At 60.8% G+C, this 57,671-nt stretch carries 48 protein-coding genes and 2 tRNA genes (1 of these 50 cut by a window edge); 28 read left to right on the top strand and 22 right to left on the bottom strand.

Annotated features, from left to right (window positions below; all coding sequences use genetic code 11):
* Positions 1 to 410, bottom strand: the start of a protein-coding gene (locus AOA60_RS18010; protein WP_099585598.1) for an alpha/beta hydrolase. The gene continues 430 nt to the left of window position 1, outside the view; only the first 410 of its 840 coding nucleotides appear in the window; it begins with the start codon at positions 408 to 410; the stop codon falls past the left edge of the window.
* A gap of 285 nt (positions 411 to 695) precedes the next feature.
* Positions 696 to 920: a hypothetical protein gene (locus tag AOA60_RS33975; protein WP_250926434.1), complete on the bottom strand. Its 225-nt coding sequence runs from the start codon at positions 918 to 920 to the stop codon at positions 696 to 698.
* 124 nt (positions 921 to 1,044) lie between these two features.
* Here AOA60_RS33975 and AOA60_RS33970 point away from each other — a divergent pair, with 124 nt between their 5' ends.
* The 3 genes from AOA60_RS33970 to AOA60_RS33960 all read left to right on the top strand — a co-directional run bounded on the left by AOA60_RS33970 (position 1,045) and on the right by AOA60_RS33960 (position 2,029).
* On the top strand, positions 1,045 to 1,167 hold the full coding sequence (locus tag AOA60_RS33970) for a hypothetical protein (protein ID WP_256592850.1): 123 nt from the start codon (positions 1,045 to 1,047) through the stop codon (positions 1,165 to 1,167).
* A 231-nt stretch (positions 1,168 to 1,398) separates the two neighbouring features.
* Positions 1,399 to 1,803, top strand: coding sequence for a hypothetical protein (locus AOA60_RS33965; RefSeq protein ID WP_256592849.1), 405 nt, complete (start codon positions 1,399 to 1,401; stop codon positions 1,801 to 1,803).
* Between the two features lie 4 nt (positions 1,804 to 1,807).
* Positions 1,808 to 2,029 carry a hypothetical protein gene (locus AOA60_RS33960; protein WP_256592848.1) on the top strand — a complete coding sequence of 74 codons (222 nt, stop codon included), beginning with the start codon at positions 1,808 to 1,810 and terminating at the stop codon, positions 2,027 to 2,029.
* 17 nt (positions 2,030 to 2,046) lie between these two features.
* Here AOA60_RS33960 and treR read toward each other — a convergent pair whose 3' ends face one another.
* Positions 2,047 to 2,751 carry a trehalose operon repressor gene (gene treR / locus AOA60_RS17995; protein ID WP_099585597.1) on the bottom strand — a complete coding sequence of 235 codons (705 nt, stop codon included), beginning with the start codon at positions 2,749 to 2,751 and terminating at the stop codon, positions 2,047 to 2,049.
* A gap of 226 nt (positions 2,752 to 2,977) precedes the next feature.
* On the opposite strand from treR, the gene treP reads away from it, so the two are divergent.
* From treP to AOA60_RS17970, 5 genes are all read left to right on the top strand, one after another.
* Positions 2,978 to 4,420: a PTS system trehalose-specific EIIBC component gene (gene treP, locus AOA60_RS17990; protein WP_099585596.1), complete on the top strand. Its 1,443-nt coding sequence runs from the start codon at positions 2,978 to 2,980 to the stop codon at positions 4,418 to 4,420.
* A gap of 77 nt (positions 4,421 to 4,497) precedes the next feature.
* Positions 4,498 to 6,135 carry an alpha,alpha-phosphotrehalase gene (gene treC / locus AOA60_RS17985; RefSeq protein ID WP_099585595.1) on the top strand — a complete coding sequence of 546 codons (1,638 nt, stop codon included), beginning with the start codon at positions 4,498 to 4,500 and terminating at the stop codon, positions 6,133 to 6,135.
* A gap of 64 nt (positions 6,136 to 6,199) precedes the next feature.
* Positions 6,200 to 7,420 (top strand): carbohydrate porin, encoded by a 1,221-nt coding sequence (locus tag AOA60_RS17980; protein ID WP_099585594.1) that lies wholly within the window; start codon positions 6,200 to 6,202, stop codon positions 7,418 to 7,420.
* A 49-nt stretch (positions 7,421 to 7,469) separates the two neighbouring features.
* Entirely contained in the window at positions 7,470 to 9,974 is a 2,505-nt protein-coding gene (ptsP, locus tag AOA60_RS17975; protein WP_099585593.1) for a phosphoenolpyruvate--protein phosphotransferase, read from the top strand.
* Positions 9,975 to 9,976: 2 nt separating this feature from the next.
* Positions 9,977 to 10,255 (top strand): PTS transporter subunit EIIB, encoded by a 279-nt coding sequence (locus AOA60_RS17970; RefSeq protein ID WP_099585592.1) that lies wholly within the window; start codon positions 9,977 to 9,979, stop codon positions 10,253 to 10,255.
* A gap of 353 nt (positions 10,256 to 10,608) precedes the next feature.
* Here AOA60_RS17970 and mltF read toward each other — a convergent pair whose 3' ends face one another.
* Entirely contained in the window at positions 10,609 to 12,069 is a 1,461-nt protein-coding gene (gene mltF, locus AOA60_RS17965) for a membrane-bound lytic murein transglycosylase MltF (protein ID WP_099585591.1), read from the bottom strand.
* A 286-nt stretch (positions 12,070 to 12,355) separates the two neighbouring features.
* Between mltF and purL the strand changes: the two genes are divergently transcribed.
* The gene (gene purL, locus AOA60_RS17960) at positions 12,356 to 16,252 is read left to right on the top strand and encodes a phosphoribosylformylglycinamidine synthase (protein ID WP_099585590.1); all 3,897 of its coding nucleotides are present in this window, start codon (positions 12,356 to 12,358) and stop codon (positions 16,250 to 16,252) included.
* 4 nt (positions 16,253 to 16,256) lie between these two features.
* Complete coding sequence (locus tag AOA60_RS17955) at positions 16,257 to 16,568, top strand: YqfO family protein (protein WP_099585589.1); 312 nt, start codon at positions 16,257 to 16,259, stop codon at positions 16,566 to 16,568.
* Between the two features lie 83 nt (positions 16,569 to 16,651).
* On the opposite strand, the gene AOA60_RS17950 is transcribed toward AOA60_RS17955, so the two are convergent.
* From AOA60_RS17950 to AOA60_RS17915, 8 genes are all read right to left on the bottom strand, one after another.
* Positions 16,652 to 22,345: a membrane-targeted effector domain-containing toxin gene (locus AOA60_RS17950; protein WP_099585588.1), complete on the bottom strand. Its 5,694-nt coding sequence runs from the start codon at positions 22,343 to 22,345 to the stop codon at positions 16,652 to 16,654.
* 112 nt (positions 22,346 to 22,457) lie between these two features.
* Positions 22,458 to 24,149, bottom strand: coding sequence for an N-acetylglucosamine-specific PTS transporter subunit IIBC (gene nagE / locus AOA60_RS17945; RefSeq protein ID WP_099585587.1), 1,692 nt, complete (start codon positions 24,147 to 24,149; stop codon positions 22,458 to 22,460).
* A 26-nt stretch (positions 24,150 to 24,175) separates the two neighbouring features.
* The gene (ptsP, locus tag AOA60_RS17940) at positions 24,176 to 26,689 is read right to left on the bottom strand and encodes a phosphoenolpyruvate--protein phosphotransferase (RefSeq protein ID WP_099585635.1); all 2,514 of its coding nucleotides are present in this window, start codon (positions 26,687 to 26,689) and stop codon (positions 24,176 to 24,178) included.
* Positions 26,690 to 26,725: 36 nt separating this feature from the next.
* Complete coding sequence (locus tag AOA60_RS17935) at positions 26,726 to 27,748, bottom strand: SIS domain-containing protein (protein WP_099585586.1); 1,023 nt, start codon at positions 27,746 to 27,748, stop codon at positions 26,726 to 26,728.
* Entirely contained in the window at positions 27,729 to 28,835 is a 1,107-nt protein-coding gene (nagA, locus tag AOA60_RS17930; protein ID WP_099585585.1) for an N-acetylglucosamine-6-phosphate deacetylase, read from the bottom strand. Before nagA ends, AOA60_RS17935 begins: the two co-directional genes overlap by 20 nt.
* Before the next feature lie 10 nt (positions 28,836 to 28,845).
* Entirely contained in the window at positions 28,846 to 29,604 is a 759-nt protein-coding gene (locus tag AOA60_RS17925; protein ID WP_099585584.1) for a GntR family transcriptional regulator, read from the bottom strand.
* Positions 29,605 to 29,865: 261 nt separating this feature from the next.
* The gene (locus tag AOA60_RS17920) at positions 29,866 to 30,369 is read right to left on the bottom strand and encodes a murein L,D-transpeptidase family protein (RefSeq protein ID WP_099585583.1); all 504 of its coding nucleotides are present in this window, start codon (positions 30,367 to 30,369) and stop codon (positions 29,866 to 29,868) included.
* 28 nt (positions 30,370 to 30,397) lie between these two features.
* A complete protein-coding gene (locus AOA60_RS17915; RefSeq protein ID WP_099585582.1) occupies positions 30,398 to 30,946 on the bottom strand; it encodes an NUDIX hydrolase in 549 nt (182 codons plus the stop codon).
* Between the two features lie 146 nt (positions 30,947 to 31,092).
* On the opposite strand from AOA60_RS17915, the gene AOA60_RS17910 reads away from it, so the two are divergent.
* From AOA60_RS17910 to purT, 5 genes are all read left to right on the top strand, one after another.
* Positions 31,093 to 31,695: a CoA pyrophosphatase gene (locus tag AOA60_RS17910; RefSeq protein ID WP_033898592.1), complete on the top strand. Its 603-nt coding sequence runs from the start codon at positions 31,093 to 31,095 to the stop codon at positions 31,693 to 31,695.
* Positions 31,696 to 31,731: 36 nt separating this feature from the next.
* Positions 31,732 to 32,256 (top strand): gamma carbonic anhydrase family protein, encoded by a 525-nt coding sequence (locus AOA60_RS17905; RefSeq protein ID WP_099585581.1) that lies wholly within the window; start codon positions 31,732 to 31,734, stop codon positions 32,254 to 32,256.
* On the top strand, positions 32,253 to 32,468 hold the full coding sequence (locus AOA60_RS17900; RefSeq protein WP_099585580.1) for a DUF1289 domain-containing protein: 216 nt from the start codon (positions 32,253 to 32,255) through the stop codon (positions 32,466 to 32,468). The genes AOA60_RS17905 and AOA60_RS17900 overlap by 4 nt, the downstream gene beginning before the upstream one ends.
* A gap of 152 nt (positions 32,469 to 32,620) precedes the next feature.
* The gene (locus AOA60_RS17895) at positions 32,621 to 33,088 is read left to right on the top strand and encodes a VUT family protein (RefSeq protein WP_099585579.1); all 468 of its coding nucleotides are present in this window, start codon (positions 32,621 to 32,623) and stop codon (positions 33,086 to 33,088) included.
* 69 nt (positions 33,089 to 33,157) lie between these two features.
* Positions 33,158 to 34,339 carry a formate-dependent phosphoribosylglycinamide formyltransferase gene (gene purT / locus AOA60_RS17890; protein WP_099585578.1) on the top strand — a complete coding sequence of 394 codons (1,182 nt, stop codon included), beginning with the start codon at positions 33,158 to 33,160 and terminating at the stop codon, positions 34,337 to 34,339.
* A 49-nt stretch (positions 34,340 to 34,388) separates the two neighbouring features.
* Here the strand turns inward: purT and AOA60_RS17885 are convergent, their stop codons facing one another.
* The 3 genes from AOA60_RS17885 to AOA60_RS17875 all read right to left on the bottom strand — a co-directional run bounded on the left by AOA60_RS17885 (position 34,389) and on the right by AOA60_RS17875 (position 37,946).
* A complete protein-coding gene (locus AOA60_RS17885; protein WP_099585577.1) occupies positions 34,389 to 35,699 on the bottom strand; it encodes an MFS transporter in 1,311 nt (436 codons plus the stop codon).
* 192 nt (positions 35,700 to 35,891) lie between these two features.
* Positions 35,892 to 37,130 (bottom strand): transporter associated domain-containing protein, encoded by a 1,239-nt coding sequence (locus AOA60_RS17880; RefSeq protein ID WP_099585576.1) that lies wholly within the window; start codon positions 37,128 to 37,130, stop codon positions 35,892 to 35,894.
* Positions 37,131 to 37,142: 12 nt separating this feature from the next.
* A complete protein-coding gene (locus AOA60_RS17875) occupies positions 37,143 to 37,946 on the bottom strand; it encodes an inner membrane protein YpjD (protein WP_177411576.1) in 804 nt (267 codons plus the stop codon).
* Positions 37,947 to 38,189: 243 nt separating this feature from the next.
* Here AOA60_RS17875 and ffh point away from each other — a divergent pair, with 243 nt between their 5' ends.
* The 10 genes from ffh to thrC all read left to right on the top strand — a co-directional run bounded on the left by ffh (position 38,190) and on the right by thrC (position 47,091).
* Positions 38,190 to 39,566 (top strand): signal recognition particle protein, encoded by a 1,377-nt coding sequence (ffh, locus tag AOA60_RS17870; RefSeq protein WP_003193965.1) that lies wholly within the window; start codon positions 38,190 to 38,192, stop codon positions 39,564 to 39,566.
* A gap of 250 nt (positions 39,567 to 39,816) precedes the next feature.
* Positions 39,817 to 40,068, top strand: coding sequence for a 30S ribosomal protein S16 (gene rpsP / locus AOA60_RS17865; RefSeq protein ID WP_003238923.1), 252 nt, complete (start codon positions 39,817 to 39,819; stop codon positions 40,066 to 40,068).
* Positions 40,069 to 40,073: 5 nt separating this feature from the next.
* Entirely contained in the window at positions 40,074 to 40,610 is a 537-nt protein-coding gene (rimM, locus tag AOA60_RS17860; RefSeq protein WP_099585574.1) for a ribosome maturation factor RimM, read from the top strand.
* Complete coding sequence (trmD, locus tag AOA60_RS17855) at positions 40,592 to 41,365, top strand: tRNA (guanosine(37)-N1)-methyltransferase TrmD (protein ID WP_178075373.1); 774 nt, start codon at positions 40,592 to 40,594, stop codon at positions 41,363 to 41,365. The genes rimM and trmD overlap by 19 nt, the downstream gene beginning before the upstream one ends.
* A 45-nt stretch (positions 41,366 to 41,410) precedes the next feature.
* A complete protein-coding gene (gene rplS, locus AOA60_RS17850) occupies positions 41,411 to 41,761 on the top strand; it encodes a 50S ribosomal protein L19 (protein ID WP_003175895.1) in 351 nt (116 codons plus the stop codon).
* 82 nt (positions 41,762 to 41,843) lie between these two features.
* Positions 41,844 to 42,257, top strand: coding sequence for an acyl-CoA thioesterase (locus tag AOA60_RS17845; RefSeq protein WP_099585573.1), 414 nt, complete (start codon positions 41,844 to 41,846; stop codon positions 42,255 to 42,257).
* Between the two features lie 151 nt (positions 42,258 to 42,408).
* Positions 42,409 to 43,305 (top strand): site-specific tyrosine recombinase XerD, encoded by an 897-nt coding sequence (gene xerD / locus AOA60_RS17840; RefSeq protein WP_099585572.1) that lies wholly within the window; start codon positions 42,409 to 42,411, stop codon positions 43,303 to 43,305.
* 144 nt (positions 43,306 to 43,449) lie between these two features.
* Complete coding sequence (locus AOA60_RS17835) at positions 43,450 to 44,181, top strand: thioredoxin fold domain-containing protein (protein WP_003175893.1); 732 nt, start codon at positions 43,450 to 43,452, stop codon at positions 44,179 to 44,181.
* Between the two features lie 129 nt (positions 44,182 to 44,310).
* Positions 44,311 to 45,615, top strand: a complete 1,305-nt coding sequence (locus tag AOA60_RS17830; RefSeq protein ID WP_099585571.1) for a homoserine dehydrogenase — start codon at positions 44,311 to 44,313, stop codon at positions 45,613 to 45,615.
* A 66-nt stretch (positions 45,616 to 45,681) separates the two neighbouring features.
* Complete coding sequence (gene thrC, locus AOA60_RS17825) at positions 45,682 to 47,091, top strand: threonine synthase (protein ID WP_099585570.1); 1,410 nt, start codon at positions 45,682 to 45,684, stop codon at positions 47,089 to 47,091.
* Positions 47,092 to 47,179: 88 nt separating this feature from the next.
* On the opposite strand, the gene AOA60_RS17820 is transcribed toward thrC, so the two are convergent.
* A complete protein-coding gene (locus AOA60_RS17820) occupies positions 47,180 to 47,380 on the bottom strand; it encodes a hypothetical protein (RefSeq protein WP_099585569.1) in 201 nt (66 codons plus the stop codon).
* A 313-nt stretch (positions 47,381 to 47,693) separates the two neighbouring features.
* On the opposite strand from AOA60_RS17820, the gene AOA60_RS17815 reads away from it, so the two are divergent.
* The gene (locus tag AOA60_RS17815) at positions 47,694 to 47,978 is read left to right on the top strand and encodes a DUF3509 domain-containing protein (RefSeq protein WP_099585568.1); all 285 of its coding nucleotides are present in this window, start codon (positions 47,694 to 47,696) and stop codon (positions 47,976 to 47,978) included.
* A 170-nt stretch (positions 47,979 to 48,148) separates the two neighbouring features.
* Here the strand turns inward: AOA60_RS17815 and AOA60_RS17810 are convergent, their stop codons facing one another.
* Both AOA60_RS17810 and AOA60_RS17805 read right to left on the bottom strand, forming a co-directional pair.
* Positions 48,149 to 49,018, bottom strand: a complete 870-nt coding sequence (locus AOA60_RS17810) for a TIGR02285 family protein (RefSeq protein ID WP_099585567.1) — start codon at positions 49,016 to 49,018, stop codon at positions 48,149 to 48,151.
* 16 nt (positions 49,019 to 49,034) lie between these two features.
* Entirely contained in the window at positions 49,035 to 50,234 is a 1,200-nt protein-coding gene (locus AOA60_RS17805; protein WP_099585566.1) for a CaiB/BaiF CoA-transferase family protein, read from the bottom strand.
* 147 nt (positions 50,235 to 50,381) lie between these two features.
* On the opposite strand from AOA60_RS17805, the gene AOA60_RS17800 reads away from it, so the two are divergent.
* Together AOA60_RS17800 and recJ are read left to right on the top strand one after the other, a co-directional pair.
* Positions 50,382 to 50,924 (top strand): YaeQ family protein, encoded by a 543-nt coding sequence (locus tag AOA60_RS17800; protein WP_099585565.1) that lies wholly within the window; start codon positions 50,382 to 50,384, stop codon positions 50,922 to 50,924.
* Between the two features lie 99 nt (positions 50,925 to 51,023).
* On the top strand, positions 51,024 to 52,733 hold the full coding sequence (recJ, locus tag AOA60_RS17795) for a single-stranded-DNA-specific exonuclease RecJ (RefSeq protein WP_099585564.1): 1,710 nt from the start codon (positions 51,024 to 51,026) through the stop codon (positions 52,731 to 52,733).
* A 62-nt stretch (positions 52,734 to 52,795) separates the two neighbouring features.
* Here recJ and AOA60_RS17790 read toward each other — a convergent pair whose 3' ends face one another.
* From AOA60_RS17790 to AOA60_RS17775, 4 genes are all read right to left on the bottom strand, one after another.
* Complete coding sequence (locus AOA60_RS17790) at positions 52,796 to 54,076, bottom strand: virulence factor family protein (RefSeq protein ID WP_099585563.1); 1,281 nt, start codon at positions 54,074 to 54,076, stop codon at positions 52,796 to 52,798.
* Positions 54,076 to 56,718: a bifunctional lysylphosphatidylglycerol flippase/synthetase MprF gene (gene mprF, locus AOA60_RS17785; RefSeq protein WP_099585562.1), complete on the bottom strand. Its 2,643-nt coding sequence runs from the start codon at positions 56,716 to 56,718 to the stop codon at positions 54,076 to 54,078. The genes AOA60_RS17790 and mprF overlap by 1 nt, the downstream gene beginning before the upstream one ends.
* Positions 56,719 to 56,984: 266 nt before the next feature.
* A tRNA-Met gene (locus tag AOA60_RS17780) sits at positions 56,985 to 57,061 on the bottom strand.
* A 294-nt stretch (positions 57,062 to 57,355) separates the two neighbouring features.
* A tRNA-Met gene (locus AOA60_RS17775) sits at positions 57,356 to 57,432 on the bottom strand.
* Positions 57,433 to 57,671: the final 239 nt, after the last annotated feature.

Here is a 57,671-nt window from a genome sequence, read left to right as displayed (position 1 = left end):
CAATTGCCGTATCGCCGTTTCAATTCGTCCAGCCCCTGGCTGAGGCGGGTTACCACTTCCTGGGAAAATCGTCGATGGGTCCAGAGTGCTGGTTGGCAGGCTGCGGTCATCAGGAACTGGCAGGGGCGTGCCAGGTAGGCATTCGGTGTTGGATCACTGACCGCCAGCCGGGGTACTAACAGATGGTGCGGGCTCGGATCCAGGCTGGGTTGAGTGGCCGTCGCCCACGCATGGCCATCGCCCTCCAGGTAGACACGCAGACGCGTCGTCCTTTCTGCAATGCGTGGCGCAAGTATGAGGAGGGGGAAGGCATGCCCCGGCAGGACCTCCAATTGCCGGCCGTGTTCGTCAGCCAGTTGTTGCAGTGCCTCGCGCGGCGACTGGCAGGCGATTAGAAGCGCGCTGACCATCACTATCGAGGCTTTATAGAAGCCGGTCAGTGTTCGGCAACGGGGAGAGTATCTGCTCGTCATATGCGACCTAGGCAATGGAGGCATCGCCATTGAAGGAAGAAAGAACTGCCATGTTCAATGAGCGCCAAAGGCTGATATCAAAGAAACCCTGATCGAATCAAATCCGTATCGAACGGTGTTACCCCTTGATCAGGCGCAAACACCGCCTGTGCCTGCTGCGGTGAAGCCACGCGTTCTCCCCTTGCGCGAGCATGTAAATCGAACAGGGTCTCCAAATCTGGCCTAGGAGTATGTACCGTTGATAGACGTGACGACATAGCGGATACCTTTCTTGACGAGCACATCAAGGTCAAGGTCGATGAACTCCGAAGCCCCTTTGGGAGCGTCGACGATGTCGCCGCTGTGGTAGCCGCCGTAACCCTTAAGGTTGTAGTAAGCGACCGTTTCTTTGAACGTTCGCGGTGTGCCAGCCAGGGAAATGGGGTGGAGAATGACCTGAATTTGCACATAATCAAATTTGTGTAAGCTTGCGTATTTCTAATTGTTTTTATGCGTTTCTAATCGTTTTTAACGGAAGAAACTGTTGGTAATCGGTTTTGAGCAAGTCATATCCCACTTCAAGGAGATCACTATGTTTGACCTGCCAGCAGACCCCATCGGCGCAATTTGGTTATCCCAGCGTTACGGGGCGTTGGCGCTGGGCAAATTGCCAGTGATGAGCCAAGTGGGGTGGGGCGTCGCGCTACCCAGGTGAGTGAAGGTTTTCGTTTGGAAACCTACTCGGAATCCATGCGACCAGCACCGGAACCCGCCGCACATTTGCAGTTTCATCTGCGCCACGAAATTCCCCATCTGGAGTTCCTGTCTCGCCTGTTCGAGCTTGCCGGCTCAGAAATCGTCCAGTCTTGGGTTAACGCTGAGCCAACAGGCCAGTACGCAAGGCTAGCTGCTTTTCTGTATGAGTGGCACCCGACACTTCTGCCCCATGATCGCCAAGACAGGCGCGGTAGTCGCGGCGGCGAGTCTGGATGTTCCAGCCCTGTTCGGTGAATTGACTGCCGAATTTGGTGAGGACTTGCTGATGCGTGCTGCCGTATGGATGACCTTGCGTGAAAGCAAAGCCACTTTTTCCATTGAGGGTGAGGGTGACCGCCTCGGACGTGTCCATCGTTTTCTGATCAATGAAGTGCTTCGCCGTGATGGCGTCATTCCCGCCCCCGTGATCCTGCCAATATCCGCAGTGATTACCGATGACGCGGGCGAGCGTCGAGCTTATGACCAGGTTTTGGATGAGCTGTCTCAACCCTTGATGCGGGCCGTTCGTGAACAGGCTGTCTTTGAAGCCTCACCTCATTTTTCTGGCCAGGATTATTGGCCGTACGTTGACTGAGCAGATGCGTGAGGAATCCCGCTACCTGCGTAGCCATGGTCGCGCCCGTGCCGCGCTCAAGGACGTTGTCGAGATGCCCGATCAGCAAGCTGATCGAGTATTGCGTTCAATCGAACAGAATCAGGGAGAACTCAGCAATGTGCTGGCCAAGGAAGTGCCGGTCCTGCGCGAGCCCGGTGTCTGGGACGAAATTGTGGAAGCTGTGTCGGCGGCGGTTCAGGAATAATTTCTGCTGAACGAGCCTCACCGCCGCGCAATATCCGAAAAGTAAAACTTATCCAACGTATGCCGCGACTCGGTGTACTCGAACTGCCGCCCATCCTGCAAAAACGTCTGGTTGCTCACCACGATCACATGGCTTTGGCCGTCGAGGTCGAGGTGTGCCTGGTCGTCCTTGCTGCGCGGCAAGGCTTCGATGGTGCGTTGCGCGTAGCTGATCTGCAACTGCAGCGTTTGCTCGATAAATGCGTAGATCGACTGCTCGGCAATCGCTTGGTCCAGACCGGGGATCAGGTCGGCGACAAAGTGGTTGATGTCGAGAATCACCCGTTTGCCGCCAATGCGCCGTACCCGTTTGATCCGCGTGATCAGGCTGCCGGGTTCGGCTTCGATGTGTTGCTGCAGGGGGCCTTCCAGCGGGAACTGGGTGAATTCGACTACGTCGGTGTGTACGTCATCGCCCAGGTCGGCGTGGGTTTCGTGGAAGCTGACGATGCCGCCCAGTTGAAATTCAATCGGGTTGGGGGACAGCACGAACGTGCCCTTGCCGTGGATTTTTTGCGCAAAACCGCGTTCCTGCAACTGCTCGATGGCGCGACGCACGGTGCCACGGCTGGCCTGGTAGCTGTCCATCAATTCGGTTTCGGAAGGAAGGCGCGTACCGCGTTGCAGGCGTTCGGTGGTGATGCTGGCAAGCAGATCCGTGTAGATCTGGTTGTATTTGCTCATGGGGATGGCTCTGTGCCCGACTGTTTGTAAGTGAACTGTGCGTTCAAGGCAGGAACCTTAGTGGCAGCGGTGGGGTTTGTCCATTGACCCTTGGTAAACCCAAAAACGATATTTTCCAAACTCGTACAGACGAGTTGTTGCTTTAACTCGTACAGACGAGTACGTTTGGCATCGGCGTGCTGCCAATGACTGCCCTCAAATAAAAAAATCAAAGTGGAAACCAAGCATGAGCCACGACTATTCGACGATCGCCCGCGAGATTCTTGAGAACCTCGGCGGGCGCGACAACCTTGAGCAAGCCGCCCACTGCGTCACCCGCCTGCGCCTGGCGCTCAAGGATCCCAGCCTGGTCAATAACAGCGCGTTGAACCAGGTCGATCTGGTCAAAGGCTCGTTTTTCACCGGTGGTCTGTTCCAGGTAGTGATCGGCCCCGGTGAGGTGGAAAAAGTCTACGCCGCCCTGCGCGAACAGACCGGCCTCGCCGCCTCGACCATTGCCGACGTGAAGAAAGCCGGCGGCGACAAGACCAACCCCATGCAGCGTCTGGTGCGGGTGTTCTCCGATGTGTTCATGCCGATCCTGCCCGCGCTGATCATTGCCGGCCTGTTGATGGGCATCAACAACCTGATGGGCGCCAAGGGCATGTTCATCGAGGGCCAGACGCTGCTGGAGGCCTATCCGAACCTGGATGGCCTGTGGAGCCTGATCAACCTGATGGCCAACACTTCGTTCGTGTTCCTGCCGGCGCTGGTGGGCTGGTCGGCGGCCAAGCGGTTTGGCGGCAGTGAAATCCTCGGCATCGTGCTCGGCCTGATGCTGGTACACCCGGACCTGCTCAATGCCTGGAACTACGGCAAGGCCGTGGCGGGGCTCGACGGTCAAAGCCTGCCGTACTTCGATATTTTCGGCTGGTTCAAAATTGAAAAGGTCGGCTACCAGGGGCAGATCCTGCCGATCCTGATGGCCGCCTATGTGATGAGCGTGATCGAGAAATGGCTGCGCGCCCGTGTGCCGAATGCCATTCAATTGTTGGTGGTGCCGATCACCACCATCGTCGTCACCGGCGTGCTGGCGCTGGCGATCATCGGCCCGGTGACCCGTCACCTCGGCATCCTGATCACCGAAGGCGTGGTCACCCTGTTTGATCTGGCGCCGATGCTCGGCGGGGCGATTTTCGGGCTGTTGTATGCACCGCTGGTGATCACCGGCATGCACCACATGTTCCTGGCCGTGGACCTGCAACTGATCTCGACCCAGGGCGGCACCTTTATCTGGCCGATGATCGTGATGTCCAACCTGGCCCAGGGCAGCGCTGCGCTTGCGGTGTTCTATATGACCCGCAACGCGCGGGACAAAAGCATGGCCTCGACCTCGGCGATTTCCGCGTACTTCGGCATCACGGAGCCGGCGATGTTCGGGGTGAACCTGCGCTTCAAGTTTCCGTTTTATGCGGCCCTGGTGGGCTCGGCGCTGGGCAGTATTTTCCTGTCGCTGAACAAGGTCCAGGCGTCGGCCATCGGCGTGGGTGGCTTGCCTGGATTTATCTCGATCGTGCCGCAATCCATCGCGATGTTTGTGATCGGGATGGTCATCGCGATGGTCGTGCCGTTTGTTCTGACCTGTGCGTTGAGCATGAAGATTGTTCGGCCTGGTTATCGGGTTGCCTGATCGATTGCTATCGGGGGCAAGCCCCCTCCCACAGATTGGAATGCACTACCAACACCCAACCAACTGAAGGACCCCCCATGCACCAATCGGTGATCTACCAGATCTACCCCAAAAGCTTCCACAGCCACGCGGGTAACGCCACCGGTGACCTGCTGGGCATCGTGGACAAACTCGACTACCTCCAATGGCTGGGCGTGGACTGCCTGTGGATCACCCCGTTCCTGCGCTCGCCGCAACGGGACAACGGCTACGACATCAGCGACTACTACGCCATCGACCCCAGCTACGGGACCATGGCCGACTGCGACCTGCTGATCCACGAGGCGGCCAAGCGCGGTATCAAGTTGATGCTCGATATCGTGGTCAACCACACCTCCATTGAGCACGAGTGGTTCCAGCAGGCGCGCAGCAGCCTCGACAACCCGTACCGCGACTTCTACATCTGGCGTGACCAGCCGAACAACTGGGAATCCAAGTTCGGCGGTTCGGCCTGGGAATACGAGGCGCAAACCGGCCAGTATTTCCTGCACCTGTTCGACCATACCCAGGCCGACCTCAACTGGGACAACCCCAAGGTCCGTGCCGAGGTGTTCAAGTTGATGCGCTTCTGGCGTGACAAGGGCGTGGGCGGCTTTCGCCTGGACGTGATCAACCTGATCTCCAAGCCTGCCGATTTTCCCGAAGACACCAGCGACGGCCGCCGCTTCTACACCGACGGTCCCCACGTGCATGAATACCTGCAAGAGATGCACCGCGAAGTCTTCGAAGGCCATGACCTGATCAACGTCGGCGAGATGTCGTCCACCAGCCTGGAACACTGCATTCGTTATTCAAATCCTGCGTCGAAAGAACTGTCGATGACCTTCAATTTTCATCACCTGAAAGTGGATTACCCGAACCTGCAAAAGTGGATAAAGGCCGACTTCGATTTCCTGCAACTCAAGCGGATTTTCTCCGACTGGCAACTGGGCATGCAGGCCGGTGGCGGCTGGAATGCGTTGTTCTGGTGTAACCACGACCAGCCGCGTGTGGTTTCGCGTTTTGGCGACGACGGCGAACACCGCGTGGTCTCGGCCAAGATGCTCGCTACGGCGCTGCATTTTCTCCAGGGCACACCGTTTGTGTACCAGGGCGAAGAGTTGGGCATGACCAATCCGGGTTTCGAGCAGATCGAGCAGTACCGCGATGTGGAGACCCTCAACATCTATCGCCTCAAGCGCGATGCCGGTGAATCCCAGGCGTCGAGCATGGCGGCGATCATGCAGAAGTCCCGCGATAACGGGCGCACGCCGATGCAGTGGAATGCACGCGCCAATGCCGGTTTCAGCACGGGCGAGCCATGGATCGGTCTCCCGGCGAATGCCGCGCAGATCAACGTTGAGCACCAGCTCGATGATCCCGATTCCGTGCTGCATCACTACCGCGCGCTGATTGCCTTGCGTCGTCACGAACCGCTGATCCAGGACGGCGTATACCGCGAACTGCTGCAGGACCATCCCCAGGTGTGGGCGTACCTGCGCGAGGGCCAGGGCGAGCGGCTGCTGGTGCTGAACAATTTCTATGGCAAGCCCTGCGCCATTCAGCTGCCTGACGACGTGATCGGCGCGGCAAGTGAGCAACGCCTGCTGATCAGCAACTACCCCGATTGCCCGCTGCGCACGGCCTCGGTCGTCCTGCGTCCCTACGAATCGTTCGTGCTGCATCTTAAGGACTAAACCCGGAACTCCCGTGGGGGCGCAGGGTGCTTCAAAAAACATAATAAAAATATCGGAGTGCTTCATGAAAACAACAATAAAGCTGGGCCTCGTTGCATCCTGCCTGAGCCTGCCTCTCGGCGCTCAGGCCCTGGAATTTGCCGGTTACTTGCGCAGCGGCGCAGGCACGTCGACCGGCAGTGGTCCGCAGCAATGTTTCCAACTGCCAGGGGCGCAATCCAAATACCGTCTGGGGAACGAATGCGAGCAATACGCCGAACTGGAACTGCGCCAGGACTTGCTGACCCTCGATGATGGTTCGGTGTTCAGCGTCGATGCGATGGCCTCGCTGTACAACAAGTACGACCGCGAGCTGAAATTCCAGGGCGAGAACAACGGCTCGGCGCGCATGCCACAGATGTATGCGCAGTGGTCGAACGTGCCCGCCCTCAACGGCGGTTCGCTGTGGGCCGGTCGGCGTTACTACAAACGTAACGACATCCATATCTCCGATTTCTACTACTGGAACCAGAGCGCCACCGGCGGCGGTATCGAGGACGTGCTGATCGGCGACCTCAAGTACAGCTACGCCATTTCGCGCAAGGACAACCTCTACCAAAAGGAATACGCCACCCGTCACGACTTCAACGTCGCGGGCTTCAAGACCAATCCTGGCGGTGAGCTGGAAGTGGGCTTGAGCTATATCGAGAAGGCCGGTGGCCGCGATACCAACAGCGGTTGGGCGTTGACGGCGCAGCATGTGCAAAAGCCTTTCCTGGGGGGCAAGAACAAGTTCGCGTTGCAGTACGGCGAAGGTCCTGGCACCGGCCTGGGTTACACCGGTAATACCTTCCTGGATAACAGCAGCAAAAGTTATCGCGCGGTGGAGTTTTTCGATTGGCAGGTCACGCCGCGTTTCGGCGGGCAGGTCGAGGCGGTGTATCAGAAAGATATCCGCCCCGGCGGCCAGGACCAGACCTGGATGTCCCTCGGCGTGCGCCCGGCGTATGCCATCAGCGAACAATTCAAACTCGTCACCGAACTGGGCCACGATCAAGTCGACGCCAGCGGTGGCACGCGCAAGCTGAGCAAATTCACCTTCGCCCCGACGTGGTCGCCCAAAGGCCCGGATTTCTGGGCACGGCCGGAAGTGCGCTTGTACTACACCTACGCCACCTGGAACGAAGCGGCCAAGCGCGCAGCGAATGAACTGGCGGCGGGGTCGGCATTGTCCGACACCGGGTCGTACGGCACCGCACGGCATGGGTCGAATTTTGGTGTGCAGGTCGAGTACTGGTGGAAGTAATCCTTCTTCTGCTCAATGATTTTTACCGAACAAAACAGCAGGTGACGTCATGATCCCATCGAAACCCTTGGAACTGCTGGCGCCCCTGTCCGGGGTGCTGCTGGCGCTGGATCAAGTGCCGGACCCGGTGTTCGCCAGCCGCATGATCGGCGACGGCCTGTGCATCGATCCCACGTCGCAGACCCTGTGCGCACCATTGGGCGGGGTGGTCAGCAATATTCAGGACACCGGGCATGCGGTCAGCATCACCGACGACAACGGCGTGCAGGTGTTGATGCATATCGGCCTGGACACCGTGAACCTGGTGGGCAAGGGCTTCACCCGATTGGTCGAGGAAGGCCAGCGGGTCGAGGCCGGCGAGGCGCTGATCGAATTTGACGCCGACTACGTGGCGCTCAATGCCCGTAGCTTGTTGACCCTCATGCTGGTGGTCAGCGGCGAACCGTTCACCCTGCTGGCCAGTGGCGTGGTCGAAAGCGGCCAGCCGCTGCTGGCGTTATTCCCAGCGCAGGCGCTTGACGTGGCAAACGAGGAGGAGGGCGATGCGCTGTTCTCCAAACCGCTGAGCCTGCCCAACGCCAATGGCCTGCATGCACGCCCGGCGGCGGTGTTTGCCCAGGCGGCGAAGAGCTTTAACGCGAGCATTTACCTGCACAAGCAAACCCAGAGCGCCAACGCAAAATCCCTGGTGGCAATCATGGCGCTGCAAACTGTGCAGGGCGATACCTTGCAAGTGAGCGCGGCGGGTGATGATGCCGAGGTGGCGATCAAGGCCTTGGTGGAATTGTTGACGCAAGGCTGTGGCGAGACGGTCGCGGTACCGGCTGTGGTGGTTGAACCTGTGGTGTCGGCGACGGTGCTGCGGGGTGTGTGCGCATCGCCGGGTTCGGCGTTTGGTCAGGTGGTGCAGGTGGCAGAGCCTGATCTGGATATCCCTGAAAAGGGCGCGGGCGAAGAGGCCGAACGTGCCACGTTGGCGCACGCGCTGCGGGCTGCCACCGAAGCGCTGCAAACCTTGCAGGCCAAGGCTGTCGGCAGTGCTCAGGCGGAGATTTTCCGCGCTCATCAGGAACTGCTCGAAGACCCGACCTTGTTGGAACACGCCCATGGCTTGCTCGCCGAGGGTAAGAGCGCGGCGTTTGCCTGGCATGGCGCCACCGCTGCCACGGTCAAGTTGTTCCAGGGATTGGGCAATGCGCTGATCGCCGAGCGGGCAGCGGACCTGGCCGATGTTGGCCAGCGTGTACTCAAACTGATCCTGGGCATTGAGGACCGCGCCTGGGACCTGCCCGAGCGCGCCATTCTGATCGCCGAGCAGCTGACCCCGTCGCAAACCGCCAGCCTCGACAGCCAGAAGGTGCTGGGGTTTGTCACGGTCGGCGGCGGCGCGACCAGCCATGTGGCAATTCTCGCCCGTGCCCTGGGCCTGCCGGCGATCTGCGGTGTACCGGAGCAGGTGCTGGCGCTGGCGAACGGCAAGCAGGTCCTGCTGGATGCGGATAAAGGCGAGCTGCACCTGGCGCCGAATCTGGCCGAGATCGAACGGTTGGACCTGGCTCGTCAACAACAGGGGCTGCGGCATCAGCGCGATGTGGCGCAGGCTGCGTTGCCCGCCATCACCCGCGACGGTCATCACGTTGAGGTCACGGCCAACGTCGCTTCGTTGCAGGAGGTGGAGCAATCCCTGACCCTCGGCGGTGAAGGCGTCGGCCTGCTGCGTTCGGAATTCCTCTACCTCGACCGCAACCGTGCGCCGAGCCCGGAGGAGCAGGCCAGCACCTACACGGCCATCGCCCGCGCCCTGGGTACTGAGCGCAATCTGGTGGTGCGCACCCTGGACGTGGGCGGCGACAAACCGCTGGCCTACGTGCCGATGGAGGCCGAAACCAACCCGTTCCTGGGCTTGCGCGGTATTCGCCTGTGCCTGGAGCGGCCGGCGCTGTTGCGCGAACAGCTGCGTGCGATCCTCGCCAGCGCCGGGCTAGCGCGGCTGCATATCATGTTGCCGATGGTCAGCCTGCTGTCGGAACTGCACCTGGCTCGCAGGATTCTCGAAGAGGAAGCGCTGGCATTGGGGCTGAGCGAACTGCCGAAGCTGGGGATCATGATCGAAGTGCCCTCGGCGGCGTTGATGGCCGACGTGTTTGCGCCCCATGTGGATTTCTTCTCCATCGGCACCAACGACCTGACCCAATACACCCTGGCCATGGACCGCGACCATCCACGGCTGGCCAGCCAGGCCGACAGCTTTCACCCGGCGGTATTGCGCTTGATCGCCACCACGGTAAAGGCCGCTCATGCCCACGGTAAATGGGTCGGCGTATGCGGCGCGTTGGCGTCCGAAGCGCTGGCGGTTCCGCTGTTGATCGGGCTGGGGGTGGATGAGTTGTCGGTCAGTGTGCCGTTGATCCCGACCATCAAGGCCACCGTGCGCGAGCTCGACCTTGCCGACTGCCAGAGCATCGCCCGCCAGGTGCTGAGCCTGGAAGAGGCTGCCCAGGTACGCGAAGCCTTGCGTGACTTTCAAACAGCTACCGTTGTGCTGGAGAACTGAGCATGTTGGATAAATTGAAACAGGCGTTCTGGAAAGCCCTGACCCCGGACTTGATTGCCGAGACGGTCGAGGCACCGACGCAAAGTCTGTTGTCGGCCGACGTGCTGAGTGCATTGGGTGGCGTGGCTAACGTCAAGTCACAACAGCATGTGGCGCTGACGCGGGTAAGGGTGCAGTTGCAGGAGGCGGGGCGATTGGATGAGGCGGCGTTGAAGGCGATGGGTGTAGCGGGAGTGATGGTGTTATCGGACGGCGTAGTCCACCTGCTGACTGGATTATAAGACGACGTCGATCAAGGTTGAGCCATTTGAATGAGGTGCAGTTGGTGTGTGGTGAGGGGGCCTTTGTGGTGATCGAGCCTCTCTGGTGATCGGGCTTTTTGTGGTGAGCAGGCTTTTTGTGGTGAGCGGGCTTTTTGTGGTGAGCGGGCTTGCCCCGCGCTGGGTGGCGAAGCCGCCCCAAAACCAGGCGCTACGGTTTTCCTGAAAAATCGCGGCGGGCCTATGGGGGCTGCTTCGCAGCCCAGCGCGGGCAAGCCCGCTCACCACAAAAGCCTCCCTCACCACAAAGGCACCACAAAGGCACCTTCACCAGAGAGGCCCGCGTGCCACAAAGGCCTGTCCCACTCGGGTATCTAGAGCTTCGGGTTGTCTTCCGGCGGCTTGGTCTTGTCCACACCCGGCACGTGCAGGTTGCCTTCGACCACCTGGTTGCCTTCCAGCTGCGGCTGCGTCACCCAGGTCAGAATGTCGTAGTAGCGCCGGATGTTCGCCACAAAGTGTACCGGCTCACCGCCACGCGCATAGCCGTAGCGGGTCTTGCTGTACCACTGCTTCTGCGACAGGCGCGGCAGCATTTTCTTCACGTCCAGCCACTTGTTCGGGTTCAGGCCTTCTTTCTTCGCCAGGGTGCGCGCGTCGTCCAGATGGCCGGTGCCGACGTTATAGGCGGCGAGGGCAAACCAGGTGCGGTCCGGCTCGGCGATGCTGTCGTCCAGCTCATCCTTGATCTTGGCCAGGTACTTGGCGCCGCCCATGATGCTTTGCTTGGGATCCAGGCGGTTGGACACGCCCATGGCCTGGGCGGTGTTCTGGGTCAGCATCATCAGGCCGCGCACGCCGGTCTTGGAGGTGACCGCCGGTTGCCACAGTGATTCCTGGTAGCCGATGGCCGCCAGCAGGCGCCAGTCGACCTTTTCTTCCTTGGCATAGGCCCGGAAGTGCTTCTCGTATTTGGGCAGGCGCTGCTGCAAATGCTGGGCGAACGTATAGGCGCCGACATAACCGAGTACATCGACGTGCCCGTAATAGCGGTCTTTGAGGCGTTGCAGGGTGCCGTTCTTTTCCACCTTGTCCAGGTAGCTGTTGATCTCGTTGAGCAGGCTGTTGTCTTCGCCTGCGGCCACGGCCCAGCTCTGGTTGCTGGCGTTGCCCAGGTCGAAGGCCACGCGCACGTTGGGGAAGTACACCTGGTTCATCGCCACTTCGTTGGAGTCCACCAGGGTCAGGTCGATCTGCCCCTCGTCCACCATGCGCAGCAGGTCGACTACCTCAACGGCGTCGGATTCTTCGTATTCAATCGCAGGATTCTGCTTTTTAAGCGCCGCCAATTGTTCGGCGTGGGTGCTGCCCTTGAGCACCATGATCTTCTTGCCCACCAGGTCCGCCGCATTGGTCGGGCGTGACTGGCCGTTGCGGTAGATGATCTGCGGGGTGACTTCCAGGTAAGGATGGGAGAAACGCACCTGTTGCTGGCGCTGCTCGCTGCTGACCAGGCCGGCGGCGGCAAGCACCGGGCCATTGGCTTTGCCCAGTTGGCCGAACAGGTCGTCGAGGTTGTCGGCGGTCTCGATTTCCAGCTTCACGCCCAGGTCGTCGGCAAAGCGCTTGACCAGTTCGTATTCGAAACCGGTTTCACCGTTGCGGTCCTGGAAATACGTGGCCGGGCTGTTCCGGGTAATCACCCGCAATACGCCATCCTCCTTGATTCGCTCAAGCGTGCTGGGTTTATCAACACAGGCGCTGAGCATCAGGAAGAGTCCGGTGGCGATGAGCCATTTGGCGCATCGCGGGCGCAAAGCAGTTGGGGAGAACATCTGCGCAGTATACGCAAACGGCCCACGGCGCCATATCTCGACAGCGGCGGTCTTGTCTGCTAGCGCCGCCAAAACTGTGCTGTAGCCCGCAGAAACGTGGCTTGGCGGGTAATTGTGACGGTTAAAATAACTGCGCCGAATGCCTTGGATAATGCCCCGATTGCATGCAAACCCTGCCAACTGACGTTCGGCAGCAGCCGGCGATGCCGTTTCGGGTGCCGTTAGCGATGGTTTACGCTAGAATGCACGGCCTCAAAGCACACCCCTTCCCGAGGCTGTCCCGAAGATGTTGATCCTGCGCGGCGCTCCTGCCCTTTCTGCCTTTCGCCACAGCAAACTCCTTGAACAACTGAGCCAGAAGGTTCCAGCGGTTACAGGCCTGTATGCTGAATTTGCTCACTTCGCCGACGTTACCGGCGTATTGACCGCCGACGAACAGCAAGTGCTGGCACGCCTTCTGAAGTACGGCCCAAGCGTTCCCGTTCAAGAGCCTACCGGCCGCTTGTTCCTGGTTCTGCCGCGGTTCGGCACCATCTCGCCCTGGTCGAGCAAGGCCAGCGACATTGCCCGCAACTGCGGCCTGGACAAAATCCAGCGCCTGGAGCGCGGTATCGCCTTCTACGTCGCCGGCCAGTTCAGCGATGCCGAGGCCGAGCTGGTCGCCAGCAGCCTGCACGACCGCATGACCCAGATCATCGTCAGCCAGCTCGAACAGGCCGCCGGTCTGTTCAGCCACGCCGAGCCCAAGCCGCTGACCGCGATTGATGTGCTCGGCGGCGGCCGCGCCGCCCTGGAGAAGGCCAACACCGAACTGGGCCTGGCCCTGGCCGAAGACGAGATCGACTACCTGGTCAACGCCTTCAACGGTTTGCAGCGCAACCCCCACGACATCGAACTGATGATGTTCGCCCAGGCCAACTCCGAGCACTGCCGTCACAAGATCTTCAACGCCAGTTGGGACATCGACGGCCAGAGCCAGGAAAAAAGCCTGTTCGGCATGATCAAGAACACCTACGTGATGCACAGCGAAGGCGTTCTGTCGGCTTATAAGGACAACGCCTCGGTCATCGTCGGCTCCGTCGCCGGCCGCTTCTTCCCGGACCCGGAGACCCGCCAGTACGGCGCGGTACAGGAGCCGGTGCACATCCTGATGAAGGTCGAAACCCACAACCACCCGACCGCGATTGCTCCGTTCCCAGGCGCAGCCACCGGTTCGGGCGGCGAAATCCGTGACGAGGGCGCAACCGGCCGTGGCGCCAAGCCCAAGGCGGGCCTCACCGGTTTCACCGTGTCCAACCTGCAGATCCCTGGCTTTGAACAGCCGTGGGAAGTGCCGTACGGCAAGCCTGAGCGCATCGTCACCGCCCTCGACATCATGATCGAAGGCCCGCTGGGCGGTGCCGCGTTCAACAACGAATTCGGGCGCCCGGCACTGACCGGTTACTTCCGTACCTTCGAACAGTCCATCACCACGCCTCACGGTGATGAAGTGCGCGGTTACCACAAGCCGATCATGCTGGCCGGCGGCATGGGCAACATCCGCGAAGAACACGTCAAGAAAGGCGAGATCCTGGTCGGTTCCAAGCTGATCGTGCTCGGCGGCCCGGCAATGTTGATCGGCCTGGGCGGCGGCGCGGCTTCTTCCATGGCCACCGGCACCAGCTCGGCGGACCTGGACTTTGCTTCCGTACAGCGCGAAAACCCAGAGATGGAGCGTCGCTGCCAGGAAGTCATCGACCGTTGCTGGCAGTTGGGTGACAAGAACCCAATCAGCTTTATCCATGACGTCGGTGCTGGCGGTTTGTCCAACGCCTTCCCGGAACTGGTCAACGACGGCGACCGTGGTGGCCGTTTCGAACTGCGCAACATTCCAAACGACGAGCCGGGCATGGCCCCGCACGAAATCTGGAGCAACGAATCCCAAGAGCGTTATGTGCTGGCCGTCGGCCCTGAAGACTTCGCGCGCTTCCAGGCCATCTGCGAACGCGAGCGTTGCCCGTTTGCCGTGGTCGGCGAAGCCACAGCCGAGCCGCAACTGACGGTTACAGACAGCCACTTCGGCAACAGTCCGGTGGACATGCCGCTCGAAGTGCTGCTGGGCAAAGCCCCGCGCATGCACCGTTCGGCGGTACGTGAAGCCGAGCTGGGCGATGATTTCGACCCAAGCGCCCTGGAACTGGCCGACAGCATCGAACGTGTGCTGCATCACCCGGCCGTGGCGAGCAAAAGCTTCCTGATCACCATCGGCGACCGCAGCATCACCGGCCTGGTGGCCCGTGACCAAATGGTCGGCCCATGGCAGGTGCCGGTGGCTGACGTTGCCGTGACCGCCACCAGCTTTGACGTCTACACCGGTGAAGCCATGGCCATGGGCGAGCGTACCCCGCTGGCCTTGCTGGACGCCCCGGCGTCGGGCCGCATGGCCATTGGTGAAACCCTCACCAACATCGCTGCTTCGCGCATCGGCAAGCTGTCCGACATCAAGCTGTCGGCCAACTGGATGTCCGCGGCCGGTCACCCGGGTGAAGATGCACGCCTGTACGACACCGTAAAAGCCGTCGGCATGGAGCTGTGCCCGGAGTTGGGCATTACCATTCCGGTAGGCAAGGACTCGATGTCCATGGCCACCCGTTGGAACGATGAAGGCGTGGACAAGAGCGTCACCTCGCCGCTGTCGCTGATCGTTACCGGTTTTGCACCGGTCACCGACATCCGCCAGACCCTTACCCCGCAGCTGCGCATGGACAAGGGCACCACCGATCTGATCCTGATCGACCTGGGCCGTGGCCAGAACCGCATGGGGGCCTCGATCCTCGCGCAAACCCACGGCAAGCTCGGCAAACACGCGCCGGACGTCGACGACGCCGAAGACCTCAAAGCCTTCTTCGCCGTGATCCAGGGCCTTAACGCCGACGGCCACCTGCTGGCTTACCACGACCGTTCCGACGGCGGTTTGCTGACCAGCGTTGTAGAGATGGCGTTCGCCGGTCACTGCGGCCTGAACATCGTGCTCGACAGCGTTGCCGAGGATGCTGCCGAAATCAACGGCATCCTGTTCAACGAAGAGTTGGGCGCTGTGATCCAGGTGCGCCAGGACGCCACCCCGGATGTACTCGCACAATTCAGCGCCGCTGGCCTGGACGATTGCGTGGCGGTGATCGGCCAGCCGATCAACAACGGCGAAATCAATATCTCGTTCAATGGCGATACCGTGTTTGCCGGCCAGCGCCGCCTGCTGCAACGCCAGTGGGCCGAGACCAGCTACCAGATCCAACGCCTGCGTGACAACGCCGACTGCGCCGAGCAGGAATTCGACGTGATCCTGGAAGAAGACAATCCGGGCCTGAGCACCAAGCTCAGCTTCGACGTCAACCAGGACATCGCCGCGCCTTACATCAAGAAAGGCATCCGCCCACAGGTTGCCGTACTGCGTGAGCAGGGCGTCAACGGCCAGGTGGAAATGGCGGCTGCATTCGACCGCGCCGGCTTCAATGCGATCGACGTGCACATGAGCGATATCCTCGCCGGTCGCGTTGACCTCAACGAGTTCAAAGGCCTGGTGGCCTGCGGTGGTTTCTCCTACGGCGACGTGCTGGGTGCCGGTGAAGGCTGGGCCAAGTCGGCCTTGTTCAACAGCCGTGCCCGCGATGCGTTCCAGGGTTTCTTCGAACGTAACGACAGCTTCACCCTGGGGGTGTGCAACGGTTGCCAGATGATGTCCAACCTCAGCGAACTGATCCCGGGCAGCGAGTTCTGGCCGCACTTTGTGCGCAACCGTTCCGAGCAGTTCGAAGCCCGTGTGGCCATGGTGCAGGTGCAGGAATCCAACTCGATCTTCCTGCAAGGCATGGCCGGTTCGCGCATGCCGATCGCCATCGCCCACGGTGAAGGCCATGCCGAGTTCGAAAGCGAAGAAGCACTGCTCGAAGCCGATCTGTCCGGCACCGTGGCCCTGCGTTTCGTCGACAACCACGGCAAGGTCACCGAAAGCTACCCGGCCAACCCGAACGGCTCGCCGCGCGGGATCACCGGCCTCACCAGCCGCGACGGTCGCGTGACCATCATGATGCCGCACCCGGAGCGTGTGTTCCGCGCCGTGCAGAACTCGTGGCGCCCGGAAGAGTGGAACGAAGACGGCGCCTGGCTGCGTATGTTCCGCAACGCGCGCGTCTGGGTGAACTAAGACGGTGTACAAGCTCGCCTTCTTTGTGCCCGACAGCCATGTAGAGGCGGTGAAAACCGCCGTCTTCGCTGCTGGCGGCGGGCGCATCGGCGACTACGACAGCTGTGCATGGCAAGTGCTGGGCCAGGGCCAGTTCCGGGCGTTGGACGGCAGCCAGCCGTTTATTGGCCAGGTCGGGCAAGTTGAAGCAGTCGAGGAATGGAAGGTTGAGCTGGTGGTGGCGGATGCGTTGATCAAGGCCGTTGTGGCCGCGTTGAAGCTCAGCCATCCCTACGAGACACCGGCCTATGAGGTGTGGCAGTTGGCGGATTTCTGATCCGGGTACTGCAGCAACACAAAACCCGTCGAGCCCTTTGGGCCGGCGGGTTTTTTATTGGCTTGGTGACCGTAGTCACAGTTTTACGGGGCGGGTGTCAAGTTGACTTCAAACCTGAGGGCGCTCTCCAGGGTTTTTGGCGAGATGAAGCGCTTGTCCTTCAAGTGCCAACGATCAATGAAAAACAACCCGTTATCGTCGATCTGGATAGGGGTCGATACAACTTCACCGCTGCTGGAATGATGCAGCAGGTTCATTTCAGTGCTTGAAGGGTTTTCGATCAGAAAGTACCCAGGGCGGCTTAATCGCGACCTGTCGGCTGTGGTGAAGAACGGCGATGACCGCCGGCCTTCTACACCGACTTTCAAGGTGAAATCGCTTCGGGCGGCACCGGGTTTCAGGCCCGTGTTGATCTCCCAGGTATCGGGGTGGATACCGGTGGGCGGTGACGGCGCAACGTCCCGTACGTAGAGACTGACCGCATCATGCAACTCCACCAGCCCGGGTACACCCTTATTCGTATTGGTGTGGGCATTGCCGACAAAGGCCACCCATTTGTGAGCGCCTTGTGCGGCCTGGTCGGCCTCGATCACCTGTGATGCATAAAAGCTGAAGAGGCTGTTGCGGTTCAGGCCTTCACTGTCCACAAGACCTTTGAGGTAGTAACTGGCTGTGCAGTCCAGCGCCTTGATGCGAATCCCGTGTTTGTTTGCTTTCTCGATGACAGCGGTGAAGTGACTACCGCCCTCGTACCCGAGCATGTGTCCCCTGTTCAGCGCTGCCAGGTACTGTTCCAGTTTTCTGTTCAACAGCGCGGTCTTGAAAAACGTATCCAGATCCCGCTGGAACAGGTCGCTTGGCAGGTGTTCGAAATAGAGCGTCTTGACCCCCAGTTGCTCAAACGTACTCATGTGCTTGATCAGGAACGCCTTGCTCGACTGGTCACTGTGAACTTCGCCGATCACCAATCCTGCGGCGTCACGTTTGAAAATCTGACGGATGAACGTGTCGGCCGAGGTATCGGGTTTTATTTCAGGCAAGGCGGACCTGGCAGTCGCCGTCCGGTTCTTAAAGTATGTCTGCGCGTGATCCTGCAGCCGAAGGCGGGTTTCTTTAAAGGCACTGATTGCGCGGCGACCTTCAGCGTCAGAGGGAACATAGCGGGTGTCCAGCCCATCTGGGTGCCGGATCATTTGCAGCACGCGGTCGTGAAACTCGGGAGGCAGGTCGAACTTGGCAAGCACGCTTGTCGAAGGCGATACCGGACTTGTTGAAGGCCCGGCAGTGGCGATGCCTTTGTAGGAAGTGCGCATCGTCAGTCGGTAGTCGGCTTTGGCAAATGCGTCTTCCGGTATGCCGCCAGCGGTATCTGCCCAGATCCCCACCGGCTGGCTCGGCCCCACATCTTCTATGCGCAGGGCGATGGTTTTTTGCAGGTCGGCCATGCCCGGAATCTGATTGAAAGTGCTCATGCGGGTTTGATGAACCAGTGCAATCCAGCCGTCATCCGGGTGAGCGGCGATGTCGGCTTCAATGACTTTATGCGAGTAGAAGTTTCTGAGGTCGTTGGTCCGGGGCGTAGTGGGCGGCGTGTCACCGAACATCAGCGCATCGTCGAGCTTGTACGAGGTGGTGGCGTCCAGCGCCTTGATGGCGATGCCTTTTTTACGCGCGGTTTTAATGAGCATGGCGTACGAATAATGGGAATGCCTGTTGAAGCCAAAAGTCTCGTCGAGGGCGTTGAGGTGGCGATCAAGGTGCATTGACGACCGGCCAGGCGTGAGCTTTGCCAGCTTCGGCGCGAACACATCGCCCGGTATGTATTCCAGGTAGAGGCGTTTTATGTTCTGCCCGACGAACGCGTCGAGGTTGTCGATCAGGAATTTTTTGCTGGCAATGGAGCTGGGAATTTCGCCGATGACCAGGCCTTTGTTTTCGCCCACCAGCTGTTTGATCAGCGTGCGGTGAGGCGTGCTGGCCTCCAGCGCCAACACGTCGGCGCGTGGCGGCGGGATGTCCAGGTAGGTGAAGAAATTTTTCGCATCGTTGGCCAGGTTCGCGACCTGTTTTTGATACACCTCATAGGCTGGCTGGTTGAGCAGGGCCAGGGAGAATCGGGTCCGCTCAGCGTAATCGGCTTGTTGGCGCAGAAACCGTTTGACCGATTCGGGGTTGAGGATCAACTCAAATTCGGGCAGGTGCTTTTTGGGAATTTCGTACGGATCCAAGGGTTGCAGTGGTTCGGGGACCTTTTCATATTTAGGTCCTGGAGCACCGCCCTTCACACCGGTACGTACCCAACGTCCGTCGGCATCCGGCGCCGCCAGACGGCTGGTGGACACCAGTCTGCCGCTGGTGGGATCTGCGCGGTAGAGCAGGTAGCGTCCGATCGGGTCAGGTGTTTTCGGTGCCCAGAGCAACTGGCCTTCATGGATGACCGGCTGCATCGTGTTCGGGGTGAGGGGCGGCGGGTCCAGTTGTTCGATCAACTGCATGGTCTGGCGTTGTTCGGCGGTCCGTGCGATCTGGCGTAGCGGCCGACTCGCTTTGGCAAGGATGCCCAGCGCCGGACGCAAGTCGGTGGCCAGCGCGCCAGCGGTATTGAGCACAAACCCGATGTAATGCCCGAGCGCCGCACCGGCGTCACCCTGGTTGTAGGCGTGCAGGGCAAGCATGCCGTCCTTGAACGCCAGCAATGCGCCCACGCTCAGGCTGACAACGGGAAAGGGCGCGGTGGCAATAGCTGTCAGCAACTCGACGCAAGTCCACAGAATGCCGCTGATCATCTGCGTGCGGCTGACGGTCGTCGCGTTGACGTTGTCGATTTTGCGCTGGATGTTCATGTTGTACAGCAGTCTGCGCAGATCGGGCACACCGGGGAGTGCGTGGATCGAGTCGTAGAACGCTGTGCTGCGGCTGGTGCTGTCGATGTGTTCGGGGAGGTTGTCCGCAGCCCGCTGCAAAAAAGTGCGGACACGCATCTGCGACTGCAGGCCGACGCGTTCCATCAGATAGCCGGGCATGCCTTTGGTTTTTTTCAGCAGATAGTTGAATTGCCGGGCTTCGCGAAAGCTGATGCCGTCGGGGGCTTGCGGGGTGTACAGCAAGACCGGGTTGTCGGCGTGGCTGAACAGGTAGCAGCCGATCACCCAATCGCCATTGATCATCAGGCGATGGATCGGATAGGTGCTGCGTGCCGAGGCCGAGGTGTCGCCCATGGCATCGATGCTGCGTTCCAGCCAGTCCAGATCCACCCCGGCAATGTCGCCGAGCAAGCGCGACTCCAGCGCGGCGTTGCGCAATTGCAACTGGGTGATTGCCAAGGTGGCGTTGCGTCGGTAGTGATAGTCGGCCTGGGTTTCGTCGAGCAGTTTCGACTTGACGAGGTTGATATAGCGCTCGCCAATCCAGACTCCCGTGACCGAACGCGCCACCTGTTCCGGGCTCAAGGCGCTCAGATCAAGCCCAGGAGGGCCTTTGAAGCGGGCCGACCGGGAAAACTGCTCGTTGATAAAGCCTATCCCGTCGGCGTACCCGTCACGAAACAACTGCGTATAGCTGATGGGCGCCGAGGGCTTTACGAATAATTCAGGCGGGGCGTAGGCCCAGACGGTATCCGGATCGATATCGTTTTGCGCGCGGCCCAGCAGGCGGTTTAGTTGTGCCTTGGCCTGTTGGTGCACGTAAGTTTCAAAGGCCGGGAAGTGCGCCTCGGATCGAGTATCTGCCTGATAGAGGGCTTGGGCGCCGACGGCGTCGTCGGCTTGGGTCGCCAGTTTTTTACGCAGATCGGCCGTCGTCGAGCGATACCAGGCCGGCGTGGCGTAATCGTAATCATCAATTCGCCGGCTCAGCAGATGCCCCGCCATGATCGTCAGGCATTGGGCGTGATTGCACGGCGCATTGAAGGTGATTTCTTCATGCTCCTTTGCCGCTGGCTTGAAGCTGAGGCCGGTCAGCAGCTGTTTCAGCTTGGGTTGAAAACGCAAAGGCACCTGCTGCAATACGTATTCGCTCATGCCGGGTGTGCCGTTGTGCAGGCACCAGCCGAGGATATGCGCCCGCAGGTCGACTTCTTTGTTGAACCTCTGCCATTGCATGCCGCTCGGCGCATCGGGCGTGCACAGCAACAGACGCTGGATCGCTCCGTCGGCATCGCGCTGGCGCAACACCCACAGGTCGCGCAGTTGCGCGCCGTGAAACGACACACTCGACGCCTCCAGCTGCGCATCGTTGCCTTCACGCAGGCGTTGTACGAGGCGGTAATCGTCATCGTTGATATGGCCCTGCAACGTGGCCAGATACGCGAGTGCCTGGATGCGTTGGTCGAGCATTCGCTCGATAGCGGTTTTCAGCGGCGGCTGTTGCTGGATGGATTTTTGAGAGTTGGCAAAGTCCAGGCGGGGTTGCAGTTGCGTCAGCACTTCAACCAGATACGCGGGTGTCAGCGATCCATAATCATCCTCAAGCGGCTCACCGGCATAGGTGAGCCGGGTGTTCGTGAGAAATGCGCTACCCGGTTCTTCATCATGGGTGTGCAGACCTCGCAGGGCCAGTTCGACAAGATTTTTGTGATCGTCGTATTCGCCGACGTTGGCCACGTGGCGACGCGTGCTGATGTGCAGTTGCTGGGGATCGAGATCGTGAATGTCCAGGTCATCACTCAGGCGTTCGAGCAACTGGTAACGCGCCAGGGCGTGCGGGGTGGCGGCGGGGCCGAACAGGTCCAGCAGGTTCTGGCGTGCCTCGTTGTAGCTGGCCAGGTGCTCGGCGAGCAGCTGGCGCCGGGTAACGCTGGCGCTGCGATACCAATCCGGAGCGCTCAGGCGCAAGTGTCGCTCCAATAATGCCTGGGCGCGCAGCTCCAGGTAGGCCGTCAGGTCGGGCAGCGTCTGCTGGAGCGCACGTTCAAGGCGCTGCATCAACTGCGTTGCGCTGTTGGCTGGGTTGTCGGCGGTGTTCAATGCCCATTTGATGTCCTGGCGGCGTTTCTCCAGCAGGCTGTCGTAACTGTGTTCGAACAGCGGCTTGTCGCTGATGGGCGAGAGGGCCAGCGGCCAGATCGCGACCGTCGGCAAATGCTGGTAACGCGCCGGGAGCAGTTGGCTGAATTCGTTGACGCGCAGCAAGTGGGCGTTGAGTTCACCCAATGAGTCAAAGGCTTCCAGGCCGCGAACGGGAGTGAACAACAAGACCCTGCCGGGCAAGGCTGAGGTTGCCAGGTCATTGACCGGCGCCACGAACGGTAAGCTGATGATAAACGCACCAGCCAGTTCTACGGTGCGCTCCTGGTACTGGAACGTCAGGGCCCACGCCGCGGGACGCAACTGCGGGCCGAGGCTCAGCCTCTGCACGTCCTTGAAGTCATCCCGGTGCAACAGGCGATCCTCGACGCCCAGTTTGGCCTGATGTTCAAGGGCAGTGAAACCGGCGGTATAGGTCATGAATGTCTTGCGCGACTGATTCGAGATCAGGTCACGCGCCTCCAGGTCCGACAGCCTCTGCGCCAGCTCACGCTTGAGCGCGTCCAGCACTCGCCGGCCGTCATCGGTGTGCAGGTCGGCCGAGGCGAGCGCCTCAAAGGCGGCGCGACTGTTTTTGAAAAACACCCGGTTGGCGGATATGAGTGTGGTGTTCAGTTGTTCGAGGAAGGCCAGCGAGGCCGAGGATTTTTGCCCGATTCGCGGCAGCTCGACCTTCAGTAAATGACGGGCGATGTTGGCAATATCACCTTTGATCGCGTCGTAGGAAGGGGGTGTAACGTCAGCGGTGCTCATAGGCCCGTTTTCCATGCTGAGGAGTAGAGTCGTCAGCATGGAAAAGCTGGGTTGGCGGTGGGCGGTATATAGGTGGGCCAGGCCTGGGCGCTAGCCTGCAGCCACTACCGCTTCAGGCCTGGCACTTGACCAGTCGTTCCAGCGCTTGACCCAATCCGGGTGCCTTGTCACCCATCAACAGGTGCCAGACACCGCTGTCTAGCTGGCGTACACCCAGGCAGCCCTGCGCAGTGAGATCAGCTTCAGACAAGCCTGAGTCATCTGCCAACTCCACCCGCAAGCGCGTCATCGCCACCACTTCCAACTGGCGCACATTCGCCCGGCCACCCAAGGCATCCAGCCATTTTTCGGCTTCCCGCACGTTCACCTCGACCGGCTTATCCACAGGCGCAACCGCCACGGGCGCAGTCGCGGCAAACGACGGCATGGCCAGTCGGATCTCATCCGCAATGCTGTCCGCCATCGGCCCGACCACCACTTGCAAACTGCCACCGTTGCCTGGCCGTACCACTGCCATGGCGCCCAGCGCTTTCAGTTGCGTGTCTGCCGCTTTGTTGCGATCAACCAGGTCCAAACGCAACCGTGTCGTGCAAGCACCGACGCTCAATAAATTTTCTGCACCGCCCAACGCACTGATATACGCGCTGGCGCGCTGGTTGTCGGTCATGGTTTGCGCCTGTGCGACGACGATGTCTTCGCGTCCTGGCGTCTTGAGGTTGAAGCGGCGGATGCAGTAGCTGAACACGCTGTAGTAGATCAGTGCATACGCCACGCCGACCGGCACCACCCGCCAGCCGTTGGTGGATTTGCCCCAGCCCAGCACCATGTCGATGAAGCCGCCGGAGAAGGTGAAGCCCAGGTGAATGTCCAGCAGGTTGGTGACGGCCATCGACAGGCCGGTCAACAGCGCGTGCAGCAGGAACAGGAACGGCGCGAGGAACATGAACGCAAATTCGATGGGTTCGGTCACCCCCGTGAGGAACGATGTCAGGGCCATCGACAGGAAAATCCCGCCCATGATTTTACGGCGCTCCGGCAACGCGTGGCGGTACATCGCCAGGCACGCGGCGGGCAGGCCGAACAGCATCACTGGGAACATGCCGGTCATGAACTGGCCGCCGTTCGGGTCGCCGGCAAAATAGCGGGTCAGGTCGCCGGTCACCACCGCGCCTGTCGCCGGGTCAGTGAAACTGCCGAACACAAACCAGGCCATGTTGTTGAGGATATGGTGCAGGCCGGTGACGATCAGCAAGCGGTTGAACACACCAAAAATAAACGCACCGAGGCTGCCGCTTTCCATCAGCAACACGCCGAAGCTATTGATACCGTGTTGGATCGGCGGCCAGATCAGCCCAAAGATTACCCCCAGCCCGACCGCACTGAACCCCGTGACAATCGGCACAAACCGTCGCCCGCCAAAAAACGCCAGGTATTCCGGGAGCTTGATGTCCTTGAAGCGGTTGTACAGCGCGCCGGCCATCAAGCCGCTGACGATACCGGCGAGCATGCCCATGTTGATGGTGGTATCCATCACCTTGAGCGTCGAGATCATCACCAGGTAACCGATCGCCCCGGCCAGCCCGGCCGTGCCGTTATTGTCGCGGGCGAAACCCACGGCGATACCGATGGCGAAGATCAGCGCCAGGTTGGCGAAGATCGCCTGCCCGGCATCGTGCATCACCGCGATGTTCAGCAGGTCGGTGTCACCCAGGCGCAGCAGCAGGCCGGCAATCGGCAGGATCGCGATGGGTAGCATCAGCGCACGGCCCAGGCGTTGCAGGCCTTCAATAAACAGTTGGTACATGGCGAGTCTCCTTTTTCTTGTTGTTGTCAGCTCAATGGCCAGTGGCGGTGACAGGCTTGGCGAACGGCCTTGGCGCTGCTCAGGTTGAGCAATTCCTGGCTCCGTTGCCGGCATTGCGCGGCGTCCAGATGGCGCACGCGATCCTTGATTTCGCCAATTTGTGGCGGGCTCACGGACAGCTCGCGCACCCCGAGGCCAACCAGCACGGGAGTGGCCAGCGGGTCGGAGGCCAGGGCGCCACACACACCGACCCACCGGCTATGCTTCGCCGCGCCTGCGCAGGTCTGGGCAATCAGGCGCAACAGCGCCGGGTGCAGCGCATCGACCCGGGCGGCCAGGCCGGCGTGGTCACGGTCCATGGCCAGGGTGTATTGCGACAGGTCATTGGTGCCGATGGACAGAAAATCCGCATGTTCGGCCAGTTGTTCGGCCATCAGCGCGGCGGCCGGTACTTCGATCATCACCCCCAGTTCCGGGCGTTGGGTCAGTTCCAGTTCGGCACATAGCTCATCCAGGCGCTGGCGGATGTGCAGCAACTCGTCGACTTCGCTGACCATCGGCAACAGGATCCGGCAGCGTTGCAGCGGGCTGACCTGCAGGAGGGCGCGCAGTTGCTGGTCGAGCAGTTCCGGGCGCACCTGGGCCATGCGGATACCGCGCAGGCCCAGCACCGGGTTGGCCTCGGCGGGCAACGGCAGATAATCGAGTTGCTTGTCGCCGCCGACGTCGATGGTGCGGATGATCACCGACTTGTCGCCCATGGCATCCAGCACGGCCTGATAGGCCAGGCGCTGTTCCTGTTCATCGGGCGCGGTGTGGCGGTCAACGAACAGGAATTCGGTGCGCAGCAGGCCAACGCCGTCGGCGCCGTTTGCAAAGGCAAGCTGTGCTTCGCTGCTGGAGGCCACATTGGCGGCGACTTCGACACCCACGCCGTCGAGGGTCTGGGCCGGCGTCCGGGCGAGGGTCTGTTGCTGCTGGCGCTTGAGCTTTTGCGCATCGCGGATCTGATGGACTTCGGCGTGTCGTGCCTCGTCAGGGTGCAGTTCAAGGCGGCCATGGGCAGCGTCCAGCACCACCCGTTGGCCTTGCGGTACATCCAGCACTTCGCCGCCCAATGCCACTACGCACGGCAAACCTTTGCCCCGGGCCAGTATCGCCACGTGGGAGGTGGCGCCGCCTTCGGCCATGCAGATGCCGGCCGCGTTTTGCGCGCTCAGTTGCAGCAGGTCCGAGGGAGTCAGTTCATGGGCGACGACAATGGCGCCAGCGGGCAACTCAAATTGCCAGGCCTCGCCCAGCAGTGCGCGCAATACTCGTTGCTGCAAATCCCGCAGATCGTTGGCGCGCTCGGCAAACAAGGGTTTACCCAAACCCAGCAACACCGCGCATTGGGCCTGGATTGCATTGCGCCAGGCATGGGTGGCGGCGCTACCTTGTCCAATGGCGCCAGTGGCGGCGTCCAGTAGTGTCGGGTCTTCCAGCAGCGCCAGATGGGCGGAGAAGATCTCTTCTTCCTCGATGGCCTTGCGCTGGCGGGCGTGCTCCAGGGTATTGCGGATTTCGCCGCGTACCCGTTCCAGGGCGCTGTTCAGGTGTTGCAGTTGTTCATCACGCGCATGGTTACCCGGGTCCTGCGGCAGCTCGATGGTGTTGAGCCGGAACAGCGGCCCGCAGACCAGGCCGGGGGCTGCGCAGACACCCTGCAATACGCCCGCTTCGGTATTGAGCGGGCGCGCCGCGACGATCACCGGGGCGTGCACTTCTTCGTGGGTGGCAACGGATAACGCTGCGACCAGTGCCTGCAACGCCGCATCACAATCCTTGCCCTGGCAGGTGACCTGTACCTCGTCCTGCTCACCGATGCCCAGGCCCATCAACCCTATCAGGCTGGCGCACGACGCCGATTTACCGGCGAAATGCAGCTGCGACTGGCTGCTGAAGCCTTGGGCGGTCTTGCGGATCAGGGCGGCGGGGCGCGCATGCAGGCCGCCGCGATGGGTGATGCGCACGCTGGCGCTGGCATGTGCCTGGGAGTTGTCGGCCACCGCAGCCTGCACGGCGCCAGCCTGACGCGCGACGATGCGCAGCAATGCCTCGCCGACCTTCACAGTATTCAACGCCACCGGGCGCACTTCGAACTGTTCGCCATTGGTGAGAATGATCAGGCTGACCAGGCTTTTGCACTGGCGGGCGATGCGGTCCAGGTCAAAGCGCACCAGGGCTTGCCCGTTGCTGACCCGCGTACCTTCCTTGACCAGTAAGGCGAAGCCTTCGCCTTGCAGTTCGACGGTGTCGATACCCACGTGCAGCAGGACTTCGGCGCCATTGTCGGCGCGGATGGTCAGGGCGTGGCCGGTACGGGCAACATGGATCACCACGCCAGCGCACGGCGCATGCAGGCAGTCGTTGAGGGGGTCAATGGCAATCCCGTCGCCCATGGCACCACTGGCGAACACTTCATCTGGAACGTTGCCCAGGGTCAGCACCGGTCCGCTAAGAGGGGCGCTGAGGGTGAGGTCATTATTATTGTCGGGCATGGGCACGGTACTCATCAGGAAACGACGGAAATCAACTCAATGGGTGCGAGTGACTTTGCTCAGGTGACGGGGCTGGTCCGGGTCCATGCCCCGGGCCTGGGCCAAACCTGCAGCCATCACATAGAAGCTCTGGATCGCCAGGATCGGGTCCAGGGCCGGGTGTTCGGCGCGGCTCAAGGTCAGGTCGCGTTCGGCGATATCGTCGGGCGCGGCCAGCAGTACTCGGGCCCCACGTTGGCGCATTTCCGCGGCCAGGGTCAGCAGGCCCGGCTGTTCGGCGCCGCGTGGGGCGAATACCAGCAGCGGGTAGTTGTCATCAATCAACGCCATCGGGCCGTGGCGCACTTCGGCGCTGCTGAAGGCTTCGGCCTGGATCGCCGAGGTTTCCTTGAGTTTGAGCGCGGCTTCCTGGGCGATGGCAAACCCGGCGCCACGGCCGATGACCATCAGGCGTTGGCAGTCGCGCAGGGCGTCGATGGCCAGGCTCCAGTCCTGAGTCGCCGCTTCGCGCAGGCCGGCGGGCAAGGCATCGCAGGCGTCGAGCAGGCCGTCTTCGTGATTCCAATGGCCGACCAACTGGGCGCTGGCGCTCAAGGTGGCGATAAAGCTCTTGGTCGCGGCCACGCTGCGCTCGGGACCTGCGCACAGTGGCACATGGAATTCGCAGGCGGCTTCCAGGGGCGAGTCTTCGGCATTGACCATCGACACACTCAAGGCCCCGCGCTTGCGCAGCAGGCGCAGGCTGTTGACCAGGTCCGGGCTCTGACCCGACTGGGAGAACCCGAAAGCCACCTGACCGCTGACCTTCAGCGGCGCCTGGGACAGCGTCACCACGGACATCGGCAACGACGCCACCGGAACGCCCACGTGCTGCATGGCCAGGTAGGCGAAGTAGCTGGCGGCGTGGTCCGAGCTGCCACGGGCGATGGTCATCGCCACTTGCGGCGGCTGGCGGCGCAGGCGTCCGGCGATCTCTTCGAGTATCGGGTTCAGGCCATGCAGTTGCGCCGCGACGGCCTCACAGGAGGCCAGGGCCTCTTCAAGCATTTTTGAAGTCAATGGTTTCTCCTTCGACCATTACGTCGGTGAGGTGCAGGGAGCGGTCCAGGCGTACGCAGTCGGCAAAGCTGCCGGGCTGCAGGCGGCCGCGTTGTTCCAGGCCCAGATAGTCCGCCGGAAATTGCGACAGGCGCTGTGAGGCTTCGTTGACAGGCAGGCCGATCTTCACCAGGTTGCGCAGCGCCTGATCCATGGTCAGGGTGCTGCCGGCCAGGGTGCCGTCGGCCAGGCGTACGCCGCCCAGGCATTTGGTCACGGTGTGGCTGCCCAGCTTGTACTCACCGTCGGGCATGCCGGCGGCGGCGGTGGAGTCGGTGACGCAGTACAGGCACGGGATCGAGCGCAGGGCCACGCGCATGGCGCCGGGGTGCACGTGCAGCAGGTCCGGGATCAGTTCTGCGTAGGTCGCATGGGCCAATGCCGCGCCGACGATGCCCGGCTCGCGGTGATGCAGCGGGCTCATGGCGTTGTACAAATGGGTGAAACTGGTCGCGCCGGCAGCCAGGGCGGCGACGCCTTCTTCATAGCTGCCCAGGGTGTGGCCGATTTGCATGCGCACGCCGCGTTGGCTGAGGGCGCGGATCAGGCCGTCATGGCCGGCGATTTCCGGGGCAATGGTGATTACCCGGATCGGTGCCAGGCGCAAATATTCCTCGACCTCGGCCATCAATGCGGTGTGGGCGAAGTTGGGTTGCGCGCCAAGTTTGCCGGGATTGATGTAGGGACCTTCCAGGTGTACGCCCAGTACACGGGCGCTGCCGGCCGGGCGGTGTTCGCAGAACTGGCCGAGTTCACCGAGCACCCGGGAGATTTCCTCGACCGGGGCAGTCATGGTGGTGGCCAGCAGCGAGGTGGTGCCGAAGCGCACATGGGTGCGGGTGATGGTCTCGAAGGCGTCGATGCCTTCCATGATGTCCTTGCCGCCGCCACCGTGCACATGCAGGTCGATAAAACCCGGCAGCAAGTAGGGCAGGTCGTTGTCGGCCGGATCGCAAGGCACACCTTCGACGGCGCTGACCTTGCCTTCGTGGTGCACCAGGCGGCCGCGAATCCAGCCGTGGGGCGTGAGGATATTGTCTTCGGACATGGGCAGTTCTCTAAGGCCGCAACTCGGCGGCAAAGTCGTATCGACGCAGCTCTGCGACAAAGTCGTAGTAATCGTTGCGGCAGTAGGTGTCGGTGATCTCGATCGGCGTGTTGTCGGCGGTGTAGCCCACGCGGGTCATCAGCAGCATGGCGGTGCCGGGGGCGATGCCCACCAGGGCGGCGAACTCGTCCGAGGCGTTGACCGCCTGGATGTGCTGCAGGGCACGCACGATGGGCTTGCCGATACTTTCCAGGTACTCGTACAGCGAGCTGCCGATGGCTTGCGGTTGCGGCAGCACCGAGGCGGGCAGGGTGGTCATCTCAATGGCCATGACGGTGTCGTCGGCTTTACGCAAACGCTTGAGGCGCGCCACTTTGTCGGTGGGCGACAGGGCCAGGCGGATCAGTTCTTCGTGGGTCGGCGGGGTGATGTCGCGTTCCAGCCATTGTGAGCTGGGCACAAAGCCCTTGAGGCGCAACATCTCGCTGAAGCCCGACAGGCGCGACAGCGGCTGCTCCAGGCGTGGAGTGATAAAGGTGCCGGAGCCCTGGCTGCGGCGGATCAGGCCTTGGGCAAACAACACTTCCAGCGCCTTGCGGGCGGTGACCCGCGAGATGCTCAACTGCTCGCTGAGGACGCGTTCCGACGGCAGTGCCTGTTCGGACTTCCACTCGCCGGCATGAATGGCGGCTTCGAGCTTGCGGGCCAATTGCAGGTACAGCGGCGTGGATTGCTTGTCGTCTGGGCGTAGGGCCAGGATGGGATTCATCTGTCAGGTTTCCGATGCGTTATTGGAGTGTTGTCGCCCGGTATTGGCCGAAAATTAATACCACTTAAATACCATGTCAATCCTGCCAAAACGGTGCAGATACGGCTTTCTGGGCCCTATAACGGGGCTTGGTCTTAAGTGGTATTAGAGAGGTCTTTATGGCGCGCAGAAAAGCGCAGCCCGCGCGGTGAACTGGTATTCACCGGCAGGCGTTGTGAGAGGCGGGGGTTTTTTTTGAATTATTTTACGAGCGGTCGCTGATTACGGCCGGATCTCGATCAGGGTGCCGTCTTTGACCAGGGTCCAGACTTCACGCATGTCGACGTTGCGCATGCCGATGCAGCCGTCGGTCCAGTCCAGGGTGTGGAACCACTGTTCCGGGTAGTCTTCGGTGTCGGGGGTGCCGTGGATCATGATCATGCTGCCGGGCTTCACCCCTTCGCGGCGTGCGCGGGCGGCGTCGCTGATATTGGGGTAGGAGATGTGCATGGCCAGGTTGAAGCGCTCGCTGGTCTTGCGCCAGTCGATCCAGTACAGGCCTTCCGGAGTGCGGCGGTCGCCCTCGATCAGCTTGTGGCCCTTGGGGTTTTTGCCCAGGGAAATGCGGTAGGTCTTGAAGGGTTTGCCGTCGTTGATCAGTTGCAACTGATGGGCGGACTTGAGCACCAGGACTTTTTCGACGGTTTTGCCGCCCAGGGTCTCCACGGTGGAAGCCGGCGACAGCGTGGCGAACGACAGGCAGAGCAGAGCAAGCAACCAACGCATTGAAACGATTTCCCTTGATGCCGGATTATTATTGGGCGGGCTTGCCCATCGGCGGCACAGCCTCGCTGCGCACCGGGTAGGACTGTTCGCGGCGGTCAGCGAAAAAGCATTCTAAGGTACGTGCCACCGTGCGGAAAGCCAGCTCGGACCAAGGGATGTCGGCTTCGTCGAACAGCTGCACTTCAAGGCTTTCGGGACCTGCAGCGTAGTCCAGGTCGACCAGCTCGGCGCGGTAGAAGATATGCACCTGGTTGATGTGCGGCACGTCGATCAGGGTGTAGATCGCCAGGTTGCGCACGCGGGCGCAGGCTTCTTCCAGGGTTTCGCGGGTGGCGGCCTGTTCGACGGTCTCGCCGTTTTCCATAAAGCCTGCGGGCAAGGTCCAGTAACCCAGGCGCGGCTCGATGGCGCGGCGGCACAACAGCACCTTGTCGCCCCACACCGGTACGGTCCCGGCGACGATATTGGGATTCTGGTAGTGAATGGTCGAGCAGTGATCACACACAAAACGCAGGCGCCCGTCGCCTTCGGGAATGCGTTGGGACACCGGTTTGCCGCACTGGCTGCAGAATTTCATGCTGGGGTTCCTGGAAAGTGCGCCTATCTTGGCGTGGCGGGCGGGGGCCTGCAAGTTGTCGTTTAGCGACACCCACCGGGTTTTGGGGTTGGGCGCCCGCCCGCTTTGGTGCATGATGCTTGGTAGCCAACAGACCGAGATGACTCATGCTGGACGAGCTACTTCGCCGGGTAAGCAACCACACCCCCCATACGCTGGAAACCGACGGGCGTTTCCCCGAGGCCGCGGTGCTGGTGCCGATTACCCGCAGTGACGAACCTGAGCTGATCCTGACCCTGCGCGCCAGCGGCCTGTCGACCCACGGTGGCGAAGTGGCGTTTCCCGGCGGTCGCCGAGACCCCGAAGACCCGGACCTGATTTTTACCGCCCTGCGTGAGGCCGAAGAGGAAATCGGCCTGCCGCCCGGCCTGGTCGAAGTGATTGGCCCGTTGAGCCCCCTGATTTCCCTGCACGGTATTCGCGTCACGCCTTATGTCGGTGTGATCCCCGATTACGTCGAGTACCTGGCCAACGATGCCGAAATCGCCGCCGTGTTCAGCGTGCCCCTGGATTTTTTCCGACAGGATCCGCGTGAACATACCCACAGAATCGATTACCAGGGGCGCAGTTGGTACGTGCCCAGCTATCGGTTTGGCGAGTACAAGATCTGGGGGCTGACGGCGATCATGATCGTCGAGCTGATCAACCTGCTCTATGACGACGCCCAGATCAGCCTGCACCAGCCGCCTAAAAGCTTCATCAATATCTAAAGCCATCGTTTGAATGGCGAGCCGTGAGGACACACCATGAAATACCGCCTGGGCGACGCCCGCGTCGAGACGCACCCCAACAGCTGGGTGGCACCCAATGCCACGCTGGTGGGCAAGGTCAAGCTGGAGGAGGGCGCCAATGTCTGGTTCAACGCGGTATTGCGTGGCGACAACGAACTGATCCTGATCGGCAAGAACAGCAACGTGCAGGACGGCAGCGTGATGCACACGGACATGGGCTTCCCGCTGACCTTGGGCACCGGCGTGACCATTGGCCATAACGCCATGCTGCACGGCTGCACCGTGGACGATTACAGCCTGATCGGCATCAATGCGGTGATCCTCAACGGCGCGAAAATCGGCAAGCACTGCATCATCGGCGCCAATTCGCTGATCGGCGAAGGCAAGGAAATTCCCGACGGTTCGCTGGTAATGGGCTCGCCGGGCAAAGTGGTGCGCGAGTTGACGGACGCGCAGAAGCGCATGCTCGAAGCCAGCGCCGCGCACTATGTGCATAACTCGCAGCGGTATGCCCGTGACCTGGCCGAGCAGTCAGAATGAACCCGACTGAACGCCCCGTCGCCTCGCCGTGCGTGAGCATTTGCGCGCTGGACGATGATGATATCTGCACTGGCTGCCAGCGGACGGTGGATGAGATTACGCGTTGGAGTCGTATGGATAACACCGAGCGCCGGGTGGTGCTGGGGTTGTGCCATGAGCGGGCGGTGGCGAGTGGGTTGGTGTTTATGGTTCCTGGTAAATCCGGCGCCTGATAGATCGCCATCGGGGGCAAGCCCCCTCCCACAATTGAATGTATTCACAGATCAAAATGTGGGAGGGGGCTTGCCCCCGATGAGGCCCTCCCAGACGACATATTTCCAAATGTGAAGTACCCTGTGCCCCTTGTTCACAGGTCCCTCGCCCCATGCTCTTCCTGATCGCCTACATCAGCAGCGTCGTGCTGATCAACTTCGCCTTCTCCACCGCCCCGCACCTGGACGTAATCTGGTCCGCCTGGGGTGGGCTGGTCTTCATCCTGCGCGACATGGTGCAAACCCGCTTCGGCCATGGTGCGATCGTCGCCATGCTGGCGGCGCTGGTGCTGTCCTATGTCACTTCCGACCCGGCCATCGCCCTGGCCAGTGCCACGGCTTTCGCGGTGTCCGAATGCATCGACTGGCTGGTGTTCAGCATCACCAAGCGCCCACTCCACGATCGCCTGTGGATAAGTTCGGCGCTGAGCATTCCCCTCGATACGTTTATCTTCTTCGGCCTGATCGGTGCCCTGACGCCCGCAGTGGTGGGCACCGCCCTGGCCTCGAAATTCGCCGGTGTGACGGCGGTCTGGTTGATCATGGCCTGGCGCATTCGCAAGCGCGCCGTCGCCAACTGAGGCCAATTTTTACAGTTCATGTAAAATGCCGGCCTTTCTCCCCATGATCCGCTCCCCTGAGGACCTGAGATGACCCGAATCGGAACTCCATTGTCGCCAACCGCGACCCGCGTATTGATGTGTGGCTGCGGTGAGCTGGGCAAGGAAGTGGTAATCGAGCTGCAACGCCTGGGCGTTGAAGTGATTGCCGTGGATCGCTACGCCAACGCGCCGGCCATGCAAGTGGCGCATCGCAGCCATGTGATCAACATGCTCGACGGCGCTGCCCTGCGTGCAGTGATCGAAGCCGAGAAGCCGCACTTCATCGTGCCGGAAATCGAAGCCATCGCCACCGGTACGCTGGTGGAACTGGAAGCCGAAGGTTTCACCGTGATCCCTACCGCCCGTGCAGCGCTGCTGACCATGAACCGTGAGGGCATTCGTCGCCTGGCTGCTGAAGAGCTGGATCTGCCGACCTCGCCGTACCACTTCGCCGACACCTTCGAAGACTACAGCAAGGCTGTCCAGGACCTGGGCTTCCCGTGTGTGGTCAAGCCGGTGATGAGTTCGTCGGGCAAGGGCCAGAGCCTGCTGCGCAGCGCTGACGACGTGCAGAAAGCCTGGGATTACGCCCAGGAAGGCGGGCGTGCTGGCAAAGGCCGCGTGATCATCGAAGGGTTTATCGACTTCGACTACGAAATCACTCTGCTGACCGTGCGTCACGTCGGCGGCACCACCTTCTGCGCGCCGGTCGGTCACCGTCAGGAGAAGGGCGATTATCAAGAGTCCTGGCAGCCTCAGGCCATGAGCCCGGTTGCCTTGGCTGAGTCCGAGCGGGTTGCCAAAGCCGTGACCGAGGCCTTGGGTGGTCGCGGTCTGTTTGGTGTGGAATTGTTCATCAAGGGTGATCAGGTGTGGTTCAGCGAAGTGTCGCCGCGCCCGCACGACACCGGTCTGGTGACCTTGATTTCTCAGGATCTGTCGCAGTTTGCCCTGCACGCACGCGCCATCCTGGGCCTGCCAATCCCGCTGATCCGTCAGTTCGGGCCTTCGGCGTCAGCGGTGATTCTGGTGGAAGGGCAATCGACGCAGACCGCCTTTGCCAACCTCGGCGCGGCACTGAGCGAACCGGACACGGCGTTGCGTCTGTTTGGTAAGCCAGAAGTGAATGGCCAGCGCCGCATGGGCGTGGCGTTGGCGCGGGATGAGTCGATTGAAGCGGCTCGGGCCAAGGCCACCCGGGCTTCCCAGGCTGTTGTGGTAGAGCTCTAAAAGCATCGGGGGCGGTGCGACGATTCGACTTGCCCCCGATAGCGGTCTATCAGGCCACCTTGTTCAAATCATTATCCCGAGTCTCTTTCAGGCACAGCACAGCAATCAAGCTGAGCAACGCTGCCGCCGACACATACCCGCCGACATAACTCAGCCCGCCCATCGCCACCAGTTTGGTCGCGAAAAACGGTGCCGCCGAAGCGCCCACAATCCCACCCAGGTTATACGCCGCCGAAGCCCCGGTATAACGCACGCGTGTCGGGAACAGTTCCGGCAGCATCGCGCCCATCGGCGCGAAGGTCACACCCATCAGGAACAGCTCCAGCGCCAGGAACAGCGCCACGGCCCAGGTCGAACCGTGGGTCAGCAAGGGTTCCATGGTGAAGCCGGACAGGATGGCGAGAATCGCGCCGACGATCAGCACCGGCCTGCGTCCATAGCGATCACTGGCCAAGGCTGCCAGCGGTGTGGCCAACCCCATGAACAGCACCGCGAAGCACAGCAGGCCAAGGAAGGTTTCGCGGCTGTAGCCCAAGGTCGACACGCCGTAGCTCAGGGAAAACGCCGTGGTGATATAGAACAGCGCATAGCACACCACCATCGACGCGGCGCCCAGCAGTACGGGCAGCCAATGCTGGCTGAACAATTCCACCAGCGGCACCTTGACCGGTTTTTCCTTGGCCACGGCGTTGGCGAACACCGGGGTTTCATGCAGCTTCAACCGTGCATACAGGCCGACCATCACCAGCGCGGCGCTGAGAATGAACGGGATGCGCCAACCCCAACTGCGGAATTGCTCGTCGTCAAGGCTCATGGCCAGGATCAGGAACAGGCCGTTGGCCGCCAGAAACCCGATCGATGGGCCAAGCTGCGGGAACATGCCGAACCAGGCGCGTTTGCCTTTCGGAGCGTTCTCGGTGGCCAGCAGTGCCGCGCCGCCCCATTCCCCGCCCAGCCCAAGGCCTTGGCCGAAGCGCAGCACGCACAACAGGATCGGTGCCCAGGCCCCGATGGTGTCGTAGCCCGGCAGCAAGCCGATCAGCGTCGTGCACACGCCCATCAGCAGCAGCGAGGCCACCAACGTGGACTTGCGGCCGATACGGTCACCAAAGTGGCCGAACAGCGCCGAGCCCAGTGGCCGGGCGATGAAGGCGATGCCGAAAGTCAGGAACGACGCCAGCATTTGCGCGGTGCCGGAGGTCTGCGGGAAGAACACCGGGCCGATCACCAGGGCTGCGGCGGTGGCGTAGATATAGAAGTCGTAGAACTCGATGGCGGTGCCGACGATGCTCGCCGTGGCGACCCGTGCAGTCGAGTTGGTCGGGGCGGCGGTCGCGGCCTCGTTATAGGTGGTGCTCATTGAGTTATCCCTGACAGTCATTGCGCGTTTGGACGCGGATTATTATTGGTCGAACACCCGTGGATCAGGGTTGTACGCGGTCGGGCGAAGCTTGGGTAAGCCGCAGGGATTATAGGAAGGGGTCTGGAATTACAACAAGAGCCGACACGCCGCAAATCAAAATGTGGGAGGGGGCTGTTTACCGTCAGGCAGTTACGCGGCGACGGGTATCCGGCTGGTGTGCCAGATCAGCACCTTGGCCACGCGGTTGTCCTCGGTTTCAAGGATTTCCAGGCGGTAGCGGCCGATTTTCAGGCACACCGCGCAATCCGGAATGGTCTCCAGCGCTTCGGTCACCAGGCCGTTGAGGGTCTTGGGGCCGTCGCTGGGCAGGTGCCAGCCCAGGCTCTTGTTCAGTTCGCGGATCGAGGCGGCGCCATCAATGATGTAGCGGCCATCGGGTTGCGCTTCGATATGCGGGTTGTCCGTGCCCTGTTCACTTTCGAATTCACCGACGATTTCTTCGAGGATGTCCTCAAGGGTCACGATGCCCAGCACTTCGCCATACTCATCCACCACCATGCCCAGACGTCGCTGCTGTTTGTGGAAGTTCAGCAGTTGCAGTTGCAGAGGCGTGCTTTCCGGGACGAAGTAGGGTTCGTGGCAGGCGGCGAGCAGCGCCTCTTTGGTCAGGCTGGCGTCGGGCAGCAGATGCTTGACCTGCCGGGTATTGAGCACGGCCTGGACCTGGTTGATATCACTGTGAAACACCGGCAGGCGTGTGCGTGGCGAGATGCGCAGCTGTTCGATGATGGCTTCGATCGAGTCGTCGAGGTTGATGCCGTCCACTTCGCTGCGGGGCACCAGGATGTCATTGACGGTGATGTTGTCCAAGGCGTGGATGCCGGGCATGCGAGGGGTGTGGTCGGCATCGGGCTCGGGTTCGTCATCGTGATCGTGACCGGGCAGAGGCTCGTCGCTCTTTTTCACCGCGCCGGATTTTCGTGCAAACGGGCGCAACAACAGCAGGCTGATGCCATTGAGCAGCCAGGCTGCGGGGTAGAGGATTTTCAACGGCACGCCCAGCAACGTATTGCCAAAGCCCAGCACCGCGTGCGGATGGCGGATAGCCAGGGCGCGAGGCAGGTAATCGGCCAGCACCAGCAGGAGTACGCAGGAAATCAGCCAGCCGAGCCAAGGACCATTCAGCGCCCAGGCATAGATCGCCAGCAGCGTGCAGAGAATCACCACAGCGGCGCGACACAGGCTGTTGCACAGGATCAGGCTGTTACGCGGGAAGTTCAGGCGGGCGGCCGCTTTATCACCCTGGCGTGTACCGGGGCGCAGGGCGAGCAAGTGGTGTTGTGCCGCTTCAATGGCGGTAAACAGCCCGGCCCATAACACCAGCAAGGCGATTACTGCGAGCATCGGCCCTAAGGGCAGGTTATCCATGATTGCTGCCCGTCAGATATGCAGGATGTATTCGCGAACCAGCTTGCTGCCGAAATAGGCCAGCATCAGCAGGCAGAAACCGGCCAGGGTCCAGCGGATCGCCTTGTGCCCACGCCAGCCGAGGCGGTTGCGGCCCCACAGCAACACGCTGAACACCACCCAGGCCAGGCACGCCAGCAGGGTTTTGTGCACCAGATGCTGGGCAAACAGGTTCTCCACGAACAGCCAGCCGGAAATCAGCGACAGCGAGAGGAGTGTCCAGCCGGCCCACAGAAAACCGAACAGCAGGCTTTCCATGGTTTGCAGCGGCGGGAAATTCTTGATCAGGCCGGAAGGGTGCTTGTGCTTGAGCTGATGGTCTTGCAACAGCAGGAGCAGGGCCTGGAACACCGCGATGGTGAACATGCCGTAGGCCAGGATCGACAACAGGATATGCGCGAGAATGCCGGGTTCTTCGTCGATCACCTGCACGGTGCCGGTGGGGGCGAATTGTGCCAGCAGCACCGTCAGCACGCCCAACGGGAAGAGCAGGACCAACAGGTTCTCGACGGGAATCCGATAACAGGCCATCAGCGTCAGGGCAATGACCGCAGCAGCGATCAGGCTGGCGGCGCTGAAAAAGTCCAGGCCCAGGCCAACCGGCGTCATCAGGTGGGTAAACAGGCTCGCGGCATGGGCCAGCAGGGCGAGGACGCCGAGGCCGACCAGCAGGCGTTTGTCTGCCTTGGTGCCTTGGGCAAGACGAGTGCCCTGATAGAGGGTCGCAGCGGCATACAAAATGGCGGCGGCGAGGCTGGGTAGCAAACTGGGTGACAAGGGGACCATAAATCCTGATAGACAAGCCCGAAAGGCGCTGAGTTTGGCATACACCTGCGTTCCACGAAAGACTCCAGGACCAGACAGCGGGTGTGCATGGGCGCAGTCTTCGCTATAATCCGCGACCTGCCCACGCCGCAGGCTCGCCGAGCGCTGTTTTTAATAGCGATTTACCACAGCCTGGGCCGTCATTACCTCGGTCTACCAATGCATTTCGATGAATGGGGCCTGAAAGGATCGCGCATGTTTGAAAACTTGACTGACCGTCTCTCGCAGACGCTGCGCCACGTAACCGGCAAGGCCAAGCTGACCGAGGACAATATTAAAGACACCCTGCGTGAAGTACGCATGGCGTTGCTGGAAGCCGACGTGGCCTTGCCTGTGGTCAAGGACTTCGTCAACTCGGTCAAAGAGCGCGCAGTGGGCACCGAAGTGTCCCGCAGCCTGACGCCGGGCCAGGCTTTTGTGAAGATCGTCCAGGCCGAACTCGAAAGCCTGATGGGCGCTGCCAACGAAGACCTGAACCTCAGCGCCGTGCCACCGGCCGTCGTGCTGATGGCGGGCCTGCAGGGTGCGGGTAAAACCACCACCGCCGGCAAGCTGGCGCGCTTCCTTAAAGAGCGCAAGAAGAAGTCTGTCATGGTGGTGTCGGCCGACGTATACCGTCCGGCGGCCATTAAACAGTTGGAAATGCTGGCGGGCGAAGTCGGCGTGACCTTCTTCCCGTCCGACCTGAGCCAGAAGCCGGTCGACATTGCCAACGCGGCTATTAAAGAAGCCAAGCTCAAGTTCATTGATGTCGTGATCGTCGATACCGCCGGTCGCCTGCACATCGACGAAGAGATGATGGGCGAGATCAAGGCGTTGCATGCCGCGATCAACCCGGTCGAGACGCTGTTCGTGGTCGACGCCATGACCGGTCAGGATGCGGCCAACACCGCCAAGGCTTTCGGTGATGCACTGCCGCTGACCGGCGTGATCCTCACCAAGGTCGACGGCGACGCCCGTGGCGGTGCTGCGCTGTCGGTGCGTGCCATCACTGGCAAGCCGATCAAGTTCATCGGTATGGGCGAGAAGAGCGAAGCGCTCGAACCGTTCCACCCTGAGCGTATCGCCTCGCGTATCCTTGGCATGGGCGACGTACTCAGCCTGATCGAGCAGGCCGAAGCGACCCTCGACAAGGACAAGGCCGATAAACTGGCCAAGAAGCTGAAGAAGGGCAAGGGCTTCGATCTCGAAGACTTCCGTGACCAGCTGCAACAAATGAAGAACATGGGCGGCCTCGGCGGCCTGATGGACAAGCTGCCGAATATCGGCGGTGTGAACCTGGCGCAAATGGGCAATGCCCAGGGCGCGGCAGAGAAGCAGTTCAAGCAGATGGAGGCCATCATCAACTCCATGACCCCGGCCGAGCGCCGCGACCCTGAGCTGATCAGCGGTTCGCGCAAACGTCGGATCGCCATGGGCTCCGGCACCCAGGTGCAGGACATCGGTCGCTTGATCAAGCAGCACAAGCAGATGCAGAAGATGATGAAGAAATTCTCCGCCAAAGGCGGAATGGCCAAGATGATGCGCGGCATGGGCGGTATGTTGCCCGGCGGCGGCATGCCGAAAATGTAAAGAATTCGAGCGGGGGCGTGCCCCTGCTCCGACCCACAGGGATGTGGGATCTCCAGCAAACCCGCCGTTGGCGGGGGCTGACCTGCCGTTTTAACCGACGGCTCTCTAGCAGATCTGAATGGCACGCTGATAGGCGCCAGAAAAAGACATTTGCAAAAGTCCGGATATTCCTTAGAATATGCGGCCTTTCGGGCACCTATGCCCGCTGTGCATTTAGATTTGCAGCACCGACTACAGGAACGATGTTCACATGCTAACAATCCGTCTTGCCCTTGGCGGCTCCAAAAAGCGCCCGTTTTACCACTTGACCGTAACTGACAGCCGCAACCCACGTGACGGCTCTCACAAGGAACAAGTAGGCTTCTTCAACCCGATCGCTCGTGGTCAAGAAGTCCGTCTGTCCGTGAACCAAGAGCGCGTAGCCTACTGGCTGAGCGTTGGTGCACAACCGTCTGAGCGTGTTGCTAAGTTGTTGAAGGACTCGGCTAAGGCCGCAGCCTGAGCAATATGAACGCGACGCCAGCTGTTGCTGATGATTTGATCGTTATCGGCAAGATTTATTCTGTTCATGGCGTTCGCGGCGAAGTGAAGGTGTATTCCTTTACTGATCCGACTGAAAACCTGTTGCAGTACAAAACCTGGACGCTCAGGCGCGAAGGGAGTGTGAAACAGGTCGAGCTGGTCAGCGGACGCGGGAGCGATAAGTTCCTGGTCGCGAAGCTCAAGGGTCTTGATGATCGTGAAGAAGCTCGTCTTCTGGCTGGTTATGAGATCTGCGTGCCGCGCAACCTGTTCCCTGAATTGACCGACGGCGAGTACTACTGGTACCAGCTGGAAGGTCTGAAGGTTATTGATCAACTCGGGCAATTGTTCGGGAAAATCGATCATCTTCTGGAAACCGGCGCCAATGATGTAATGGTGGTCAAGCCTTGCGCTGGCAGCCTGGATGATCGCGAACGCCTGCTGCCCTATACGGAGCAGTGTGTGTTGGCTATCGACCTGGTAGCGGGCGAGATGAAGGTGGAATGGGACGCGGACTTCTAAGCGTGGCTAATTTGCGCATTGAAGTGATCAGTTTGTTTCCCGAGATGTTTTCCGCCATCAGCGAGTACGGCATCACCAGTCGGGCGGTGAAACAGGGGCTCTTGCAGCTTACCTGTTGGAACCCGCGAGACTACACGACGGATCGACATCACACTGTGGACGATCGCCCATTTGGCGGTGGCCCGGGCATGGTGATGAAGATCAAGCCCCTGGAAGACGCGTTGGTTCAGGCCAAGGCAGTTGCCGGGGAGAAGGCGAAGGTAATTTACCTGTCCCCTCAAGGCCGTCAGCTGAAACAGGCTGCGGTACGCGACATGGCGAATGAGGAAGCATTAATCCTGATTGCCGGTCGCTATGAAGGCATTGACGAGCGATTTATTGAAGCTCATGTCGATGAAGAGTGGTCGATTGGGGACTATGTCCTGTCTGGCGGTGAGCTGCCGGCGATGGTCCTGATAGATGCGGTTACACGACTGCTGCCTGGAGCTTTAGGGCATGCGGACTCCGCGGAGGAAGACTCCTTCACGGACGGTTTGCTGGATTGCCCGCACTACACCCGACCGGAGGTGTATGCGGATCAGCGTGTTCCCGACGTATTGCTAAGTGGCAATCACGCACACATCCGGCGTTGGCGTTTACAGCAGTCCCTTGGTCGGACCTATGAACGACGCGCCGATCTTCTGGAAAGCCGCTCGCTTTCTGGAGAAGAGAAGAAGCTGCTCGAGGAATACATCCTCGCGCGGGACGATAGTTAACAACGTATCGATGGTAGGTCCATTGACTTACCTTAGGAGCACAGCATGACTAACAAAATCATCCTTGCACTCGAAGCAGAGCAGATGACCAAAGAGATCCCTACCTTTGCCCCGGGCGACACTATTGTCGTTCAGGTGAAAGTGAAGGAAGGCGACCGTTCGCGTCTGCAAGCGTTCGAAGGCGTGGTAATTGCCAAGCGTAACCGTGGTGTGAACAGTGCTTTCACTGTTCGTAAAATCTCCAACGGTGTTGGCGTAGAGCGTACTTTCCAGACCTACAGCCCGCAAATCGACAGCATGGCCGTCAAGCGTCGCGGTGACGTACGTAAAGCCAAGCTGTACTACCTGCGTGACCTGTCCGGTAAAGCAGCTCGCATCAAGGAAAAACTGGCTTAAGTCCAGCTTCCCGATGCAGAAAGAAGCAGCCTACGGGCTGCTTTTTTGTGCCTGAAATTTGTCCATTCCCCGGTATTTGTCCATGACCACCCGCCCCGAAGAAATCCAGCGTCGCACCGATCTGTCCGTGACCCACGTGACCAAGGCCGTATTCCCGCCCACCACCAACCACCACAACACCCTGTTCGGCGGCACCGCGTTGGCCTGGATGGATGAAGTGTCGTTCATCACCGCCACGCGCTTCTGTCGTTTGCCGTTGGTGACGGTCTCCACTGACCGCATCGACTTCAATCACGCCATCCCGGCGGGCTCTATCGTTGAACTCATCGGGCGGGTTATCAAGGTAGGGAACACCAGCCTCAAGGTGGAGGTTGAGGTGTTCGTTGAGAGCATGAGTGCCGATGGCCGCGAGAAGGCGATCCAGGGCGTGTTCAGCTTTGTCGCGATTGACGCCGACAAGCGCCCGGTGCCGGTGTTGCCAGGGTTTGTTGACTGATTCAGACCGAGTCGCGGCCATCGGGGCAAGCCCCTCCCACATTTGATCTTTATCGGACACAAAATAGCGGGGGCGATACAAAACAAGTGTGGGAGTGGGCTTGCCCACGATAGGATCTAACAGACGCCACATTATTTTTGCCCGAGCCCTCATGCCTGCCATTGACCACCCCCTGATCGACCGCTTCCTCGACGCCCTCTGGCTGGAAAAGGGCCTGTCGGACAACACCCGTCAGGCCTACCGCAGCGACCTTGCCCTGTTCAACGGCTGGTTGCAGGATAAAAACCTTGAATTGATCAATGCTGGCCGCGAGCTGATCCTCGATCACTTGGCCTGGCGCCTGGAGCAGAATTACAAGCCGCGTTCCACTGCGCGATTTCTCTCCGGTGTACGTGGCTTTTATCGCTATCTGCTGCGGGAAAAACTCATCACCCTGGACCCGACGCTGCAGGTCGATATGCCGCAGCTCGGTAGGCCTTTGCCCAAGTCCTTGTCGGAAGCCGATGTCGATGCTCTGCTTGCCGCGCCCGACCTCAGCGAGGCTATCGGCCAGCGCGACCGCGCCATGCTGGAAGTCTTGTATGCCTGTGGCCTGCGGGTCACCGAGTTGATCAGCCTGACGCTGGAGCAGGTCAACCTGCGTCAGGGCGTACTGCGGGTGATGGGCAAGGGCAGCAAGGAGCGGCTGGTGCCGATGGGGGAGGAGGCGATTGTGTGGGTCGAGCGCTATATGCGCGATGCCCGTGGCGAGTTGCTCGGCGGCCGTCCCAGTGATGTGTTGTTCCCCAGCCAGCGCGGTGAGCAAATGACCCGCCAGACGTTCTGGCATCGCATCAAGCACCAGGCCAAGGTCGCGGGGATTGGCAAGAGCCTGTCGCCCCATACGTTACGCCATGCATTTGCCACCCATTTGCTCAACCACGGCGCGGATTTGCGCGTGGTGCAAATGCTGCTCGGGCACAGCGACTTATCCACCACCCAGATCTACACCCATGTGGCGCGCGCGCGATTGCAGGATATGCACGCCAAGCACCACCCACGAGGCTGAAAACCGCCAATTTATACCGCCACGGGCTGCCCTGCGGCCCAACTGTGGTAGGCTTTGCCGGTTAGCAAAGGTGACGGTGCCGGCCCGTGTCTACTGAGATAGCGGTGTTCCTTCCCGTCCCTGCATCTGCCTTCAGGAGTTCCCATGCGCTTGACCCAGATTATTGCCGCCGCAGCCATTGCGTTGGTTTCCACCTTTGCCGTCGCTGATGACGCTGCCGAGCAGACCATCCGCAAGAGCCTGGCCAACCTGCAGCTCGACACCCCGATCGAAAGCATCAGCGCCAGCCCGATGGCCGGCCTGTATGAAGTCAAGCTCAAGGGCAGCCGCGTGCTGTACGCCAGTGCCGACGGCCAGTACATCGTTCAGGGCTACCTGTTTCAGCTCAAGGACGGCAAGCCGGTCAACCTGACCGAGAAAGCCGAGCGTCTGGGCGTGTCCAAGCTGATCAATGGTATCCCAGTGGCTGAAACCGTAGTTTACCCGGCCATTGGCGAGACCAAGACCCACATCACGGTGTTCACCGACACCACCTGCCCGTACTGCCACAAGCTGCACGCCGAAGTGCCAGCGCTGAACAAGCTCGGTGTGGAAGTTCGCTACGTTGCGTTCCCGCGCCAGGGCCTGGGTTCGCCGGGTGACGAGCAGTTGCAAGCCGTATGGTGCTCGGCCGACAAGAAAGCGGCCATGGACAAGATGGTCGACGGCAAGGAAATCAAGGCTGCCAAGTGCGCCAATCCGGTCTCCAAGCAATTCGCCCTGGGCCAGTCCATCGGTGTGAACGGTACGCCGGCCATCGTTTTGGCTGACGGCCAGGTGATTCCGGGCTACCAGCCGGCACCACAAGTTGCCAAACTGGCGCTGAGTGCCAAATAAACCAGCATCGTCGAACCTTTGACGATCATGGCCCGTTGATAAGTCGACGGGCCATCAATTGAAAGCCGCAGTCGTGCGGCTGTTTTCCACGGCCGACCTTGCGTCGGCCGTTTCATGGGGAGTTCTTCAGTGAAACCGGTCAAAGTAGGCATCTGTGGATTAGGGACCGTCGGTGGCGGCACCTTCAACGTACTTCAGCGTAATGCTGAAGAAATTTCCCGCCGTGCAGGGCGTGGGATTGAAGTGGCGCAAATTGCCACGCGTTCGCCAAAGCCTCAGTTCGAAACGACCGGTATTGCGATTACCAACGATGTCTTCGCCGTGGCCACCAACCCTGAGATCGATATCGTCATTGAGCTGGTGGGCGGCTACACCGTAGCCCGTGAGGTGGTGCTCAAGGCCATCGAGAACGGCAAGCACGTGGTCACTGCCAACAAGGCGCTGATCGCCGTGCACGGCAACGAGATCTTCGCCAAGGCCCGCGAGAAGGGCGTGATCGTGGCGTTCGAAGCCGCCGTGGCCGGTGGTATCCCGGTAATCAAGGCGATCCGTGAAGGCCTGTCCGCCAACCGTATCAACTGGGTGGCCGGCATCATCAACGGCACCGGTAACTTCATCCTTACCGAAATGCGCGAGAAGGGCCGTACCTTCGAAGACGTGCTGGCCGAAGCCCAGGCGCTGGGCTACGCCGAAGCCGACCCGACATTCGACGTGGAAGGTATCGACGCCGCCCACAAGCTGACCATCCTGGCGTCCATCGCCTTTGGTATCCCGCTGCAGTTCGACAAGGCCTACACCGAAGGCATCACCAAGCTGACTACCGCCGACGTGAACTACGCCGAAGCCCTGGGCTATCGCATCAAGCACCTCGGTGTAGCGCGCAGCACCCCGGCCGGTATCGAGCTGCGTGTGCACCCGACGCTGATCCCGGCTGATCGCCTGATCGCCAACGTCAACGGCGTGATGAACGCGGTGATGGTCAATGGTGATGCTGCCGGTTCCACGTTGTTCTACGGCGCCGGCGCCGGCATGGAGCCGACCGCTTCTTCGGTGATCGCCGACCTGGTGGACGTGGTTCGCGCCATGACCAGCGACCCGGAAAACCGCGTACCGCACCTGGCCTTTCAGCCGGATTCGCTGTCGGCCCATCCGATCCTGCCGATCGAAGCGTGCGAAAGCGCCTACTACCTGCGCATCCAGGCCAAGGATCATCCGGGCGTGTTGGCCCAGGTCGCCAGCATCCTGTCCGAGCGCGGTATCAACATCGAGTCGATCATGCAGAAGGAAGTCGAGGAGCAAAACGGCCAGGTGCCGATGATCCTGCTGACCCACCGCGTGCTTGAGCAGCACATCAACGATGCCATCACCGCGTTGGAAGCCTTGCAAGGCGTCGTCGGCCCGGTCGTGCGTATTCGTGTCGAACACCTGAACTAACCGATTGTTCCAGGGGCCCCGCGCGTTCGGCGGCCTCTGTTCGAGAATGTTTTAGAGGAGCCAGTCATGCGTTATATCAGTACCCGCGGCCAGGCACCGGCCCTGAATTTCGAAGACGTCCTGCTGGCAGGCCTTGCCACCGACGGCGGCCTGTACGTGCCGGAAAACCTGCCACGCTTCACCCAGGAAGAAATCGCCTCCTGGGCCGGCCTGCCGTACCACGAGCTGGCGTTCCGGGTGATGCGCCCGTTCGTCACCGGCAGCATTCCGGATGCGGATTTCAAGAAGATCCTGGAAGAAACCTACGGTGTGTTTTCCCACAGCGCCATCGCGCCGTTGCGCCAACTGAACGGCAACGAGTGGGTATTGGAGCTGTTCCACGGCCCGACCCTGGCGTTCAAGGACTTCGCCCTGCAACTGCTCGGTCGTTTGCTGGACTACGTGCTGGAGAAACGCGGCGAGCGCGTGGTGATCATCGGCGCGACCTCCGGTGACACCGGCTCGGCGGCGATTGAAGGCTGCAAGCACTGCGAAAACGTCGACATCTTCATCCTGCACCCGCATAAGCGTGTGTCCGAAGTGCAGCGTCGCCAGATGACCACCATCTTTGGTGAGAACATCCACAACATCGCCATCGAAGGCAACTTCGACGACTGCCAGGAAATGGTCAAGAACAGCTTCGCTGACCAGAGCTTCCTGAAAGGCACACGCCTAGTTGCGGTGAACTCGATCAACTGGGCGCGGATCATGGCCCAGATCGTCTACTACTTCCACGCCTCCCTGCAGTTGGGCGGCCCGGCGCGCTCGGTGTCGTTCTCGGTGCCGACCGGCAACTTCGGCGACATCTTCGCCGGCTACCTGGCGCGCAACATGGGCCTGCCGATCAACCAGTTGATCGTCGCCACCAACCGCAACGACATCCTGCACCGCTTCATGAGCGGCAATCAGTACGTCAAGGAAACCCTGCACGCGACCCTGTCGCCGTCCATGGACATCATGGTTTCGTCGAACTTCGAGCGTCTGCTGTTCGACATGCACGGTCGCAACGGCTCGGCGATTGCCGGCTTGATGGACACCTTCAAGAGCGGTGGCGGTTTCAGCGTGGATGAAGAGCGCTGGACCGAAACCCGCAAGCTCTTCGACTCCCTGGCCGTGGACGATGCTCAGACCTGCGAGACCATTGCCGAAGTCTATGCCGAGACCGGCGAGCTGCTCGACCCGCACACCGCCATCGGTGTGAAGGCCGCCCGCGAATGTCGTCGCAGCCTGGATATCCCGATGGTGATCCTGGGCACTGCCCACCCGGTCAAATTCCCCGAAGCGGTGGAGAAGGCTGGTGTTGGCAAAGCGCTGGAGCTGCCGGTGCACCTGACCGACCTGTTCGAACGTGAAGAGCGTTGCACGGTGTTGGCCAATGACTTGAAAGCCGTGCAGGCGTTTGTCAGCCAGCATGGCAACCGGGGCAAGCCGTTGTAAGGCAAACCGCGTACACAAAAACGCCGCTGTCCCTTCCTTGGGGCAGCGGCGTTTTTTGTTTTTTTGGCAGGCCCGATTAAACGACGGTCTACGTAAGCAGCTTATGTGCCAGGGCCATTACCGTACCTACGGCTGTGAAGAAGCCTATCGCGATGCCTACGGGGTACCAGAAGACTTCACGGGTTATCTTGTGGACTTCAGCGTTGAACTTGCGCTGTTCAGCATAGATACGTGATATGTCTGCGTGAATTTTCTCGATCGAGGCTTGTTGTTCATTGTGTTCCAGCATCATGTTCATCCTTCGCAATAAGGGCCTTTTGATATGCGCTCTCGCCTGCGCGGCGCAGTGAAAAACACTCAACGCGTATAGGATTCGCTCTGCGCCCCGGCGTCTGCAAACCCCAAAACAGCCACTCATTGCGTAAGCACTTATGTGCGGCCGTTTTTTCGTTGTCATGTTGCAAGTGCATGCTGGTTCTCGTCATCCCCTGACGGGCCTATAAAGACGAAAAAGCGAACTTTCCTACGTAACAACCAGTCACTTAGGATAGATGCAGCTCCCGTTGAAACGATTGTTCCCGAACTATTGAGTGGTGATCGAGATGGAAAGTATCAGCCTATTGCTCGAAGAAGCACTGAGCCCTTATCAGGTTACGCTGACCACCGCGGGTGTTCAGGACGAGTGCTTGGTGACGGTGAAGAATCCTGCTGGCGCTATCGTCGTCGAGCGTGAAGTCGACCGCGCCCAATTGATGGATAAGCGCGTGCTGGTGGACGTAGTGGACTGCTTGCTGCGCGATATCAAAATCGCGGAAGGGCGCGTGGAGCCCTCGGTCATCGCGGCCTTGCGTAACGCTGCCCAGACCCGCAGCGCTGCCCGCGCATGAAGAATTGTTCACTGATGGAAACTTCCTACAGCATGGCCGGTCAGATTTTGTAACAGCAAGAGCAAACATTGTGCTCCGGTGTTTGTGGCTTGCTGTACTGGTCTTTGTTGGCCACGTTTAACCCCGAAGTGTCTCCCCACGCTTCGGGGTTTCTTTTTGCCCGCGATTTGTCAGGGCATGGGCGTGTCCTGGTAGAACCGGGGGTGGTCGATCAGGTATTGCGCGCGTAGCGTCGGGTCGAGCCAGGCCGCGTAGGAGTGCAGCAGTTGAGCTTGGGGCAGTTCGCTCAACACTTGGTTGATGTGTTCAATCGCCTGGTGGCCCTGGGGCGTATTGGAGCAACCGATGTGAACACGCTGGTAGGGCATGGAGCCGGCAATGGGATAGAACGCCAATGTCAGCGGCTCAATACCCTGGCGCAGGGCGTGATAGCGAATTTCAGTCCAGTAGCCCAGCACCGCTTCCAGACGCCCCAAGCGCTGCATTTGCAGCAGGCTGCCCAGTGCGTCGTTTCCGTAGTGCAGTACGCGGTTGTGTGCGTCCGCGTGCTCCAGCACGTCGTCGATGAACGCCCCGTAGCTGCGCTCGGCCACTACGCCCAGGCGTGCGTGTTTATCCAGCAGGAGCGCCGAGAGGTCGACCCGCTGCTGTGCAATAAACGGCGCGAGCACTTCACGGTGGTCCTGGCGCACCACCACGCCGTTGCTGACGATGGAAAAAGCCGGACGCGAATACACCACCCACTTGGCCCGCTCCGGCGTCCACAGCATGGTGGGGTCGCAGGTCAGGGCGGTTGTCTGCAGCATTTGCAGGCCGCGCGCACGGTTGACGTGCAGAATCTTGTGCTGGTACTCGGGCAGGCGATCCATCAGCATCGGCAGCAATTCGTCGATGGCGCCCTGACCCTTTTGCGGGCCGTCGAAGATGATCATCGGCGGCAAGTCGCGGATCAGCCAGGTCAAGGTGTCCGCCGCCTGGGCTGGCAATGGCAGAAGTCCGAACAACGGTGCACAAAGGCCCAGCAGCCAACGAGGCGCCATTATCTTGAGTTGGCCATCAGATCGCCCCTTGCTCACGTAAACGGGTAATGGCCGCGGCGTCGTAGCCCAGTTCGTTGAGCAACACACTGTTGTGTTCGCCCAACTGCGGCCCGACCCACTCGCAACTGCCGGGAGTATCTGACAGCTTGGGTACGATGCCTGGCATTTTGAAGTCCTTGCCGCCTGGCAACCGGGCCTTGAGGAACATCTCTCGCGCCACGAATTGCGGGTCACCCAGCATGTCCTCGGCACTGTAGATCCGACTGGCGGGCACCTCGGCCTTGTTCAGTCGCTCCACCACCTGCTCCAGTGACAGTGAGCTGACCCAGCGATCAATCACGCCATACAGCTCATCACGGCGGCCATCGCGGCCGTCATTGCTCGCCAACTGCGGGTCGTTCGCCAGGTCTTCACGGCCGATGGCGCTCATGAACCGTTTGAAGATCGCATCCCCATTGGCGCCGATCTGCACATGCTTGCCGTCCGCGCTGGTATGGATCGACGACGGCGTAATGCCGGGCATGATGTTGCCGGTGCGCTCGCGGATAAAGCCGAACACGTCGAACTCGGGGATCATGCTTTCCATCATGGCGAAGATGGCTTCATACAGTGCTACATCCACCACTTGCCCCACGCCGCCATTCACTTCGCGATGACGCAGCGCCATCAGCGCCCCGATCACTGCCCACAAAGCAGCGATAGAGTCGCCAATGGAAATCCCGGTGCGCACCGGCGGGCGGTCCTCGAAACCGGTGATGTAACGCAGCCCGCCCATGGATTCGCCCACGGCGCCAAAGCCCGGCTGATCCTTCATCGGCCCGGTCTGGCCAAAGCCCGAGAGCCGCACCATCACCAGTTTCGGGTTCAGCGCGTGCAGGGTTTCCCAGCTCAGGCCGAGCTTTTCCAGCACGCCGGGGCGAAAGTTCTCGATGAGGATGTCGGCGTCCGCCAGCAGTTGCTTGAGAATCGCCAGCCCGTCCGGGTGCTTGAGGTTCAGCGTCAGGGATTTCTTGTTGCGCGCTTGTACGAACCACCACAGCGAGGTGCCCTCGTACAGCTTCCGCCATTTGCGCAGCGGGTCGCCGCCATCCGGGGATTCGACCTTGATCACCTCGGCGCCGAATTCCGCGCAGATACGCGAAGCGAACGGGCCGGCGATCAGGGTGCCGAGTTCGATGACTTTCAGGCCGGCAAGCGGTTTGGCATTAAACGACATGAGGATCCTTGGCTACGCAGAGCGGGTGTGTGAAGCCTTTTAACATAGGCGGGCGGCCAGGGATAAGCATGATGCAGCGCAGGATTCGTTGAATGGCCCCGCCATCGGTTAGACTGGCCGCCTTTCCCTGTCTCTAGAAGCCCGTTCATGGCCCAGCCGTCCACGACCTACAAATTCGAACTCAACCTCACCGACCTTGATCGTTCGGTGTACGAGAGCGTCAAACAGACCATCGCCCGTCACCCTTCGGAAACCGAAGAGCGCATGACCGTGCGCCTGCTGGCCTATGCCCTGTTTTACAACGAGCAATTGGCGTTCGGTCGTGGCTTGTCAGATGTAGACGAACCAGCCCTGTGGGAAAAAAGCCTGGATGATCGGGTTCTGCACTGGATTGAAGTCGGCCAACCCGATGCTGATCGCCTGACCTGGTGTTCGCGTCGCACCGAACGCACCAGTCTGCTGGCGTATGGCAGCCTGCGTGTGTGGGAAGGCAAAGTGGTGCCGGTGGCGAAAAACCTGAAGAACGTGCACATCGCCGCGGTGCCTCAGGAGATTCTGGAGACCCTGGCCAAGGACATGCCCCGCGTGATCAAGTGGGACGTGATGATCAGCGAAGGCACGATCTTCGTCACCGATGACCGTGGCCAGCATGAAGTGCAACTGCAATGGCTGGTTGGCGGACGCGATTGAAAAATGTGGGGAGGGAGCAAGCCCCTTCCCACAGTGATTTGTGTTGTATGAAGAATTGTCGTTTAACCGTTGTATCCGCAGAGAAGTCATCACCCCCGTATGCGTATCGATCCTCGCCCGTTGCCCGCTGTCCTGCCATTCCTCGGCGATCTGCCGCCGCTGTTGACCCGTCTCTACGCCGCACGCGGTGTGCAGTCCGAGGCCGAGCTGGATAAAGGCCTCGCGCGGTTGATTCCCTATCAGCAGCTCAAAGGTATCGACGCGGCGGTTGATCTGCTGGTGACGGCCCTGGAGCAGCGCCAGCGCATCCTGATCGTTGGCGACTTCGACGCCGATGGCGCCACCGCCAGCACCGTGGCCACTTTGGGCCTGCGTTTGCTCGGTGCGGCCCATGTGGATTACCTGGTGCCCAACCGCTTCGAATACGGCTATGGCCTGACCCCGGAGATTGTCGCCGTGGCGTTGCAGCGCGAGCCGCAGTTGCTGATCACCGTGGACAACGGCATCTCCAGCGTCGAAGGCGTGGCGGCGGCGAAGGCGGCGGGGTTGCAGGTGTTGGTCACCGACCACCACTTGCCGGGTGATGAGTTGCCGGCGGCCGATGCCATCGTCAACCCGAATCAGCCGGGTTGTGAGTTTCCCAGCAAGGCCTTGGCTGGCGTGGGCGTGATCTTTTATGTGTTGATGGCCCTGCGCGCACGCCTGCGCGATATGGGTTGGTATGCGAACAAGCCGCAACCGAACATTGGCGATCTGCTTGATCTGGTCGCTCTGGGTAGCGTCGCCGACGTGGTGCCGCTGGACGCCAACAACCGCATCCTGGTGCATCAGGGCCTGGAGCGCATTCGTGCTGGTCGCGCTCGGCCGGGGATCAAGGCGATCCTGGAAGTGGCCAAGCGTGACGCCGCGCGCATCACCTCTACCGACCTGGGATTTATCGTGGGGCCACGGCTCAATGCCGCCGGGCGCCTGGACGACATGAGCCTGGGCATCGAATGCCTGCTCACCACGGATTTCGCGGCGGCGCGGGAAATGGCAGCGCAACTGGACGGCATGAACCAGGACCGTAAATCCATCGAGCAAGGCATGCAGCGCGAGGCCCTGGCCCAGCTCAAGGACCTGCCGGTGGAATCGATGCCCTACGGTCTGTGCCTGTTCGACCCCGAATGGCACCAGGGCGTGATCGGCATTCTGGCTTCGCGCATGAAAGAGCGCTATTTCCGCCCGACCATCGCCTTCGCCGACGCCGGCGATGGCTTGCTCAAGGGCTCTGGGCGCTCTGTGCCGGGTTTTCACATCCGTGATGCCCTGGCGGTGGTCGCCAGCCAGCATCCCACCCTGATCGCCAAATACGGCGGCCACGCCATGGCGGCGGGTCTGACGTTGCCCGAGGCGAATTTCCCACTGTTTGCCGAAGCCTTTGATGCCGAAGTACGTCGGCAATTGCGTGAAGAAGACCTCACCGGACGCCTGCTGTCCGACGGCACCCTGGCGGTCGAGGAGTTCCACCTGGAGCTGGCCCGCGCCCTGCGGCATGCCGGGCCGTGGGGGCAACACTTTCCCGAGCCGTTGTTTCACGGTGTGTTCCAGCTGGTAGAACAGCGGGTGGTGGGTGAGCGGCACCTGAAGGTGGTGCTCAAGAGCGAATGTGGCTCAGTGAAGCTCGATGGCATTGCCTTTGGGGTGGACCGTGAGGTCTGGCCGAACCCGACCGTGCGCTGGGTGGAACTGGCCTACAAGCTGGATGTGAACGAGTTTCGTGGGAATGAAACCGTGCAACTGATGATTGCGCATATCGAGCCGCGCTGAATCTCACTGGCAATGCAAAACAAATGTGGGAGGGGGCTTGCCCCCTCCCACAGTTGGTTTAATTACTCGGCCTTGGCCTGGTGCTTGACGATGATATCCACCAACCGCTGGGCCAGCGCCGGGTAGTTCTCGTCGAAGTGATGCCCACCGGGCAGCTTCAGCGCCTCACCTACGGCTGTCTTGTCGGTGCAGCCACTCTCGTCGACTTCTTCGGCGCCATAGATGCACACCACTTTCTCCGGCGGCAGCTTGGCCATTTCCGGGCCGGTCGCGGCTTCTTTGCCGGCGTTGCCCAGCCAACCTTCCACTTCGATCTCAAAGCTGCCGGTGCGGGCGAAGGCCAGGAGAATGATCGCGTCGACGCGCTGCTGCTCGTTTTCCGGCATGCGGTTGTAGATCGCCGGCAGCACGTCGGCGCCGAACGAATAACCGGTCAGCACGAAGCGCTTGGTGCCCCATTTCTGGCGGTAGTGCTGCATCAGCTCGGTCAGGTCTTTGGCGCTTTGTTCCGGGGTCTTGTGCTGCCAGTAGTAGCGCAGGGTGTCGATGCCGACCACCGGGTAGCCGATCTTGGCCATTTCGCCCGCGACGTCACGGTCCAGATCACGCCAGCCGCCATCACCGGAGAGGAACAGGGTCACAGTGTCCTTGGCCTGGCCTGCCGGGACTTCTACTACGGGAATCGCCAGGCCGCCGTTGTCCGAACCCACCAGTTGCTTGCGCAATTCGTTGTTCAGCACCTGCGGGTAGTGAATGTCGTAGTCGCTGATGCTGGTGGTGGCGCGCGGTGTGTCGCGTACGAAACTGGCGCTTTCGTCGTCAGGGTTATCGTTCCACGCGACCAGCCAGTTGCCGTGTGCGGCCGTTTTCGGCAGTGGGTCCTTGCAGCCTTCCTGCACCAGAGCGAAGCCGACGGAGATGGCGTTGGCGTTGTCGTCGTTCTGTGCGGCCAGCCAGCGCCAGGCCAGCGCCGCGCCAGGGCCGATGCCGCTGACCAGGGTCGCCGGGCCTTTGAGCTGGCCCAGGGCGCTTTGCAGCGCTTGTTCCTGCAGCTTGCAGTCGTCTTTTGGCAGGATCACCTGGACGATCTGCGCCTTGCCACCCTGGCTGAGGGTGATCAACTGGCTGTCGGTCAGGGTTTCGTCGGCCATCACCGCCACGGCGACGCGGGCTTTGGACGTGCCGGCTGGGGTGACGCGGGTCATCACCGAGCCGTCGGCCTGGGGCAGTTGCTCCAGGGTCGGCTGCGGGGCAGGGCGTTTCAAGTACCAAAAGCTGCCACCCAGGACCAGGGCCAGCAGCACTACAAAGGCCAATACATACCGCCAGGAGCGTCGAATCATCAGCGTTTCACCAATCCAGTCAAGCCGCCCGCGATCAGGGCGGCGGTATCGGCCAGTGCCACCAGCGGATCAAGTCCTGCGGGCACAGCCATGTAACGGGGTTCCCAGTCGGGCTGGAACTTGTCTTTGAAGCGGCGCAAACCTTGGAAGTTATACAGTTGCTCACCGCGCCGGAACACCATCGAACCCAGGCGCTGGGTCAGTGGCGCGCCGCGTCGCGGTTGCAGGCCCGACAACGGCACCATGCCGAGGCTGAAGCGGGCGTAGCCGTGACTCTTATAGTGTTGAATCAGGCCGACCATCATGAACTCCATGGTCAACTTGGGTGCTTCCGGATGGGCACGCATCAGGTCAAGGCTGGCCAGGTCGTGATTGTACGTCTCAAGCAGGTTGGCGAAGGCTACCGGGCGTCCTTCGAAGCGAATGATCGCAATGCGAAAGTGCTTGAGGTAGTCATCACTGAAGCGTCCCAGGGAAAAGCCCTTTTCGCGCACATTCTTACCCGTCAGCCAGGCGTCCGAGATGACTTTTAATTCATCCATCGGCGCCGTACCCGGTTCATGGATCTCCAGGGACAAGCCGTCCCGGGTGCCACGGTTCCAGGTGTAGCGCAGGTCCTTCATCTCTTTGCCCTTGGCTTCCAGGTCAAAGCGTTTCAGGTCGACGCGGGCCTCTTCGCCCAGCTTGATGGCGGTAAGGCCGATGTCCATGTAATACGGCAGGTTCTCTGCCCGCACCTGATAGAACACTGGGCGCGCATGGTGGATATCGCACAGGTCGCGGAACTGCCAGATCATCTCGGCCCGTTGTTGTGTCGGCCCGATCGGGTCGTACAAGGCCACCAGGCTGCGGCCGCGACGGGCATACATCAGGAAGGCTTCGTCGTTGGGGTGGAACAGCAGCGCCTTGTCACCGGTCAGCGCCAGGCCGCCGTCGGGCTGGGACGAGGCCATCAGGATCCTGGAAGCACGCTCCAGCTCATCCGGGGTCGGCAGGTGAATCACCGGGCGTGCGGTGCGCAGCAGCCAGGTCAGCGACACGATCACCAGCAGCACGGCGGCCCCCAGCAATGAGCGCAGGCCGCGTGGGGCGTTGGCGTCGAGGGTGAACTGCCACCACAGTTGATGGCTGTACGGCACATCTTGATAGGCAAACAGCAGCAGCCAGATCGAGGCGCCCAGCACGCAGACGCTGGCCACCAGGTACAGCGGCGAAAACGGCAGTTCGGTCAGGCGGCTGGCGCGGTAGAACGAGCGGCGGAAGATCGCCAGCAGTATCGCGGTCATGGTCATCAGGCTGGCTTCTTCCCAGTCGAAACCCTTGAGCAGCGAAAGCAGGGCGCCCACCAGCAGCAGCACCATGGTCAGCATCCAGGCCGCCGACAGACGTCGACGCAGGCCCTGGGCGAGCAACAGGCACAGCACGCCGATCAGACTGGCACCAAAGTGCGAGGCGTCAATCAGGCGGTGGGGAATCAGGAAGCCGATGTTTTCCAGGCGTGAGTCGATCTCTGGCGTGGCGCCGGAAAACAGCAGGACCACGCCGGACAAAAAAACCAGTACGGCCAACACCGGTGCCGCCAGGCCTGAGGCGACGCGCAGGCTCTGCTGGGTCTGGAACAGCCGCTGCGCTTCGTTGATCAGCAGGAACACGCACGCGATCAGCAGTGGCAGCACCACGTAGATCATGCGATACAGCAGCAGCGCGGCGGCCAGTGGCGCAGCGCCAAGCTTGTCTGCAAACGCGGCGAGCAGGATCGCTTCGAACACCCCGACACCGCCCGGCACATGGCTGAGCACGCCGGCGGCGAGCGCCAGCAGGTACACCAGCAGGAACGGGCCGAAGGGCGGCGCTTCCGGCAGCAGCAGATAAAGGACGGTGGCGGCAGCGGCGACATCCAGTGCAGTGATCACCAGTTGCAGGAACGTCAGGCGCCGGCCGGGCAGGCGCAGGGTGCGACGGCCGACCTTGACCAGCAGATTGTCGGGGTAAGGTTGCTCCGGCAAGCGGCGGCGATAGATACCGATGCACAGCGCGGCCGACAACAGCAGCACGGCACCGGCAATCGCGCCGAGCAAACCTTGCGACAGGTGCAAGTAGGTCGACGCCGCCGGCAGGTTGCTCAGCGTCGCGAGTGCGGCCAGTGGCGGCAGGGCACAACCCAGGGCCAGGCTGGCGAACACGGTCATATGGGCGACTTCCGAAGCCCCGATGCCATGGCGTGCGTATAAACGGTAACGCACCGAACCGCCGGAGAGCATCGACAGGCCAATCGCGTTGCCAATGGCAAAGGCGGTGAAGCCACCATGGGCCAGGGTCTTGGCAGGCAACTTCACTCCGGCGTAGCGCGCCCCGGAAAACTCATAACCCAGCAGAATGATGAATCCTGCAACGGCAGCGGCAAAGGCTCCGAGCAGGGCGGGTTTGGGCACTTCCAGGATCGAGTCGTGGAGGGCGTAGAGATCCAGTTCCAGCAGCAAGTGGCGGCAGGCGATCAGGGCGATGCCGAACAGCAACAGAGTGACCGCCAGCCCGATGGGTTGCCGGTATTTGCTCAACAGATCCAGCCAACGTAAACGGGTGGGAGTGATCGGATGTTCTGCTGTGACGGTGTCTTGTGGTTCAGACGAGTTGGCGCGCATCAATCACCTCGTGGATTGTGCGCGACAGGATGGGGGTATCCAGCCAAGTTACCAATCCCTATGGACAAAATAATCACAAATATTAACGCGGATCACCGAGTGCGGCGACAGCGGCCATTGGTCGTAGAGGAGTAAGCATAGCGTGTGATGAGATGGACTCCACAAACCGTGTACGGTTTCATGAAAGATGCCATGCCATTGTTTCAGAAGAACTTTTTCGTCAGATACAAAAAAGGCCACTCTTTCGAGTAGCCTTTTTTGATGTTTGGTTGCGGGAGCCGGATTTGAACCGACGACCTTCGGGTTATGAGCCCGACGAGCTACCAGACTGCTCCATCCCGCGTCTGTGGGCGGCATTCTACAGCCAAGCGGCGAGGTGTCAACCGTTAATCAACCGATGAGTCAAATAAGTGTGAATTAACTGCCCAGGCAACCTAAGTTCACGATTGAAAACGCTTTTTGGTCGGCGGGCTTGCTGTGGTGAGTGGTCTTGCTGTGGTGAGTGGTCTTGCTGTGGTGAGCGGGCTTGCCCCGCGCCGGGCTGCGAAGCAGCCCATAGTGAAGTTCACGCGATCCCCGATTGAAAAACAGCCACGCACAAAAAAGGCCACTCTTTCGAGTAGCCTTTTTTGATGTTTGGTTGCGGGAGCCGGATTTGAACCGACGACCTTCGGGTTATGAGCCCGACGAGCTACCAGACTGCTCCATCCCGCGTCTGTGTGTCGGCATTCTACAGAGGATCGCGAGTGTGTCAACCCGCGATTCGAAGAAAAGCGCTTGCTGTTCAATCGGTTAGCTCTCCATATGGGCGTATATGGGCTGCGCGGGCCAGTCGGGCCAAGGGTTTGGGCTCTATCGGGATGCTGATTTCGATTGAGAAAATAAATTCATCTGCGAAATTTCCTACCGCTCAGGCGGAAGATTCAAACTACTGGTGCTATATACAGGGGTGA

Origin of the sequence: Pseudomonas sp. 2822-17, from assembly GCF_002742485.1 — a bacterium.
In the GTDB taxonomy this organism is placed as follows: Bacteria; Pseudomonadota; Gammaproteobacteria; order Pseudomonadales; family Pseudomonadaceae; genus Aquipseudomonas; species Aquipseudomonas cyclaminis.
The sequence above is the reverse complement of the archived record's forward strand: the minus strand, read 5'-3'. Positions and strand labels throughout refer to the sequence as shown.

Excerpts from the sequence above, each read along its gene's own strand:
- purL (WP_099585590.1), top strand. The coding sequence starts at position 12,356 with ATGTTGATCCTGCGCGGCGCTCCTGCCCTTTCTGCCTTTCGCCACAGC.
- AOA60_RS17950 (WP_099585588.1), bottom strand. The coding sequence starts at position 22,345 with ATGAGCACCGCTGACGTTACACCCCCTTCCTACGACGCGATCAAAGGT.
- rplS (WP_003175895.1), top strand. The coding sequence starts at position 41,411 with ATGACTAACAAAATCATCCTTGCACTCGAAGCAGAGCAGATGACCAAA.
- AOA60_RS17880 (WP_099585576.1), bottom strand. The coding sequence starts at position 37,130 with ATGGATAACCTGCCCTTAGGGCCGATGCTCGCAGTAATCGCCTTGCTG.
- AOA60_RS17925 (WP_099585584.1), bottom strand. The coding sequence starts at position 29,604 with ATGAATCCCATCCTGGCCCTACGCCCAGACGACAAGCAATCCACGCCG.
- treR (WP_099585597.1), bottom strand. The coding sequence starts at position 2,751 with ATGAGCAAATACAACCAGATCTACACGGATCTGCTTGCCAGCATCACC.
- AOA60_RS33960 (WP_256592848.1), top strand. The coding sequence starts at position 1,808 with ATGCGTGAGGAATCCCGCTACCTGCGTAGCCATGGTCGCGCCCGTGCC.
- AOA60_RS17810 (WP_099585567.1), bottom strand. The coding sequence starts at position 49,018 with ATGGCGCCTCGTTGGCTGCTGGGCCTTTGTGCACCGTTGTTCGGACTT.
- rpsP (WP_003238923.1), top strand. The coding sequence starts at position 39,817 with ATGCTAACAATCCGTCTTGCCCTTGGCGGCTCCAAAAAGCGCCCGTTT.
- rimM (WP_099585574.1), top strand. The coding sequence starts at position 40,074 with ATGAACGCGACGCCAGCTGTTGCTGATGATTTGATCGTTATCGGCAAG.
- AOA60_RS17980 (WP_099585594.1), top strand. The coding sequence starts at position 6,200 with ATGAAAACAACAATAAAGCTGGGCCTCGTTGCATCCTGCCTGAGCCTG.
- AOA60_RS17910 (WP_033898592.1), top strand. The coding sequence starts at position 31,093 with ATGCTGGACGAGCTACTTCGCCGGGTAAGCAACCACACCCCCCATACG.
- treP (WP_099585596.1), top strand. The coding sequence starts at position 2,978 with ATGAGCCACGACTATTCGACGATCGCCCGCGAGATTCTTGAGAACCTC.
- ptsP (WP_099585593.1), top strand. The coding sequence starts at position 7,470 with ATGATCCCATCGAAACCCTTGGAACTGCTGGCGCCCCTGTCCGGGGTG.
- AOA60_RS17970 (WP_099585592.1), top strand. The coding sequence starts at position 9,977 with ATGTTGGATAAATTGAAACAGGCGTTCTGGAAAGCCCTGACCCCGGAC.
- mltF (WP_099585591.1), bottom strand. The coding sequence starts at position 12,069 with ATGTTCTCCCCAACTGCTTTGCGCCCGCGATGCGCCAAATGGCTCATC.
- AOA60_RS17920 (WP_099585583.1), bottom strand. The coding sequence starts at position 30,369 with ATGCGTTGGTTGCTTGCTCTGCTCTGCCTGTCGTTCGCCACGCTGTCG.
- AOA60_RS17805 (WP_099585566.1), bottom strand. The coding sequence starts at position 50,234 with ATGTCGTTTAATGCCAAACCGCTTGCCGGCCTGAAAGTCATCGAACTC.
- nagA (WP_099585585.1), bottom strand. The coding sequence starts at position 28,835 with ATGTCCGAAGACAATATCCTCACGCCCCACGGCTGGATTCGCGGCCGC.
- recJ (WP_099585564.1), top strand. The coding sequence starts at position 51,024 with ATGCGTATCGATCCTCGCCCGTTGCCCGCTGTCCTGCCATTCCTCGGC.
- purT (WP_099585578.1), top strand. The coding sequence starts at position 33,158 with ATGACCCGAATCGGAACTCCATTGTCGCCAACCGCGACCCGCGTATTG.
- ffh (WP_003193965.1), top strand. The coding sequence starts at position 38,190 with ATGTTTGAAAACTTGACTGACCGTCTCTCGCAGACGCTGCGCCACGTA.
- AOA60_RS17790 (WP_099585563.1), bottom strand. The coding sequence starts at position 54,076 with ATGATTCGACGCTCCTGGCGGTATGTATTGGCCTTTGTAGTGCTGCTG.
- AOA60_RS33970 (WP_256592850.1), top strand. The coding sequence starts at position 1,045 with ATGTTTGACCTGCCAGCAGACCCCATCGGCGCAATTTGGTTATCCCAG.
- ptsP (WP_099585635.1), bottom strand. The coding sequence starts at position 26,689 with ATGCCCGACAATAATAATGACCTCACCCTCAGCGCCCCTCTTAGCGGA.
- xerD (WP_099585572.1), top strand. The coding sequence starts at position 42,409 with ATGCCTGCCATTGACCACCCCCTGATCGACCGCTTCCTCGACGCCCTC.
- AOA60_RS17815 (WP_099585568.1), top strand. The coding sequence starts at position 47,694 with ATGGAAAGTATCAGCCTATTGCTCGAAGAAGCACTGAGCCCTTATCAG.
- AOA60_RS17845 (WP_099585573.1), top strand. The coding sequence starts at position 41,844 with ATGACCACCCGCCCCGAAGAAATCCAGCGTCGCACCGATCTGTCCGTG.
- thrC (WP_099585570.1), top strand. The coding sequence starts at position 45,682 with ATGCGTTATATCAGTACCCGCGGCCAGGCACCGGCCCTGAATTTCGAA.
- nagE (WP_099585587.1), bottom strand. The coding sequence starts at position 24,149 with ATGTACCAACTGTTTATTGAAGGCCTGCAACGCCTGGGCCGTGCGCTG.
- AOA60_RS17900 (WP_099585580.1), top strand. The coding sequence starts at position 32,253 with ATGAACCCGACTGAACGCCCCGTCGCCTCGCCGTGCGTGAGCATTTGC.
- AOA60_RS17820 (WP_099585569.1), bottom strand. The coding sequence starts at position 47,380 with ATGCTGGAACACAATGAACAACAAGCCTCGATCGAGAAAATTCACGCA.
- treC (WP_099585595.1), top strand. The coding sequence starts at position 4,498 with ATGCACCAATCGGTGATCTACCAGATCTACCCCAAAAGCTTCCACAGC.
- AOA60_RS17835 (WP_003175893.1), top strand. The coding sequence starts at position 43,450 with ATGCGCTTGACCCAGATTATTGCCGCCGCAGCCATTGCGTTGGTTTCC.
- AOA60_RS17885 (WP_099585577.1), bottom strand. The coding sequence starts at position 35,699 with ATGAGCACCACCTATAACGAGGCCGCGACCGCCGCCCCGACCAACTCG.
- AOA60_RS17800 (WP_099585565.1), top strand. The coding sequence starts at position 50,382 with ATGGCCCAGCCGTCCACGACCTACAAATTCGAACTCAACCTCACCGAC.
- AOA60_RS17905 (WP_099585581.1), top strand. The coding sequence starts at position 31,732 with ATGAAATACCGCCTGGGCGACGCCCGCGTCGAGACGCACCCCAACAGC.
- mprF (WP_099585562.1), bottom strand. The coding sequence starts at position 56,718 with ATGCGCGCCAACTCGTCTGAACCACAAGACACCGTCACAGCAGAACAT.
- trmD (WP_178075373.1), top strand. The coding sequence starts at position 40,592 with ATGGGACGCGGACTTCTAAGCGTGGCTAATTTGCGCATTGAAGTGATC.
- AOA60_RS17915 (WP_099585582.1), bottom strand. The coding sequence starts at position 30,946 with ATGAAATTCTGCAGCCAGTGCGGCAAACCGGTGTCCCAACGCATTCCC.
- AOA60_RS17895 (WP_099585579.1), top strand. The coding sequence starts at position 32,621 with ATGCTCTTCCTGATCGCCTACATCAGCAGCGTCGTGCTGATCAACTTC.
- AOA60_RS33965 (WP_256592849.1), top strand. The coding sequence starts at position 1,399 with ATGATCGCCAAGACAGGCGCGGTAGTCGCGGCGGCGAGTCTGGATGTT.